A 56,029-nucleotide genomic window follows, 5' to 3' on the forward strand; every position below is an offset into this window, starting at 1 on the left:
CCGGTGGCCTCCGCACTGAGCCAGTACATGGCCCAGCGCCAGGGGTATCTGAATTCGATGGCGGAGCGTATCCAGGCCGCTGTGCTGGGGGCGGCGAAGGCCACCAACGAGTACGTGGCCGGTGACCTGGACGCGGCGAAGCACGCGCAGGACGCGGCGAAGGCCGTGCGGCTGGACCTGCTGAAGGATGCTCCCGGGGGGAACAAGTGAGCAACGACCAGCCGATACCCCTGGAAGGCATCCCGGTCTTCACCGGGAACCTGGCGACCCTGGATGTGAAGGTCACCGAGCTGACCTCGGCCGGGGAGACCATCGCGGCGACGACCGCCGATGTCCACAGCAGCTTCGGCGGTCTCCAGGCCTTCTACAAGGCGCCGGAGGCGGAGCAGCTGTTCGCGACGACGAAGCCGGTCGTGGACACCGGGCTGACGCTGCAGTCGGACCTCAAGACCATCGCGGGTGCGCTGAGCACGTATTCGGACACGGTGTATCCGCTGGTCGAGAAGCTGAAGGAGATCAAGCGGGACGCCGGTGCGTTCCTGGTGAAGGTCAACGCCGACGACAAGTGGCGTGAGGACGGCGACCTGATCGAGGAGAACAACAACCGGCGTGACGAGATCGCCGAGACCCTGTCCGCGTTCCAGGACGCGGAGATCGCCTGCCACGCGAAGATCGTCGGGTTGGTCTGCGGGGTCCCGCTGAAGAAGAGTGACGGTTCCGACAGCAAGCACCAGTACGGCTATGACGCCGAGACCCTCAAGCAGGCCGAGGGCCTGCCGTGGGGTGATCCGCTGGTGGAGTCGACGCCGGGGTGGCAGGTGTGGGAGCACGCCTGGGACTTCACCAAGGGTTTCTTCGTCGACGGGGTCTGGGGCACGGTCAAGGGTTTGGGCACCCTGGTCGGCTTCGACGGCTGGGACGCGGCCGGCCAGGCGTGGAAGGGCCTGGCCCAGCTCGCCACCGGTGTCGCGATATCGCTGAGCCCGGTGGCCGCGGTGGGTTTCTGGACGGCGAAGGACGAGGACCTGCCGACCTGGCTGCGTGAGTCCCGCACCGCGGTGAAGGAGACCGGGAAGGCGCTGATCGCCTACGACCAGTGGGGCGAGAACCCCGCCCGGGCGGCCGGGGCGGTCACCTTCAACGTCGTCACCACCGTCTTCACCGGCGGTACGGGTGGCGCGGTCGCCGGCGGCGGCAAGGCCGCCCTCGCCGCGAAGGCCCTGTCCGCGGCGGGCAAGGTGGGCCGCTTCGTCGACCCGATGACCTACATCTTCAAGGGCGCGGGCTTCGGCCTCACGAAGGTCGGCGACGCCATGGCCGGCCTCAAGGGCCTGGGCACCATCGAGATACCACCCCTCCCCGACAACGTCTTCACCCTCCCCGAAGGCGCCGTACGCCTGGCCGACGGGACGGTCGACCTCCCCGCGGGCGCCACCCTCCCGGACGGAGCGGTCCGCCTCGCGGACGGCACGGTCAGACTCCCCGAAGGCGTGATCGCCCTCCCGGAAGGCACCGTCAAGAACCCCTTCGACGAGGGCGCCGCCTACGCCGACCTCAACGGCAACCTCTACGACGAGAGCGGCACCCTCGTCCAACGCGCCGAAGACGCCCGCACGGAACCCGCCAAGACCGACCTCGACGCGAACACCCCGGACCACACCCGCGTCGAAACCCCGGTACGGCAGCCGGTACTGGTCGGCGCGGGGGCGCGTGGGGGCGATGGACTGGGCGATGTCGGCCGGGCCGAAAGCAGCCTTGGCGACACGGGCCGACTCGTAGACGATCTTCCAAACGCCAATCACCTACCTGACAAGGGCCTCGGTGACAGCGGTCCGACGGGCCGGCCGAGCCATGACGTGCCAGGGGAGAGTACGACCCGTCCAGCAGGCGGTGTGGCGGACAGCATGCCGCACAACAGCCACACCCCCGGCGACGGCGGGAACGCACCTCGCAGCCCAGGCCCCAGTGCAGTGGACGACGTCACCACCGGTGGCCGGCCAGACGCCACGCCAACCGGCGACCGCGGGATCGGCTCCGTTCCGCACCAGACGGGCGGTCACGCTCCAGGCAGCGGCTCCGGTCACGGTCCCGCTGGGGGCAATGGGCTGCCCGAGCCCCGAGATCCGCGTACGTACACTCCGGCTGAGCGCCAAGCGATCATGGATCACCAGGTGGCGCGCGCGAACAACGATCCCGCGTACCGCAAGGAGTACTACCGCAAGAACGGTTATCGACTCGATGATGCTCGCGTCGACGAGACAGGCCTCGTTCCTCCACAGATCGTTGAACTGCCCGGTGGCGTCTGGGCACCCAAATCAGAGCTCGCGCCTCCGCTGAAGCCGGACTACCTGGACGAGATCCCGCTGGAGCGTGATCGTAAGTCAGCCACGCCGGAGGCACGTGCAGCTCTCGACGATTTGGCGAAGGCTCGACACGATGCCATCGCCGCGGACCACCCGTTCCACGTAGAACATGGCAACGCCCGAAAACAATTCAAACTACACGGAACGGACGAACTGCGGGCCGCTCTTGATGAAGCCGCTACAAAACACAAGGGCCCCCACAATGCGTCCACAAAAGCAAGTGAAACATTTGGCGAAGAAATTGCGCGCAAGCACGCGATTCCCGAACTCTACCCGAATGCCGAGCCGCTCACTCTTCACGGACCCAAGAATGGAAACGATCAGTTCGACCAGGTCTACAAGGATGGCGACCGGTATGTTGTCGTCGAGGCCAAGAGCCACGTGGACACGAAACTGGGTGAGCGCCTCGTTCGCGGCGCACGGTTTTCCCAGGGATCACGCACATATTTCCTTGACATTCTCGAACAAATGACGAAGAGAGAACGTAAATTCCCTAGCGAAGGGGCTTTGGCTGCTGACTTGAGGCGGGCCCTTCGGGATGGCCGGGTCGATTACATCGTGGTCAGGGGACAAGACAACGCTGGGACCTACACTGGGTACACAATGAGCAAGTTCGACATCGGGGAGCGTTCGTGACCGTAACAGTGCCTCGCCATGGTGCCCCTGGGCCCGACGACGAAGGTTATGCGAGGAAGGTGACGGAGAGGACGATCGAGGAGATCGAGTCACTCGAAGAGGCTCCCCACATGATCGATGCGTTGTGGAACTCTGTGCGGACATGCGTCCAGGCGCGCTCCACGGTCGATCCCGCAGGCTCGGGTATCGATACCTGGGAAGCGGTGGTCAACGCGATGCAGGTCGGGTCAGCGGTCTTCCGTGCTGCCGGAGCCACCGAAGGCGTGATCGAGTGCCGCATCCATCACGAGATGCGGAGGCTTCCCGCTACGGGACCCAGGAGTTTCACCAGTGCACCGGAATGGATCGATGCTTTCTGGTACGCGATCATTTGTCGCGACCAGAAGCGGATGACCGAACTGTGCGAGGTGCCTCTGGATGTACTGCGGGCGTCCGGCGCTGAGCACGACGAGTACCTCTACAACTGGGTATCCACGCTGCAGGCATACTGGTTGCGCCAGCAACCCACGATGGTTGAGGAGCTCACGGAAGCTTTCCGAAACTCGCACCCAGACTCTGTACGCATCTCCCCGCGAGACTGGCTACAGAACATCTCGTATCCCCCGATCAACCTCTTCTACCGATTCGTCAAGCACGACCACGAAGGCTTCAATGCCGCCCTGGTGGAAGCGCTGGAACTCCACAAGACGTACTGGACGTCAGATGAGGACCGCGAGAATGACATCGATGGCCTGTGGGCCATCGGCCCACTGGCCATCGCCTGCCTCGCCTACGACGGCGACTTCCCTATCGAGGTCGTTTCGGATTACCTGCCTGTCCAACTACTGAATCGCAGTTGGTTGGGTGAGTTCCCGACCTGAGAGAACTCAGGCCCCGCCACGCGTTCCCTACGCACAACGTGAATGACTTCTGCAGCGTCGCCTCTTTCTAGCGGGAGGGCCGCTTTGGCGCTCCGGGAAGCAGGGGAATCGCGGCCCTCTCCGCGCCGGACTTCCTGGCGGGCGGCTGACAGCAGATCCGCGACCTGGCAGGGCCCCACTGGTGGTCCACGATGCGTCTGGCCGGCCTTGAGGCCCTCCCGCAGCGCCGTACACCTCACCCGCGGGACGACCCCCACCATGCGTGAGCTGCTGCTGGAGCTGCGCTTCCCGCGAACGTTCCTGTTCCCTCAGGCCGACGGCGCGCCCGCCGGGGCCGACGCACTCGCCGAAGCCGGGGTGCGTGTGGTCCCGGTCCCCGACTGCGGGCACAACATCATGCTGGACAACCCGGACGCGTTCGCACGGGCGACCGCCGCCGCGCTCTCGGCCGACGTCTGAGAGACGCCGGCCGACGGCGTACTCACCGGTCGGCGCAGGTCTCCTCGCCGAAGATCTCTTCGGCGGTGGCGGCCTGGAGCGCGCCGATCAACCGCTGGCGCGAGAGTTCCGAGTCGCGGCAGGTGGTGCTCCTCCCGCGAATGGCGTCGGTGACGTCGATACCGCGTGCGCTGAGGGCGAGCAGGATGTTCTGGGCGAAGCCCTCCCCGCCCTCCCTGATTTATGCGGAGAACGGCGAGATGTGGAACGACAGATCGGGCACCCGGGTTCCTCAGGTGTCGGTATTTCCGTGCGTCGCGAAGGCGAAACGACGTCTTACTGGTCGTCGGAGGGCTGCTCGCCGAAGACCTCGCCAGCCGTGGTGGCTACGAATGCGCGAGTCAGCCATCGGCGGAGAGGTTCCGGGTCGCCACACGCGATGATCTTCTGTCGGTCGGCATCGGTGATGCTGATGCCTCGCACGTCGAGGGCAAGCAGGAGACTCTCAACCAGGCCTTGCGCGCGGCCTTCGTCACGGATTCCTTCGGAGAGCGGCGAGGTGTAGAAGGAGAGATCCACGGCCACCAGGTTCCTCCACTGTTGTGCGGCGGGGCGGTTGCCCAAGCCTTGTGCGATGAGTTCGACGAAGGGTTCGGCGATCGATTCCGGTGTGTCGCGCAGGGCGACCGACATCGTCTTCAGTATCGCATCAACGTCCGGATTGTCTGCGTGTGTAATCGCGGAGAGTGTGGCGAGCGCAAGGTCTTTCCGGGCTTCGGCCACGTTCGTGATGACGGGCATGTTGTGGGGGCCGGCCACGAGGGGGCGGGTCGTGACGGTCGACCATTGGGGCAGGCCGATGGTGAGCGGCCTGCCCGCCCATGCGGCGGTGGCGTGGTCCTGGCAGATCACGAGGAGCAGCACGGGGAGCCGGTACTTGTTGTTGAGGTACGTGACGTAGTAAGGCCAGCTGGCTGTTTTGCCGGGGTCCTTCTTGCCCTGCGCCTCGACCACGAGGAGGAAAGGGCCGTCGTCGTGCGTCTCGATGCGCAGGAGGGTGTCGACGCGTCGTTCGAGCGGTTCGGTTTCGGTGAGGTCGACGGTCAGAGGTTCTGCCGATACGAGGGACGGCAGGCCGAGCCCGAGGACGTCGGAGAGCCCGGAGATGAGCTTCGGGTACTCCTGGAAGACGCGGTGCATCGCTTCGTGTGGTGCGCTGACCATGGGTTTCCGTTCGGGATCAGGCGGCGGTGGGCAGGTCGGTACGGCAGTCACGACAGTGGCCGGGGTGCCGCGAGCGGAAGGCTCGGTCGCAGCGGTCGCAGTTCTGGAGCGGGATGACGACCGCGCGCGGACGCGCGGCCTCCAGCTCGCGCGTGCCCGGCAGCGGGGGCGGCAGGAGCGTGGTGATCCGGTGCCGCAGGAGTTTGGCGGGGTGTTTCAGCGGTACGGGCAGGTCGGCGGTGAGGGCGTGCCGCACGGTGTCGGGGTGCGCGTCGCGTTCGAGCCAGGTGACGACGCCAGGCGTGAGCGCGCGGATGTCCGCCTCGGAAAGGACGAGTTGGGGAGCCTGACGACGCAGGTCGGCCAGGAGCGCGGCGGCCGTGCGTCGGATCTCCGGGGTGGGCCCTGTCGGCTGCGGAAGCGGTACGGGTGCGGCCGTGCGGGCGGTAGGGGGCGGTACGCGGGCAGGTACGGGAGGCGGCGTCAGCCGCGGCTCCGGCTGCGGCTGCGGCTGCGACTGCGCCGAGATCACCGGGGCTGCGGCCTCGCGTGGCGCGGTCCGAGGCTTGGCGGTCATGACGGCAGGGGCGTCCGCGCCCGGCTGGTTGTACGAGACCGTACGCGTCACGATGCGGCCGTCGGCGAGGCGTACGCGGCGGCGATGCAGGTAACCGGCCGCCTCCAACTCCCGTAAAGCGGCAGCAATACGGGTCTCACTCTCCGGGAAGCGTTCGGCGAGGCGCTTGATGCCGATCTTCGCTCCGGCCGGCAGCGACTGAATGTGCACGGCCAGGCCGACCGCGACGAGAGAGAGGCCCCGGTGCTGGGCCAGGTGATTGCCGATGACGGTGAAGCCTGCGGTGTGCCGCACGTTGCTGTGGATCACGCCGGATACAGCGGGCCGGGCGCACGGCGGCGCGGTAATCTGCTGGGTATCCATCGGGAAGCTTCTGGCCTTCCTCGGTGGTCAGGCCCTCGACCGGGATGTCAGTCCCGTCGGGGGCCGTCTCATGTCTGTGGTGGTCGAGGCGAGCATATGCCCGACAACACCTGCCAAATCCAGCTCAGTTGCCTTATGTCACCCGAGTGAGTGACGAAGCGCGTATGGGGCGGGTTGGGTTGGGAAGGGTTTTTTCCCCGAGTTCTTTTCAAGCTTTTGGCATCGTGGGCCACCGCGTCGCGGCTCACCGGGTCGCGGGCACCCGCGACCCGGTGGCGGCAGTCACCGTACGAGGTCGACTTCGGCCCAGACCGTCTTGCGCGGGGCAGGCCCGACGTCGATGCCCCAGCGGTCCGCGAGTGCTCCGACGATCAGCAGGCCGCGACCCGACTCCGCGTCGTCGGTCGGCATGCCGACGGAGCCGGGCGTAGGTGGAAGCCGCTCGCCTCGGGTGTCGGTCACCTCGATAGGAGGCGCACATCGCGGTGGACCACGAGGCCCAGCCGGAAGTCCCGGCCTGATACGCGGCTCGCCTTCACCCCCACCCCGTGGGAAGCCTTCCTCACGTACGCCTCCGAGCGCCGACCCTCGCACCACCGTCGCCTGCCGCCCGGAGGGAGCCCCGGGCGGCAGGGAGGAGTCAGCTGGTCCGGAAGTCGTCCGCGGTCCTGATCCGGTCGCGGATCCAGACGCCGGCGGGCTTCAGCGACGAGGTCCCGGCCCAAGGGCCCCCGCTGTTGCAGGTGCCCGGCTTGAAGACGGCACCGGAGCGGTGGTCGTCGGAGAAGTTCCAGTTGACCCAGCTGATCTTCTTGGCCTTCATCAGGTCGAGGTAGCGCTGGGACATCGCGAAGTCGTCCTCCCCCTCCCCCGAGTAGTTCTGGGTGCCGAACTCGGTGACGAACACGGGGAGCTTCTCGGCGGCCCGGGAAAGGGTCGCGAGGTACTCGTCGCGGTGCGAGTCGGCGTAGAAGTGGAAGGTGTACATGATGTTGGGGGCGTTGACCCGGTTGTTCACGACCTCGGATTCGTCGGCCCCTTCGGACACACCGAACGAGGACCAGGCGCGGGTGCCGACCAGGACGGGGGCGTCGGAGTCGATGTTCCGGATGACCGGGATGATCTGCTCCGCGTAGCTCTTGATCTGCGGCCAGCTCACGCCACTGGGCTCGTTGGCGATCTCGTAGATGATGTTGCTCTTCGCCTTGTTGCTGTTCGCGATGTCGGTGAAGAACTTCCGCGCGTTGGCGAGGTTGGCGTTCGGGTCACCCGGACTCAGCATGTGCCAGTCGACGATGACGTACATACCGCGGTCGGTCGCCTGCTGGACGAGAGTGTTCGCGAGGTCGGTGAAGTGCTGGGGGTCGGTCTCGTAGCCGTCTTCCTGTACGTACGTGGAGACCCGCAGGACATCGGCCTTCCAGTCGTCCGCCAGGGCGTCCAGCGAGCCGCCGGTCAGGCACTGCGGGTACCACTGCGTGCCGTGGCTGCTCATGCCGCGCAGCTGGATGGGGTTGCCGTGCTCGTTGCAGAGCTTGGTGCCGCACACGGAGAGCTGTCCATTGACTGCGACGGGACTCGCACCGGTCGGCGGATCGATGGGCGGCTCGGTGTTTCCGCCGCCCTCACAGGGCGCGCCGTTGACGGTGCAGTTGAAGGGCAGTCCGAGACCGCTGGCGTTGAAGCCGAAACTCGCCGTCCGGCCGGGGTCGAGGCCGCCGTTGTAGGAGACGTTGGTGAAGGTGTAGCGCTGCCCTTGCCGGGTCATGACGGTGGACCACTGACTGGAGATGTTCGTGCCGGCCGGCAGGTCGAACTCGACGGTCCAGCCGTTCGCCGCCGTGGCGGCGTCGTTGGTGATGGCCACGGCGGCGCCGTAACCGCTGTCCCATGCCGACGTCCGGGTGATCTTCGCAGTCATCCCGGCGACGGCCGCCTGTGCCTGGTGGTCGACGGTGGCGACCGTCCGGTCCGGGGCGGGGGCGGCAGGCGCAGCCGGTGCGGCGGTCACCGTCAGGGCGAAGAGTAAGGCGCCGCCGATTGCGGCAGCGACCGGGCGTATCCGAAAACGTGCCGGGCTCATGGAGGGCTCCGTTCACAGGTTCCGCAGGTTAGGAAACTTTCCTGACGGAAGAGAACCAAGGAGTGGAGACACTTTGCAAGGTTCACGACAACACTGTGAAGGGTCCGTCGCCGAGCGGAGAGCGAAAGGGCCGGGTCCCCCCTCCGGACCCGGCCCCGCCTCCCTGCCCGTTCAGGCGCTGCGCACCGCCGCCGTGGAACCGCGTACCACCAGTTCCGGCTGGAACACGTACTCCGTGCGCTGCACGGGGCTTCCGCCGATCTCCTCCAGCAGGGCTCCCACCGCGGCCGCCGCCATCGCCTGTACCGGCTGGCGTACGGTCGTCAGCGGCGGGTCGGTGAAGGCGATCAGCTGCGAGTCGTCGAAGCCGACGACGGAGACGTCACGCGGGACGTCGAAGCCCCTCCCCCGCGCTGCCCGGACCACGCCGAGCGCCATCAGGTCGCTGCCGCAGACGATGCCGGTGCAGCCGGCGTCGAGCAGGGCGCCTGCCGCGACCTGGCCGCCCTCGACGCTGAACAGGGTGGAGCAGACCAGGAGTTCGGCCTCCTCGCGGCCCATGCCCAGCAGGGAGACCGCCGCATCGACGAAGCCGTCGCGCTTACGCCGGGACGGCACGTAGCGCTGCGGTCCGATCGCCAGGCCGATCCGCCGGTGCCCCAGCTCGGCGAGATGGCTGACAGCCATCCGCACGGCGGCCTGGTCGTCAGGCGAGACGAACGGGGCGCTGATGCGCTCGTTGTAGCCGTTGATCAGCACGAACGGCACGCCACGTTCGGTGAGCGCCGCATAGCGTGCCGGGTCCGCCGAGGTGTCGGCGTGCAGCCCGGACAGGAAGACGATGCCGCCCACGCCCCGCTCGACGAGTTGTTCCACGAGCTCGTCCTCGGTGGCGCCGCCGGGCAGCTGGGTGCAGAGCACGGGTGTGTAGCCGTGCCCGGCGAGGACCTGCTCCACGGACTGCGCGAACGCCGGGAAGATCGGGTTGACCAGCTCGGGTGTCACCAGTCCGATCAGTCCGGCGCTGCGCTGCCGCAGCCGTACGGGGCGCTCGTAGCCGAGGATGTCGAGCGCCGCGAGCACCCGCTGACGCGTGGTGTCCGCGACGCCCGGCTTCCCGTTCAGGACCCGGCTGACGGTGGCCTCGCTGACCGTGGCCTGACCGGCGATGTCGGAGAGCCGAAGCGCCGGTCCGGTCCTGGGTGCGGGGACGGTCACACCGTCCACCACACCGTGGTGTCGGCGGGCAGCTCGACGGTGTCGCCGTCGACGGTCACCGGGGTGCTGGCGAGCAGCGGGGTGCCGGGGGCGTCCATCCGTACCGGCGCGCCCGTCGTGTTGACGGTGCAGACGAAGCCGGGGCGGCCGAGGGCGAGGACGCCTTCGGGGGCGTCCAGCCACGTGACGTCCGTGCCGGCGCCGAGTCCCGGGTGCTCGCGGCGGGCCGCGATCGCGGCGCGGTACAGCTCCAGGGTGGAACCCTCCGTGCCGCTCTGCGCCTCGATGGAGAGCGCGCCCCAGCTGTCGGGCTGCGGCAGCCAGCTGCCACCGTCGCCGAAGCCGTACGAGGTGCCCTCGCGGGTCCACGGGATCGGCACCCGGCATCCGTCGCGGAAGCCGTCCTGGCCCTCGGCGCGGAAGTACGACGGGTCCTGGCGGGCCTCGTCGGGCAGGTCGGTGACGTCGGGCAGACCCAGCTCCTCGCCCTGGTAGACGTAGGCGGAGCCGGGGAGGGCCAGCATCAGCAGGGTGGCAGCGCGTGCCCTGCGCAGGCCGAGCTCGCGGTCGCCGGGGGTGCGGATCTGGGTGCCCAGGCCCGGCGGGTTGGCGAAGCGGGTGGCGTGCCGGGTGACGTCGTGGTTGGAGAGCACCCAGGTGGTGGGGGCGCCCACCGGACGCATCGCGTCGAGCGAGGAGTCGATGACGGCCCGCAGTTCGGCGGCGTCCCAGGCGGTGGACAGGTACTGGAAGTTGAAGGCCTGGTGCATCTCGTCGGGGCGCACGTAGTTGGCGGTGCGCTCGACGGTGGGGGTCCACGCCTCGGCGACGAGGATGCGCCCGCCCGTCGCCCGCCGCCACCCTTCTGACGAAGGCCCTTCGGGCCCCCTGCTATCGGGGTACTCGTCGAGGATGGTGCGCCAGCTGCGGTAGATCGCGTGCACACCGTCCTGGTCGAAGAACGGCATGACGTCATTGCCCAGCAGCTTCAGCTGCTCGTGGGAGCCCATGTCCGGGAGGCCGTCGGCCTTGACGAGGCCGTGGGCGACGTCGACGCGGAAGCCGTCGACGCCCATGTCGAGCCAGAAGCGGAGGATGGAGCGGAACTCGTCGGCGACGGCCGGGTGTTCCCAGTTGAAGTCGGGCTGCTCCGGTGCGAAGAGGTGCAGATACCAGTCGCCGGGGGTGCCGTCCGGGTCGGTGGTCCGGGTCCAGGCGGGGCCGCCGAAGATGGACTCCCAGTCGTTGGGAGGGAGTTCGCCGTCGGCGCCCTTGCCGGGGCGGAAGTGGTAGCGCTCCCGCAGGGCGGAGCCGGGGCCCTCGGCCAGGGCGCGCTTGAACCACTCGTGCTGGTCGGACGAGTGGTTGGGCACCAGGTCGACGATGATGCGCAGGCCCAGGCCGTGGGCCTCACGGATCAGCGCGTCGGCGTCGAGGAGCGTGCCGAACATCGGGTCGATCGCCCGGTAGTCGGCGACGTCGTAGCCCGCGTCGGCCTGCGGCGAGGCGTAGAAGGGGCTGAGCCAGACGGCGTCGACGCCGAGGTCCCTGAGGTACGGGAGCCGCGCGGTGACGCCCGCGAGGTCACCCATGCCGTCGCCGTTGCCGTCGGCGAAGCTCCGTGGATAGACCTGGTAGATCACCGCGTCCTGCCACCAGCCGGTGCGGTGGCCCGGGGCGTCGTCGGACGTGCCGGTGGAGGGGGCAGCGAGGTGCTGGGTCATGTCGTCCCTGGGGTGTCTGGGTGGGGAGCGGCGCCGGGACCGGGTCGGGGATCCGGCGCCGCCCTGACGGGTGCGGTCGTACGGTCGTGCGGGACTCAGCCCTTGACGGCTCCGGCGGACATGCCGGTGACCAGGTGCTTCTGCGCGAAGAGGAAGACCAGCGCGGCCGGGATGGCGATGAGCACGGACGCCGCGGTCATCGGGCCCCACTGGGCGCCGTACTGGTTGACGAACTTCTGCAGTCCGCCGGCGAGGGTGAGGTTCTCGTCACCGACCATGAACGCGGAGGCGTACGCCACTTCGCCCCAGGCGGTGATGAAGGAGTAGAACGCGGTGACGGCCAGGCCGGGCTTGGCGAGCGGCAGGATGAGCCGCCAGAACGTGCCGAACGGGGTGAGTCCGTCGACCTGTCCCGACTCGTCGATCTCGCGCGGAATCGTGTCGAAGAAGCCCTTCATCATCCAGGCGCAGAAGGGCACCGAGATGGTGAGGTAGGTGATGACGAGCCCGGCCGGCTGGTTGAGCAGGCCCATCGTCGACATGATGTTGTAGATCGGCACGATGAGGACGGCCACCGGGAACATCTGGGTGACCAGCAGGGTCCACATCAGCCCGCGCTTGCCGGGGAAGCGGAAGCGGCTGACGGCGTAGCCGGTGGTGGCGGAGACGAAGACGCCGATGACGGTGGAGAGTCCCGCGACGATCACGGAGTTGCCGAACCAGCTCAGGAACTCGGTGTCCTTGATCAGGTTGGTGTAGTTCTCGAGCGTCGTCTCTTTGAAGAAGTCGGTGGTCGACGCGAACTTCGCGGGCTTCAGTGAGGTCAGCAGGACCCAGAGCACCGGGAAGACCGCGATCACCGACATGACGATCAGGGTGAGGTGCAGGGCCACGGAGGCGGCCGGCGAGCGGTCGCCGCGCTTGCGGACCTTGCGATCGCCGCGCTTGGCGGAGGTGGCGGGGGTCGCCGTGACGGTGGTCACCAGTTGTCTCCCTGCGTGCGGAGCACTCGCCGGTACACCATGGCGAAGAGCATCAGGAGTACGAGGATCAGCACGCCCCAGGTGGAGGACTGCGCGAAGTCGCGCGGGCTGATCTCGAAGGAGAATTTGTACGCCTGGGTGACCAGGATCTGGGTGGCCTCACCGGGTCCGCCGCGGGTCAGCAGGAAGATCACCGGGAACATGTTGAAGGTCCAGATGGTGGAGAGCAGGACCACCGTGGTGGACACCGGGCGCAGTCCGGGGAGCGTGACGTGGCGGAAGCGCTGCCAGGCGGTGGCGCCGTCCATCTCCGCGGCCTCGTACTGCTCCGCGGGGATCGACTGGAGCCCGCCGAGCAGGGCGACCATCATGAACGGCACACCGAGCCAGACGTTGACGGCGATGACGGAGAACTTGGCCCAGGTGGGGTCGTTCAGCCACGGTATGCCGTCGATCCCGGCGCCGCCGAGGATCTTGTTGAGCAGGCCGTTGTTCTCGTTGTAGAGGAAGCGCCAGGCGAAGACCGAGACGAAGCCGGGGATGGCCCAGGGCAGGATCAGTGCCATGCGGTAGGCGGAGCGGCCGGCGATCCTGCGGTTGAGGATGTTGGCGAGGGCCATGCCCAGGCAGAAGGTGATGGTCACACAGGAGACCGTCCACACCAGCGTCCAGCCCAGCGTGCCGAGGAACTGGGTGCCGGTCAGGGCGTCGGCGTAGTTGTCCAGGCCCACGAACTCGTAGGTGGCGGGCATCTCGTTGACGCCGATGGACCGGGCGACGTTGCGTTCGTCGGCGTCGGTCAGCGACAGCCAGATGCCGCGGGCCAGCGGGTAGCCGATGATCACGCCGATCACGAGCACGACCGGGGTGACCATGGTCCAGGCGTACCAGTGGACCGACAGTGCGCGCCGTATTCCGCTCGGTGGCGGGGGGTTGCCAGTACCGCGGCTCCGGCCGCGGGCGACGTCGTCGCCCGCGGCCTTCGCCACCGACTGGCTGGTGTGGACAGCCATCAGCCGGCCTGCCTTCCTGGGTTACTTCCAGCCCTCGAGGAGCTTGCGGTAGGAGTCGCCGGTCGTCTTGGCGGCCTTCTCCGGCGTGGTCTGGCCGGTGAGGACCTTGGTGTACTCGACGTTCAGCGGCGCGAAGAGGCTGCCGGTCTCCGGGATCCAGGGACGCTCGACCGCGGTCTCGACGACGGGCTTGAAGAACTGGACGATCTCGCTGTCAGCGGCCTCCTGCTTGGAGTACGCGGAGGTGCGGGTCGGCAGCAGGTTGAGCTCACCGGCGGCCTGGGCCTGGGACTCGACCGAGGTCATGTACTCGACGAAGGCGTAGGAGGCCTCGATGTTCTTGGAGCCCGCGTAGACGCCGAGGTTGTGGCCGCCCTGCGGGGCGCCCTGTGCGGCGGAGCCGGCCGGCACCGTGGAGATGCCCAGGTTCGCCTTGTCGGTGAACTCCTTGCCGGTGAGCGTGTCGGCCACGGCCCAGGGGCCGTTGATCATCATCGCGACGTCGCCGTTCTTGAACGACTGCATCATGTTCTCCCAGCCGTCCGTGGCGTCGGTCTTGGCCGCCCCGGAGTCGACGAGGTCCTTCACGACACCGAACGCCTTGACGCCCTCGGCGCTGTCCACGGTGACGGTCTTCTCCTTCGCGTCGACCAGGTCGCCGCCCTCGCCGTAGAGGAAGGAGAGGAAGTAGTACGAGTCGTCGCCGCGCAGGTAGAGACCGGTCTTGCCGGTCTTGTCCTTGATCTTCTTGGCGACGGTCTTCAGATCGGCGATCTTCGCGGGCGGCTCGACACCGGCGTCCTTGAACATCTTCTTGTTGTAGAAGATGCCCATGGAGTCGATGACCTGCGGGACCGCGTACGTCTTGTCCTTGTACCGGGTCGACGCGGCGGCCTGCTCGAGGAAATCGCCCTGGTCCTTCAGTGCCGCGGTGCCGTCCAGCGGGGCGAGGTAGCCGAGGTCGGCGAACTCGGGGGTCCAGGCGACCTCGGAGCGGATGACGTCAGGAGCGCCGGAACCGGCCTGGGCCGCGTTCTTGAACTTGTTCTGCGCCTCGCCGAAGGGGACGTTGACGTACTTGACGTCGACCTCCGGGTGCTTCTTCTCGAAGCCCTCGGCGATCTTCTTGAAGACCTTGTCCTCGCTGCCGACGTTCGAGGTGTCCCACCACGTCACCGTGCCGGAGAGCTCGCCCGAGCTCTTGCTGCCGCCGGACTCGTCGTCGCTTCCGCAAGCGGTCGCCGCGAGCGCCAGGGTCGCGACCAGGGCGGTGGCCGTTATGCCACGTCGCATCTGAACTCCTTCAACTGCCGTACCGCTCCGTCGCGGCGCCGGGTCGACGTGAACGTAACAAGGATGAAAGATGACCGAAAGAGTTTGCGGAAGATTTCTGCAAGCTCTGCTGATCGTTACATTGGCGTGTCCGCAAGGTTGCCGTCAAGCCTCTTGACGCAAGCCCTTACGCCCTGCCCGCACCTGGCCAGGCCCGTCCTGGTGGGGATGTGGCGTCGGACCCGACGGCCCAGAGAGGCCCGCAAGGCCTTGCAAGATGTTGCTGCGTGCGGGGTCCCGGCTGTTGCCCGCCGAGGCGGACCGCCCGAATCCCGTGCACGGTGGGCAATCCGACACACGCCCGGTACAGTCCAGTTCCATGACCGCACGGCTTGCCGATATCGCAAATCAGGCGGGGGTCAGCGAAGCGACGGTCAGCCGTGTACTGAACGGCAAGCCCGGTGTCGCGGCGGCCACCCGTGAATCCGTCCTCGCGGCGCTCGACGTCCTCGGCTACGAACGCCCCGTGCGCCTGCGCAGGCGCAGCGCCGGACTCGTCGGCCTGATCACGCCCGAGCTGGAGAACCCGATCTTCCCCGCGCTCGCGCAGGTCATCGGCCAGGCACTGACCAGGCAGGGTTACACGCCGGTGCTGGCGACCCAGACCCCGGGCGGGTCCACCGAGGACGAGCTCACCGAAATGCTCGTCGACCGTGGGGTCTCGGGCATCATCTTCGTCTCCGGACTGCACGCCGACACCTCCGCCGACATGCAGCGCTACGAGCAACTGCGGGCACAGGGCGTCCCCTTCGTCCTGGTCAACGGCTTCTCCCCCAAGGTGCAGGCGCCGTTCATCTCCCCCGACGACCGGGCCGCCATGCGGCTCGCGGTGACACACCTGGTGGCGCTGGGTCATCAGCGCATCGGGCTGGCGGTCGGGCCCAAGCGCTTCGTTCCGGTGCTCCGCAAGATCGAGGGCTTCCACGCCACGATGCGGGAGCAGCTGGGCCTCACCGCCGACGCGGTGGAGGAACTGGTGCAGCACTCCCTGTACACGCTGGAGGGCGGCCAGGCGGCCGCCTCGGCGCTGATGGAACGCGGCTGCACCGCGGTGGTGTGCGCGAGCGACATGATGGCGCTCGGCGCGATCCGGGCGGCCCGCCGGCTGTCGAAGGACGTGCCGCGCGACCTCTCGGTGGTCGGGTACGACGACTCGCCCCTCATAGCGTTCACCGATCCGCCGCTGACGACGATCCGGCAGCCGGTGACGGCGATGGGCCAGGCGGCCGTGCGCACCCTGCTGGAGGAGATCGGCGGCACGCCCGCCCCGCACAGCGAGTTCGTGTTCATGCCCGAACTGGTCGTACGCGGTTCAACGGCCTCCGGCCCGGGCCCCTCCTCGGCGGCCGGCGCCCGTCGGTAGTACCGGGCGGGCTAAGGTATCCGGATGTGCGACCGGGCCCCGACCGGAGGATCATCGGGCGCAGGGGACGTATCTGGCAGACTCTGCGCCTATGGGTGAATCGCTTGTGACCACACAGGAAGACCGCACGGCGGCCACCCCGTCACCCGTTGCGGACGGAACAGAAGCGTCCGGTTCCACGAGAGCGATCACCCTGTCCCGCATGCGCACCCACGTCTCCCTCCGCTCGCTGCGCTCACCGCGCCGCCCGCGCCTCTGGTTCGAGATCCTGCTGATCGCCGTCAGTTACTGGCTCTACTCGCTGGTGCGCAACGCCGTGCCCGAGCAGAAGGCGGCGGCCCTGCGGAACGCCGACTGGATCTGGTCCCTCGAGCACACCGTGGGCCTCGCCTTCGAGGAGTCGGTCAACCGGGCCGTCAACTCGGTGACATGGCTCATCGTGTCGATGAACTACTACTACGCGACCCTGCACTTCGTCGTGACCATCGGTGTGCTGGTCTGGCTGTTCCGCCGCCATCCGGGCCGCTATGCGGCCACCCGTCTGATCCTTTTCGCCACCACGGCGGTGGCCCTGCTCGGCTATTACGTCTTCCCGCTGGCGCCGCCCCGGCTGATGAACGGCGGCAGCTTCATCGACACGGTGCTGCTGCATCAGACGTGGGGCTCGATGGCCTCGGGCAACTTCAAGCACATGTCGAACCAGTACGCGGCGATGCCGTCCATGCACATCGGCTGGTCCCTGTGGTGCGGTCTGACCATATGCGCGCTGGCCACCGCCCCGTGGGCGAAGATCCTGGGCGCGCTCTACCCGGTGGCCACGCTCGTCGTGATCGTGGCGACGGCGAACCACTTCTGGCTGGACGCGGTGGGCGGCGCGGCCTGCCTGATGTTCGGGGCGGCGCTCTCCTACGCCTGGTACGGGGCGCTGCCGCACCGCCTGCCGAGACGGGTGCCGCCTCGCGGCACGGCCCCGGCTCCGGTCAACGACGAGGCCCTCCCCTCTCAGCCCACGGCGCCGTAGAACCGCTCGTCCACCACCGCCCGGGCGCGCCGGGTGATCCGCCGGTAGTCCTCCAGCATGTCCCCCACGTGCCCGTCCTCGTAGCCCAGGTACCGCCCCACGGCCGTCAGCTCGCGCGGGTTCGAGGGGAACGTGTCCCCCGGCCGCCCCCGCACCAGCATCACCGCGTTACGCACCCGCGAGGCCAGCACCCACGCCTCGTCCAGCGTCTGCGCCTCCTCCGCCGAAATCAGATCCGCCGCGCACGCCGCCGCGAGCGCCTGGCGCGTACGCGGGGTGCGCAGCCCGGGTTCGGCCCAACCGTGCTGCATCTGGATCAGCTGCACGGTCCACTCGACGTCGCTCAGCCCGCCGCGCCCCAGTTTGGTGTGGAGCGTCGGGTCGGCCCCGCGCGGCATGCGTTCGGACTCCATCCGCGCCTTGAGCCGCCGGATCTCCCGGACCGCGTCGTCCCCGAGCCCTTCCACCGGGTACCTCAGCGGGTCGACGAGCTCGACGAAGGCGCGGCCCAGCTCCTCGTCCCCGGCCACGGGGTCGGCGCGCAGCAGCGCCTGGCTCTCCCAGACCAGCCCCCAGCGCCGGTAGTAGGCCGCGTACGACTTCAGGGTCCGCGCCAGGGGTCCCGTCTTTCCCTCCGGTCGCAGGTCGACGTCGATGAGGAGCGGCGGGTCGGCGGTCGGCAGCTCCAGCAGCCTGCGCATCTCCGCGACGACGGTGTTCGCGGCCCGGGCGGCCTCCTCGTCGCCGACCCCTTCGCGGGGCTGGTGCACGAACAGGACGTCGGCGTCCGAGCCGTAGCCCAGCTCGTGCCCGCCGAAGCGGCCCATGCCGATGACGGCGAACCTGGTCGGCAGGGTGTCGCCCCACCGCTCGCGCACGGCGGCGCGCAGCGCCCCGGAGAGGGTGGCGGCGTTCAGGTCGGTGACCGCGGAGCCGACCCGGTCGACGAGGGCGCCCGGGTCCGTCTCCGCCGGGTTGTCCTCGGTGCCGTACGAGCCGATGAGGTCGGCCGCCGTCGTGCGGAACAGCTCCCGCCGCCGTACCCCGCGCGCCACCGCGACGGCTGCCTCGGCCCCCGGGGCGCGGCCGACCGCGGCCAGGACCTCCTGCTCCAGGTGGTCCCGGCCGCGCGGCTTCAGCCCCTCCGGGTCGCCGAGGATGGCGACGGCCTCCGGGGCACGCATCAGCAGGTCAGGCGCGAGCCGGCCGGCGGACAGGACCCGGGCGAGGTTCTCGGCCGCCGCGCCCTCGTCGCGCAGGAGCCTCAGGTACCACGGGGTCTTGCCGAGCGCGTCGGACACCTGGCGGAAGCCGAGCAGTCCGGCGTCCGGATCGGCGGAGTCCGCGAACCAGCCGAGCAGCACCGGAAGCAGCGTGCGCTGGATCGCGGCCTTACGGGAGACACCCGACGACAGGGCCTCCAGGTGCCGCAGCGCGGCCGTGGGGTCGGCGTAGCCGAGTGCCTCCAGCCGGACGACGGCGGCCTTGGCGCTGAGCTTGCTCTCGCCGGGCGCGAGCTGGGCGACCGCGTCCAGGAGCGGCCGGTAGAAGAGCTTCTCGTGCAGCCGCCGCACGACGGAGGCGTGCCGCCGCCACGCCCTGTTGAGCTCGCCGACCGGGTCCGTACGCAGTCCGAGGGAGCGCCCGAGCCTGCGGAGGTCGGCCTCGTCCTCGGGGACCAGGTGGGTGCGGCGCAGGCGGTAGAGCTGGATGCGGTGCTCCATCGCCCGCAGGAAGCGGTAGGCCTCGTCCAGCTGCGCGGCGTCCGCCCGCCCGACGTACCCGCCGTCGGCGAGGGCGCGCAGGGCCTCCAGCGTGGAGCCGGAGTGCAGGGAGCTGTCGCTGCGGCCGTGCACGAGCTGGAGCAGCTGTACGGCGAATTCGACGTCCCGGAGTCCGCCGGGGCCGAGCTTGAGCTCCCGGTCGACCCGGTCGACGGGGATGTTGTCGACGACGCGGCGGCGCATCTTCTGCACGTCACCGACGAAGTTCTCCCGGTCGGCGGCCTGCCACACCAGCGGTGACACGGCCGCGACGTACGCGGCGCCCAGCTCGGGGTCCCCGGCGACCGGCCGTGCCTTGAGCAGTGCCTGGAACTCCCAGGTCTTGGCCCAGCGCTGGTAGTACGCGAGGTGTGAGGACAGGGTGCGCACCAGCGGCCCGTTGCGGCCCTCGGGGCGGAGGTTGGCGTCGACGGGCCAGATGGTGCCCTCGACGGTGGTGTCGGAGCAGATTCTCATCAGGTGGGCGGCGAGCCGGGTGGCGGCCTGCAGGGCTCCGCTCTCCTCCGCCCCGTCGACGGGTTCGCCCACGAAGATCACGTCGACGTCGGAGACGTAGTTCAGCTCGTGTCCGCCGCACTTGCCCATCGCGATGACGGCGAGCCGGCACTGCGCCGCGTCGGAGGGCGCGGCGACGCGGGCGATGTCGAGCGCCGCCCGGAGGGTGGCCGTCGCGAGGTCGGCGAGCTCGGCGGCGACCTGGGCGACATCGGTCGTCCCGCACACGTCGCGGGCCGCTATCGACAGCAGAGACCTGCGGTAGGCGACCCGCAGGGAGTCCGGGTCGACGGCGTCGCCGAGCATGTGCTCGAACTCGGCGACCCCGGGGTGCAGATCGGTGGCCTCGTACGTGACCAGCGCCTGCCAGTCGCGCGGATGCCGCGCCAGGTGGTCCCCGAGCGCCTCGGAGGCCCCGAGCGCCCCCAGGAGGCGGTCCCGCAGCGGCTTGGCCGTGATGAGCGTGTCCAGCAGGACCCGCCGTTCCTCGGCCGCCTCCGCCTCGACGAGCCGTACGAGGCTGTTCAGGGCCAGGTCGGGGTCCGCAGTCGCCCCGAGGGCCTCGAAGAGGACGGGATCCGCCCGTACGGAGGAGAGCTCGGGCAGGTCCAGCAGCCGTTCGGCGGCGGACGGGTCGGTGAAACCGTGCCGCAGCAGGCGCGTGAACGTACTGCTCCTGCGTCCCGGCACCGTCGTCATCCTGTGTCTCCTGCCCGCCGATCACCCATATGCGTCCGTCCGCCCTTCGAGCCTAGCCCGCACCGATGAATTCGGAGCGGGGGCGGAGTCCTCCCTGCGGAGGCAGGATCGCCGAAAAGACCACGCACACCGTCATACCGCCCCAGGAGGACCGCCATGCCGGCCACGGACGACGCCGCACCCACCACCACCCTCGACCCCCACTACAGCAGTGAGGACGCCACCGTCCGGCCCTGGGCGGAGGCGGTCGGCCTGCTGGACCGCGCCGAGCTGTACTGGCTGTCCACGGTCCGCCCCGATGGCCGCCCGCACGTCACCCCGCTGATCGGCGTCTGGTCGGAGGGTGCGCTGCACTTCTGCACGGGGCCCTCGGAACGCAAGGCCCGCAATCTGGCCGCCAACCCCGAGGTCGTCCTGACCACCGGCGCCAACACACTCCGCGAGGGATTCGACGTGGTGGTCGAGGGCCGGGCCACCCGGGTGACGGACGAGCAGCGGCTGATCGCGCTGGCCGAGGCGTGGGAGGCGAAGTACGGCGCCGAGTGGCACTTCGGTGTCACGGACGGGCTGTTCTCCAACGGCGCGGGCGGCCGTGCGGAGGTCTTCGCGGTGGCTCCCCGCACGGCGTTCGGCTTCGCGAAGGGCGACCCGTACGGACAGACGCGCTGGCGCTTCGCCTGAGCCGCCCCGTGCCCGCCCCGGCTACCGGGGCCTGGTCCCGATGACGACGGTGGCGTACAGCTCCTCGGAGACGACGACACGCGCGGTGAGCCCGCGGCTGCCCACCGTCTCCGCGGCGCGCGTGGCCTGCCGTTCGCTCGTCTCGACCAGCAGGCTGCCGCCGGGGACCAGCCAGTCGGTCGCCTCGGCGACGACGCGCCGCATCACGTCGAGGCCGTCGCCGCCTCCGTCGAGGGCGACGCGCGGCTCGTGGACACGGGCCTCGGCGGGCAGCAGCTCGACGTCCTCGGTCGGCACGTACGGCACGTTGGCGAGCAGCACGTCGACCCGCCCGCGCAGCGAACGGGGCAGGGGGGAGAAGAGGTCGCCCTCGTAGACCGTTCCGAGTCGGCCCACGTTGCGCCGGGCACAGCGCACGGCGGCGGGTTCGACGTCTGCCGCGTGCAGTTCGACGCCGTCCAGCGACGAGGCCAGCGCCGTGCCCAGGGCCCCGGAACCGCAGCAGAGGTCGACCACGACCGCCTGGGCCGGTGCGAGAGCCGCGGCTTGCGCGACGAGGAATTCGGTACGCCGACGGGGCACGAAGACCCCCGGGTCCACGGAGATCCGCTGCCCGCGGAACTCGGCCCAGCCGAGCACGTGTTCAAGCGGCAGCCCGGCTACCCGGCGTTCCAGCATGCCGGCGAGTCGGGCGGGGTCGGACGTCGCGGAGAGGAGGAGCTGCGCCTCGTCCTCGGCGAAGACACAGCCGGCGGTACGGAGCGTGGTGACGAGCGTGGAGAAGGTGAGCGACGGAGCGGATTCCTGCATGGAGCGGAGCCTTTCGGGTGTACCGATGGGCGCTCCGCGATCGCTCAGGCCCGGTCGGCCACACGACGGCGAGGGGTGAGCGCCCAGCCTGCTGAAGCGGTAATGGGTCTCACCTCCTGGGTCGGTCCCGGTCTCGGGAGGGGTCACACTACCCGACCGGCGCCGGAGACTGCGGTGCCCCTACCGGCGGCTCCCGGCTGCCGGTACGGGGCACACACGCGCGGGTGGGGCGGGCCGGTGCCGGCCGCGCCGTACGGCTACCCTCCCCGCATGGCACCGGACACGCGGGGCAACAGGGCCCGGCGCGCAAGGCCCGAACCCTCTGCGGAGCATCACGTTCACCGCACTGGCCGTCTTCCTGACGAGCTGGTTCCTGTGCTGGTTCCAGGCGTACGGCTTCAACGACGACCTGCCCCACACCTGTGGCGACGTACGCAGACAGGTCTTTCCGACGGAGGTGGCCTGCGTGTCCGTGGACGGGACGGTCACCGGGGCGACGCCCGGATGGCTGGTGGTGCTGTTCTTCGCCTCTCTGGTGGTGACCGTCCTGGCGGGAGCCATGGCGATGGCGGTCGCCGCGGCCGTACGCGAAAGGTGACTCAGCCGCGCCGCGCGGCGCCGTCCGGCCAGACCACGTCCACCGGCACGCCTGCGCGGCGGGCCTGCGCGACCAGGTCGGCCGTCCCGCCGCCCTTGCCCGACGGCGGCGTACCGTCCCACACGGCGACGAGCCGGTCCGCACGCTTCAACAGCTCGTCGTTGGCCGCCTCGTACGCGGCGCGGTCGGCGGTCGCGTACGGAAGGGTCCGTACCTCGACGGCCGTTTCCTGGAGGTGGTCGAAGACCGGGCCGTCCTCCGGCTTCACCACCGCATCGCGGTAGTCCAGGGACGGAACGACGACGACGAGCCGGCCTCCCATCGCGGAGACCTCCTCCGCGAAGAGCGAATCAGCTCCCGCCGCGATGCACGAGACCCCCGTGAGGTCCTCGCTGTAGGGCGCCAGTACTTCACGCAGGGCGGCCCGTACGAGCGGAACGGTCTCCTCGGTCAGGTCGATGTGCCCGGTCACGGCCAGCGTCGTCATGCGCCGCCCTCCTCAGCTCGTCAGTGGGGCGTGGGCCGCCCTCGGTGTACATGTACGGCTGCCCGGTACGCACCCTCGCACGCCCGGCCACGCACGGCGGTGCCGACCGACCGTACGGGCACCGCCTGTTCGCGGGCCTCCCGCCACGGCCCACTTCCTCTGTTCGATCCCGAAGTGTACGTTCGTACATACACAGCCCCGGGGTGACGTCCGCCCCTCCCCCGTACTCGTACTCGTGAAAGACACGTGCCTGATGGACCTGGCCACCCGTCGCCGCCGAGCGGCGTTGTTCCTCTTCTTCCTCGTGCCCGGCTTGTCGATCTCCTCCTGGGTGACGCGAACGCCGGACATCAGGGACCAACTGGGCGCGTCCACCGCGCAGATGGGGCTCGTCCTGTTCGGCCTGTCCGTCGGCTCCATGCTCGGCATCCTCAGCTCCGGGGCCCTGGTGGCGCGGTTCGGCACCCGGCCGGTCATGGGCGTGGGCACCGTGCTGGTCATCCTCGGCCTTGCGGTCATCGGCTGCGGGGCCCTGCTCTCCTCCGCCCCGGCCGTCGCCGCCGGTCTGTTCCTCTCCGGCGCGGGAATGGGAGGCGGAGAGGTCGCGGTCAACATCGACGGCGCCGAGGTCGAGCAGATCACCGGCCGGATGGTGCTGCCCACCCTGCACGGCTTCTTCAGCCTCGGTACCGTCGTGGGAGCCGGCGTCGGCATCCTGTGCACCGCCGTCGACTTCCCGGTGGCGTGGCATCTGAGCGCCGTGGCCGTCATCGCGGCCGGGATGTTCGTGTACGCCTTCCGCGCGATCCCCTCCGAGGTCGGGAAGACCAGGGGGACCCGGCCGGCCGACGGCGGCTCGGCGCCGGCCCGTGCGGCCGTGTGGAAGGACAAGCGCCTGCTGCTGATCGGCGGCATCATCCTCGCCATGGCCTTGGCCGAGGGCGCCGCCAACGACTGGCTGCCGCTGCTCATGGTCGACGGCCACGGCGTGGACCCCGCCCTGGGATCGGCCGTCTACGCGGGCTTCGCCGCCGCCATGACGATCGGCCGCTTCTGCGGCGGCTTCTTCATCGACCGCTTCGGCCGCGCCCCGGTCGTCCGGGCCAGCGCGATCTCCGCCGCCCTCGGGCTCACCCTCGTCATCTTCGCCGACTCCCCCGTCCTCGCGGGTGCGGCCGTGCTCTTCTGGGGCCTGGGCGCCTCGCTCGGCTTCCCCGTCGCCCTGTCCGCGGCCGGCGACTCCGGCCCCGACTCGGCTGCCCGCGTCAGCCTGGTGGCGATGATCGGCTACATCGCCTTCCTCGTCGGCCCCCCGGGCCTGGGCTTCCTGGGCGACCACTACGGCCTGCGCTCCGCCATGATCGTCGTCCTGGCCTTCGTCGCCGTGGCCGTCTTCCTCGCCCCGGCGATCGGCGGCCGCCGCGGCACGACGCCCGAGGTGCACACCGCGCATACACCCACGCCCGACGCGGCCCGGGACGGCGAGCGGACGGCCCAGCGCGACTGAGACGGCACCGGGCCGACGGTGCGGCACCGTCGGCCCGGCGGGGTCTCACCGAGGAAGGCCGTGACCTGACTGCTCAGCCGAGTCCGGACAGCGCGGCGGGCTGCCGCGTCAGACGCCGTCCTTGTGGCCGTTGGCGACGAGCAGCTGCTCCATGCTCTTGTGGGCGGGGGCGGCCTGGGCGTTGCTCGCGTCGTGGAAGAACCTGAGGTAGCGGATGAGGGTGCTCACGCACGTGTCGCGCTTGTCGTACTCCGCGTTGTCGACGAGTTCACAGTTTTCGGAGATCTCGCTCGTCCGCCCGTCCGGACCCGTGTACACGGGGTGCCAGATCAGTTGCACGTCCGGGTTCAGCCGCTGGACCAGTCGGAGCTCCGGGACCTCCAGCCTGATGAGGATGCTGTCGGGAGCGTAGGCCCGCACGAAGATGTGCACGGGGCCGGTGGCGAGGGACACGAAGGCCTTGGACAGGATGCTCCACATCGGCCCTGTCAGCTTCCAGTCCGGATGCAGTTCCAGGACGTTGAGCACACTGCCGATCCGGGTCTGCGCCAGCGGTGTGTGCCCCTTCTCGTGCGCGTAGTCGTTGACTTCGATGCCGCCGGCCCACAGGGCCATGGTCGGCGTGCTGATCTCCAGATGCTTGGTCATGAGCTTGACGAACTCCTGGTACCAGGTGTTCGTCGCACGGATCTCGCGCTGCTCCTGGCGGTCGCTCGTTCTCGCCGCGGCCTCGTCGTTCAGTGCGCCCTGCGAGTCGATCCCGCCGAGCAGGAGTTGCCAGGCGTCTTCGGCCTCGGCCCGGGGTATGCCCGCGGCCTTCGTCAGTTTCTGGTACGTCCCCCACTCGGGATGCTCCGTGGGTTTTGCGGCGTAGTGCTCGTTCAGGGCGCCCGCCTGGCGCTGCACCCAGCGGGTCACCGCCGCGTTGCCCGCGCGCTGCTGCAGTGCGGCCACGCCGGTGGGGGGTGCCGCACGCCTGGCGGCGGCCTGCGGCGTCGTCTGCGTCTTCGAGGCTCTCCGTTGCTCGCGCACGCCTTCTCGTCCTTCCGGTCGATCGCCCGAGCATAGGGCGGTACCGGTGAACGGACGAGGTACGGGAGGGCAGCCCCGAGGGCAGGCACGTTTCTCCGGAACCCGGAGGCATGAGCTGCGGAGCGCAGTCGGGGCGGCTCGACGAGGGCGTCCGGGGTCGGCCCGCGCCGCCCGCGCCGGCCTGACGGCCCGGAGACGGCCCACACCTGGTCATGACTGCGGGCGGGTCGCCTCCGCCTGACCGGGCGACCCGTCCGCTCGGTGCCGCGTGAGCCACTGACCTGCGACTACAGCACCGGCAGCAGGTTCTTCAGCTCGAAGGCGGTGACCTCGCTGCGGTACTCCTCCCACTCCTGCTTCTTGTTGCGCAGGAAGAAGTCGAAGACGTGCTCGCCCAGCGTCTCGGCGACCAGCTCGCTCTTCTCCATCAGCGAGATCGCCTCGCCCAGGTTCTGCGGCAGCGGCTCGATCCCCATCGCGCGGCGTTCCGAGTCGGAGAGGGCCCACACGTCGTCGTCGGCGCCTGCCGGGAGCTCGTAGCCCTCCTCGATGCCCTTGAGGCCGGCGGCGAGCAGTACCGCGTACGTCAGGTAGGGGTTGGCGCCGGAGTCGATGGAGCGGACCTCGACGCGGGCCGAACCGGTCTTGCCGGGCTTGTACATCGGGACGCGGATCAGCGCGGAGCGGTTGTTGTGGCCCCAGCAGATGTACGAGGGGGCCTCGCCGCCGGCGCCGGCCGAGCGGCTGGAGCCGCCCCAGATGCGCTTGTACGAGTTGACCCACTGGTTGGTCACGGCGGAGATCTCCGCGGCGTGCTTGAGCAGGCCCGCGATGAAGGAGCGGCCCACCTTCGACAGCTGGTACTCGGCGCCCGACTCGTAGAAGGCGTTGCGGTCGCCCTCGAAGAGGGAGAGGTGGGTGTGCATGCCCGAGCCCGGGTACTCCGAGAACGGCTTCGGCATGAAGGTGGCCTGGACGCCCTGTTCCAGCGCGACCTGCTTCATGACCAGGCGGAAGGTCATGATGTTGTCGGCGGTGGAGAGCGCGTCGGCGTAGCGGAGGTCGATCTCCTGCTGGCCGGGGGCGCCCTCGTGGTGGCTGAACTCGACGGAGATGCCCATCGATTCGAGCATGGTGATCGCCTGGCGGCGGAAGTCCATGCCGACGTTCTGCGGGGTGTGGTCGAAGTAGCCGGAGCTGTCGGCCGGGGTGGGGCGGCTGCCGTCGACCGGCTTGTTCTTCAGCAGGAAGAACTCGATCTCCGGGTGGGTGTAGAAGGTGAAGCCCAGGTCGGAGGTCTTCGCGAGGATGCGCTTGAGCACGAAGCGCGGATCGGCGAAGGAGGGCGAGCCGTCCGGCATCAGGATGTCGCAGAACATCCGCGCCGTCCCCGGGGCCTCCGCGCGCCACGGAAGGATCTGGAACGTGCCGGGGTCCGGCTTGGCGATCATGTCCGATTCGTATACACGGGCGAAGCCCTCGATCGCGGAGCCGTCGAACCCGATGCCCTCGTCAAAGGCCTGTTCGAGCTCGGCCGGAGCAACGGCGACGGACTTGAGGTAACCGAGGACATCGGTGAACCACAGCCGTACGAAGCGGATGTCGCGCTCCTCAAGCGTCCTGAGGACGAATTCCTGCTGCTTGTCCATAGCCACATCCTTGCAGTTCAGACGGTCCGTGCACCACCGCCCGGGGTAGGGGAGACACCTCAGTATCACGACCCGGGATTTCACCCAGATTACGCACACGGTGTGAGAGAGAGCACGCGGCCACCCACTACGATCGGCGCCCATGGTGTGCAAGGGCCGCAGCCGCTCGGCCACGGTCCTGCGCGCCCTGGTTCTCCGCTCCGTTCCCGTCCCTCCCGACCCCTTGGCAGAAGGACCGACGTCATGAGCTTCGACCGCAGCACCCGCACCGAGCAGACGCGCAGTTCCGACCGTGCGCACGACCGCCGCAACCGGGTCGTCGCCATAGGCTCGAGCGCCGTCGTGGTCGCGGGCCTGCTGGGTTTCGGCTCGTACACGCTCCTGGAGAAGTCCGAGGCGAAGGAGAGGACCACGGGCAGCCAGGCCGCTCAGGCCCAGGACTCCAAGCCGACCGAGCAGTCCGCACAGGAGAAGACGAAGCTCGCCGCCGAGCCGATCGCGGGCGAGAGGACGTGGGACGCGAAACTGCTGAGCCGCAAGCACGTCGAGACCGACGTGAAGTACCCCATGCGGCCGCCCGTCGGCGGGGACCACAATCCGGCCTGGCTGAACTGCGACGGCGTCGTATACGAGAAGGCCGTCCCGGACGTCAACGCCGTGCACTCCCTGGAGCACGGGGCGGTCTGGGTGACGTACAACGGCAAGGCGGCCGGCTCCGACGTCGACGCGCTCTCGTCCCGGGTCAGGAGCACCCCGTACTCCCTGATGTCGCCGTACGCGGACCAGGCCGGGGCGATCATGCTGAGCGCCTGGGGCAGGCAGGTCACCGTGGACGGTGCGGACGACCCGCGGGTGGCCCGGTTCTTCGCACGGTACGTCCAGGGCGTGCAGACGCCCGAGCCTGGCGCGCCCTGCACCGGCGGGATCGACGGGTGAGCCCCGCGCCGACCCGTCGCACCCGGTGGGTGACGGGCTCCGCCGTGGCCCTCGCCCTGCTGTTCGCCGGCGCGGCGACGGTCGCCGCCGCACGGGACGACGGGGCCGCGCCCGGCCCCCGTACGCCTGCCGCCGAGTCGGCGGACGCGGGCTTCGCGCGGGACATGGCCGTCCACCACCAGCAGGCCGTGGAGATGTCCTTCCTCGTGCGGGACGTGACCGAGGACGAGGGGGTACGGCGGCTCGCGTACGACATCGCCAACACGCAGGCCAATCAGCGGGGCATGCTGCTCGGCTGGCTGGACCTGTGGGAGCTGCCCAAGACGGCGCCCGACGGACAGGGCCCGATGGCGTGGATGACGGGCGCCCACAGCGGCCACGACGCGCACGGCGTGGAGGGCACGGATCATGACGGGGCACTCATGCCCGGCATGGCGACCAGGACCGAGCTGAAGCGGCTGCGCGAGGCCGACGGCAAGCAGGCCGAGATCCTCTTCCTGCGGTTGATGACCGACCACCACAAGGGCGGCGTCGCGATGGCCCGCGGCTGCGCGGAGCAGTGCACCGTGTCCGTGGAGAAGCGCCTCGCCCAGGGCATGGTCGAGGCCCAGCAGTCCGAGCTGGACCTGATGGCGGACATGCTCGCGGCGCGGGGGGCCATGCCCCGTCCCTGAGCGCGGGACCCGCCCGGCGTACGCCCGAACGAGTGATACGGGTGACAGCACTCGCGTGCACCGGGCGGGACCCCGACGATGGAAGGACAGGACTCGGGGCCGTACAGCAGTGCCCACGGGCACGCAGGAGGCAACCCCATGACCACGGCCAAGGACATCATGCACACCGGGGCCCACTGGATCCCCGCCCACGAAACGCTCGACCGCGCCGCCCAGATGATGCGGGACCACAAGGTGGGCGCGCTCCCCGTCTCCGCCCACGGCGAGCAGGACCGGATGGTCGGGATCATCACCGACCGCGACATCGTGATCGAGTGCGTGGCGGCGGGGCGCGATCCGTCGAAGGTCACTGCGGGCGAGCTCTGCGACGGCACTCCGCGCTGGATCGATGCGACGGCTGGTGTCGACGCGGTGCTGGAGGAGATGCAGAGCCACCGGATCCGCCGGCTCCCGGTGATCGAGAACAAGAAGCTGATCGGCATGATCAGCGAGGCCGATCTGGCGCTGCACCTCTCGGACGAGCAGGTCGCCGGCTGGGCGGAGAAGGTCTACTCACGCGCCTGACCCCCAGGGGCCGGGCACGCCCTGCGACTCCGTCCGGGGGCGGTCCACCGCTTCCGCACGGAGCGATCCAGGACATCGCGTCAGTCAGACGATTACACTGGCCGAGTGCCTCAACTACGCCTCGCACTCAATCAGATCGACGCGACCGTCGGTGACCTGACCGGCAACTCCGAGTCGGTCGTCCACTGGACCCGGCACGCCGCGGAGCAGGGAGCCCACCTGGTGGCGTTCCCCGAGATGGTGCTGACCGGGTACCCCGTCGAGGACCTGGCCCTGCGCTCGTCCTTCGTGGAGGCCTCGCGGACGGCGCTGCGCGCGCTCGCCGCCCGGCTCGCCGACGAGGGCTTCGCCGAACTGCCGGTCGTCGTCGGGTACCTCGACCGCTCGGAGCACGCGGCGCCCCGCTACGGACAGCCCGCGGGGTCCCCGCGCAACGCCGCCGCGGTGCTGCACCGCGGACAGGTCGCGCTGAACTTCGCCAAGCACCACCTGCCCAACTACGGCGTGTTCGACGAGTTCCGGTACTTCGTGCCCGGCGACTCGATGCCCGTCGTGCGGGTGCACGGCATCGACGTGGCGCTGGCGATCTGCGAGGACCTCTGGCAGGACGGCGGCCGCGTCCCGGCGACCCGTGCCGCGGGGGCCGGGCTGCTGCTGTCGGTCAACGCCTCCCCGTACGAGCGCGACAAGGACGACGCCCGGCTGGAGCTGGTCCGCAAACGCGCCCAGGAGGCCGGCTGCACGACGGCGTATCTGGCCATGATCGGCGGCCAGGACGAGCTGGTCTTCGACGGGGACTCGATCGTCGTCGACAAGGACGGCGACGTCATCGCCCGTGCACCGCAGTTCGCCGAGGGCAGCGTGATCCTCGACCTGGACCTGCCGGCCGCCGCGGCCGAGCCGCCGTCCGGGGCCGTGGACGACGGGCTGCGGATCGACCATGTCGTCCTCAGCGAGGCGCCGCTTCCCGCCTACGAGCCGGAGTACGCCGGAGGGTACGCCGAGCGGCTCGACGACGACGAGGAGCTGTACTCGGCACTGGTCGTGGGCCTGCGCGCGTACGCCGCGAAGAACGGTTTCAGGAGCGCCCTCATCGGGCTCTCCGGCGGCATCGACTCGGCGCTCGTCGCGGCGATCGCCTGCGACGCGCTGGGGGCTGAGCACGTGTACGGGCTCTCGATGCCGTCGAAGTACTCCTCGGACCACTCCAAGGGCGACGCCGCCGAACTGGCCCGGCGTACGGGGCTGAACTTCCGCACCATACCGATCGAGCCGATGTTCGACGCGTACATGGAGTCGCTGGGGCTGACCGGGCTCGCCGAGGAGAACCTCCAGGCGCGGCTGCGCGGCACGACGCTGATGGCCGTCTCCAACCAGGAGGGCCACATCGTGTTGGCTCCGGGCAACAAGTCCGAACTGGCGGTGGGCTACTCGACGCTCTACGGGGACTCCGTGGGCGCGTACGGTCCGATCAAGGACGTGTACAAGACGGCGGTCCTCCGCCTCGCGAAGTGGCGCAACCGCGCCGCCGAGGAGCGGGGGCAGACCCCGCCCATCCCGGAGGCGTCCCTCACCAAACCGCCGAGCGCCGAGCTGCGCCCGGACCAGGTGGACACGGACTCGCTGCCGGACTACGAGGTGCTGGACCGGATCCTGGAGCTGTACGTCGACCGGGACCAGGGCCGGGACGCGATCGTGGCGGCCGGGTTCGACGAGGCCCTGGTGGCGGAGACACTGCGCATGGTGGACGCGGCGGAGTACAAGCGGCGGCAGTACCCGCCGGGTACGAAGATCTCGCCGAAGGGCTTCGGCAAGGACCGCAGGCTGCCGATCACGAATCACTGGCGCGAGACGGGCTGACCCGGATCGGGATGCCTGAGCCTCCCAGGCTCGGGCGCAACCTGCCCACCAGCGCACTGCCGTGCAAGCGCTGGGGGCTGCGTCCCCGCACGTGCGCCTGGGCAGGCGATCAGGAAGGTGCCGTTGTGCGGAATCGCGATCAGCCGATCCGCGACCACGGGCCGGCGGGGGCGCGTGTCCCCCGCCGGCCCGGACCCGTCGTAGCCCCTACAGGGAGCGTGCGTCCACCGGCTCGCGCGCCTCGGCGGGGGCGCCGGAGGCCACCACCCGCGAGGTGCCGGGGGTCCGGTCCAGCACGCCCGCCGTGATCGCCACGGCGAGTCCCGCCACGGCCAGCACCGCGCCGACCAGGGCCGGAGACGTCCAGCCCCAGCCCGCCGCGATGGCGACCCCGCCGAGCCAGGCCCCGCCCGCGTTGGCGAGGTTGAAGGCGGAGTGGTTGGACGCGGACGCGAGCGTGGGGGCGTCCTTCGCCTTGTTCATCACGAGCATCTGCAGCGGCGTGGTCGTCATGAAGCCGACGCCGCCGAGCAGCACCACCATGACCAGCGCCGCCCACTGCACGTGCACGGTGAAGGGGAAGACGACGAGGATGACGGCCAGGGCCCCCAGCGAGCCGTACAAGGTGGGACGCAGTGCCCGGTCGGTCAGCGGTCCCGCCGCCAGCGCGCCGAGGGTCATGCCGATGCCGAAGAGCGCGAGGACGAGCGTCACCGAGGACTCGCCGAAGCCCATGGCCTCGGTCGTCATGGACGAGAGGTAGGAGTAGACGGCGAAGACACCCGCGAAGCCGAGGACGGCGGTGAGCAGACCGAGGACGACCTGCCGGTTGCCGAGCGCGCTCAGTTCACGGCGTACGTTCTGGTGCGCCTCGACGGGGATCTGCGGGACGAGGCGGGCGAGCGCTGCCATCGCGACCAGGCCGATCACGGCGACCACCATGAACGTGGCGCGCCAGCCGAGGTGCTGTCCCAGCAGGGTGGCCGCGGGGACGCCCACGATGTTGGCCACGGTCAGGCCGAGGAACATCGTGGCGACGGCGCGGGCCTGACGCCCGTCCGGCACGAGGCGCGCGGCGACGACCGCGCCGACGCCGAAGAAGGCCCCGTGGGGCAGCCCGGCCAGGAAGCGGCCGGCCATCAGCCAGCCGAAGTCGGGGGCGAAGGCGGAAGCGAGGTTGCCGACGGTGAAGACGGCCATCAGCAGCAGGAGCATCCGCTTGCGCGGGATCCTGGAGCCGAGACCGGTGAGCAACGGGGCACCGAGGACGACGCCGATCGCGTACGCCGAGACGAGATAACCGGCGGTGGGTACGGACGTTCCCAGATCGTCCGCGACGTTGGGCAGCAGCCCCATCATCACGAACTCGGTGGTGCCGATGCCGAAGGCGCTCACAGCGAGGGCGAGCAGGGCCAGGGGCATGGAGAAGACCTTTCGGGCAGGGGGCCGCCCGGAACCTCGGAAGGCCGGGTGGCAGCGGTATGTGTGCGGGAGCGTCGGCTTCGTTGCCGGGACGGGTTATGTACCCCGTCGGAACAAAGTCTCTCAGACGTTTTATGCCCGGACGTGAACATGCCGTTGCGGCGAGGTGTGATGTGGGCGTCACTCGGCGGCCACGACAGGCCTGCGCACCACCGACAGCACCCCCGCCCCCGCGAGGGCCAGGCACATCAGCAGGGCGCTCACCCAGACCGGCGCGCGGAAGCCGAAGCCCGCGCCGAGGACCAGGCCACCCAGCCAGGGACCGGCCGCGGCGCCCACGTTGAAGGCGGCCGTCGCGAAGGATCCCGCCAGGGTCGGGGCGTCCGGAGCCAGGTGGAAGACCCGGGTGATCAGCGTCGTACCCGTGCCGAAGGCGAGCGCCCCCTGGAGGAGGATGAGCGCGAGGGCCGCCGCAGGGTGGGCTGCGGTCAGGGCGAGTGCGGCCCATCCGGCGGCCAGCGCGGTCATGCCGAGCCCGATCACGGCGCCCGGGCGGGCGTCCGCCAGGCGTCCGGCCAGTGTGACCCCCGCGAACGAGCCGACGCCGAACAGCGCGAGCACCACGGGCACCCAGCCCGCGCCGAAACCGGTGACGCGGGTGACCAGCGGTTCCAGGTAGGAGAACGTGCAGAAGGTCGCCCCCTGCACGAGCGCCATGACCAGCAGCGTCAGCAGCAGCCGGGGCCGGGCCAGGGCCCGCAGCTCACTCCTCGCGCTCACCTGAGGTGCGTCGTCGGGCCTGCCGCCCGGGACGGCCACCAGCAACGCGATCGCCGCCGGTACGGAGACGAGAGCCACGGCCCAGAACGCCGCGCGCCAGCCCCACAGTTCACCGAGCGCCGCCCCCGCCGGCACGCCCACCACACAGGCGACGGTGACCCCGCCGACGACCACGGCGGTGGCCCGCGCCCGCTGGTGCGGACCTGCCATGGCCAGCGCGGTGACCAGCGCCACCGCCCAGAAACCGGCATTGGCCAGCGCCCCGGCGACCCGGGTGGCGAGCAGTACCCCGTAGCTGGGCGTCAGGGCGCCGACGACATGGACGGCGACGAAGACACCGAGGAAGAACAGCAACGCCCGGCGCCGGGGCCAGCTGCGGCCGGCCAGAGCGGTGAGCGGCGCACCGACCACCATCCCCACCGCGAAGGCCGAGGTCAGCAGCCCTGCGGCGCCCAGTGGGACGTGCAGGTCGTCGGCGATGCCGGAGAGCAGGCCGGACAGCATGAATTCCGATGTGCCCTGGGCGAAGACCGCCAGCCCGAGCACGTACACAGCGAATGGCATGAGGAAGTGACCCCTTGTACGGAACCGTCGGAGGAACGAGCGGTGCGCAGGGGATGCGGGCCGCGCCCGTCGTCACGCGCGGGAGCGCGAGGACGGCGACGCGGCGGAATGTCCGGTGTTCTCACGGGACATGGAAGTCGGCCCGCACCGCCAGGTGAGATCCGGCGGTGGTCGACGGTGTGACGGGGGAAGCCCGGTGACCGCTGGGGTCAGGGGCGTCGGGTGTCAGTGACCGGCCACCGGCGAACCGGCGGCCGGAGTCTGTCGGACTCGGGGCTGGACATGGCTGCGAGCGTACCGCCTGTCGCGGCGGCAGTGCTCACAACTGCACGCGGGCCGCGATCGGGAGGTGGTCGCTGTCCGTCGCGGGCAGGGTCCAGGAGGCGCGGGGCTCGACGCCCCGCACCATGATCTGGTCGATCCGCGCCATCGGGAAGGTCGCCGGCCAGCTGAAGCCGAAACCGTCGCCCGCCGCGCCCTGGGTCGAGCGCATCTGGGCGGTGACCGCGTGCAACGAGCGGTCGTTCATCGTGCCGTTCAGGTCGCCGAGCAGGACCACCCGCTCCAGCGGCTCGTCCGCGATGGCCTCACCCAGCGCGTCCGCGCTGTCGTCCCGCTGGTTGGCGGTGAACCCGGCGTTCAGCTTGACCCGTACGGAGGGCAGGTGGGCGACGTACACCTTGACCGGTCCCTCAGGGGTCGTGACCGTGGCGCGCATGGCACGGGTCCAGCCCAGCTTGATGTCGACCGGCTTGGAGTCCGTCACGGGGTACTTGCTCCACAGGCCGACGGTGCCCTGGACGGAGTGGTGCGGATAGTGGTCGGCGAGCGCGTCCTCGTACGCCGCGACCTTGCCGGTCGGCAGCTCCTGCAGGGCGACGACGTCCGCTCCGGAACCGGCGACCTGCTGGGCGGTTCCGGCGGGGTCGGGGTTGCCGGCGTTGACGTTGTGCGTGGCGACGGTGAGGTCGCCGCCGGCGCCCGACTTGTCGGCGAACAGCAGGCCGCCGAAAAGATTGAGCCAGACCGCGACGGGCAGGACGAGGGCGACCAGCGCCGTCGCGGAACGCCGGACCAGGCCGAGGAGCAGCAGCACCGGCACGAGCAGCCCGAACCAGGGCAGGAACGTCTCGATGAGGCTGCCCGTGTTGCCGATGGCGTTCGGGATGTCCGAGTGGAAGACCATCACGACGGTCAGGAGGACCGAGCAGAGCGCCAGGAGGATGCCCCGCCGCCAGATGCCGCGGTCGGTGGCCAGTCTGTGACGCAGGGCCCGCAAACGGGAGTCCGGCCGCGGACCCGCGCCGGCGTTCTCGGTGTCCGTCCTGTACGCCTGCACCATTGCGCTCGTCCTCACTGACTTGCCCTACACGTCACCGCACCTCCCGACCCTAGGCGATGGGCGACACCGTTTTCGCCGCCCACGACGGCCGCACTGCCATCAGGACGACCGATGCGGTACGGCGGGTTCCGGCCGAAGCGGTGGGTGTGAGGCTTGTGACAGAACGCTCACACGGGGGCGGCCGTCGGTGCCACGGCTGTGACCTGCGGTTGCCCCGGATCCGTATGTACGCATGGAGTGCGGAGGAACATCTTCACCCGGCCGCCCGGAACAGTTCACCGCGCACGGTGGGTGGGCCCACTTCCCGGGAACGGTTCCGGGATGCCACCATGGAAGGGATCCGGGGACGCCGTCAGGGCGCCTCGAGATGACGAAGGAGCCGTTGGCCATGTCGCTTCAGGCTGCGCAGAACCAGTCCGCCACACCTCCCGCGGGCCCCGCTCCCGGCGCCGGTAAGGCTCTGTACGGAGGTAAGAGCACCCGCCGCATCAGCGTCCACGACATCGCCGCCGCCAGTGAGCGCGGCGAGAAGTGGCCCATGCTCACGGCCTACGACGCGATGACCGCGTCCGTCTTCGACCAGGCCGGCATCCCGGTCATGCTCGTCGGTGACTCCATGGGCAACTGCCACCTCGGCTACGAGACCACCGTGCCCGTCACGATGGACGAGATGGCGATCCTCTCGGCCGCCGTCGTGCGGGGCACCGAGCGCGCCCTCATCGTGGCCGACCTGCCCTTCGGTGCGTACCAGGAGGGTCCTGTCCAGGCCCTGCGCAACGCCACCCGGTTGATCAAGGACGCCGGGGTCGGCGCGGTCAAGCTGGAGGGCGGCGAGCGCTCCCACGAGCAGATCCGCCTCCTGGTCGAGGCCGGGATCCCGGTCATGGGCCACATCGGCCTGACCCCGCAGTCCGTGAACGCCATGGGCTACCGGGTACAGGGCCGCGGCGAGGAAGCGGCGCAGCAGCTGCTGCGCGACGCGAAGGCGGTGCAGGACGCGGGCGCGTTCGCCGTCGTCCTGGAGCTCGTACCGGCCGAACTGGCCGCCGAGGTCACCCGCACCCTGCACATCCCGACCGTCGGCATCGGCGCCGGGCCCGACACGGACGCGCAGGTGCTCGTCTGGACGGACATGGTCGGGCTGACCGGCGGCAAGGTGCCGCGCTTCACCAAGCAGTACGCGAACATGCGTCAGGTGCTCACCGACGCCGCCAAGGAGTACGCCGAAGAGGTCGTCGGCGGCACGTTCCCGGCGGCGGAGCACACCTTCCACTGACGCCCATCCGACCACTGCCGCACCACCGACAGCCCGCCGACTTCCCCCATCGGCGGGCTGTCGCCCGTTCCGGGCACGGGCGGCTTCCGCCGTCACCCTGCTGTCGGTCCGCTGTCGGCGACATGTCGGTGACGTGTCGGTGGGTGCTGTTCTGATGGTGTCCATGACTCAGAACGACAAGAACCTCAGGAGCGGCAGGAACGCCGTCGAGGTGCGGGGGCTGGTCAAGCACTACGGCACGACCAAGGCGCTCGACGGTGTGGACCTCGATGTACGCGAGGGCACCGTCCTCGGCGTGCTCGGCCCCAACGGCGCCGGCAAGACCACCCTCGTACGCTGCCTGTCCACCCTGATCGTGCCGGACGCCGGACGTGCCGTCGTCGCGGGCTTCGACGTGGTCAAGCAGCCCCGGCAGCTGCGCCGCACCATAGGCCTGACCGGGCAGTACGCCTCGGTCGACGAGAAGCTCTCCGGCTGGGAGAACCTCTACATGATCGGGCGGCTGCTCGATCTGCCGCGCAAGAAGGCCAGGTCCCGCGCCGACGAACTGCTGGAGCGCTTCTCGCTCACCGAGGCCGCCAGGAGGGCCGCGATGGAGTACTCCGGCGGCATGCGCCGCCGGCTCGACCTGGCCGCGTCCATGATCGGCAGTCCGGCCGTCCTGTACCTGGACGAGCCGACGACGGGGCTCGATCCCCGTACGCGGAACGAGGTCTGGGACGAGGTGCGGCGGATGGTCGCGGAGGGGGCGACCGTGCTGCTCACCACGCAGTACATGGAAGAGGCCGAACAGCTCGCGAGTGAGCTCACCGTCATCGACCGGGGGCAGATCATCGCCCGGGGTGGTGTCGACGAGCTGAAGGCCAAGGTCGGCGGCCGCACCCTGCAGATCCGGCCCTCGGACCCGGCGCAGCTCGCCGACATGGCGCAGGCGCTCAGGGAGGCGGGCCTCGACGGGGTCGCAGGCGCACAGGCCGTCCCCGACGAGGGCCTGCTGTACGTACCGATCCTCAGCGACGAGCAGCTGACCGCCGTCATCGGACTGCTCGGTACCCGGGGCTTCCCGCTGGCCCATGTGGCCACCGCGTTGCCCAGCCTGGACGAGGTGTTCCTGGCCATCACCGGCGACAAGGCCACCCCCACCGACACGATCCCGCAGGAGGTCGCGGCATGAGCACGACGACTCTGACGCCCACCCCGGCCGACGCGGCCTCGGCCGCCCCGGCCACGGGGCTCCACGACGAGGGCCGGATCGGGCTGCGGAACAACCTGCGCCACATCGGAGCGCTGGTGCGGCGCAACCTGCTGCAGATCAAGAAGGATCCGGAGTCGATGTTCGACGCGCTCCTGATGCCGGTGATCTTCGTGCTGCTGTTCGTGTACGTCTTCGGCGGCTCGGTCGGCAGCAGTATGGGAGGCGGCCGGCAGGAGTACCTCAACTATCTGATCCCCGGCCTGATGGCGATGATGGGCATGAACATCGCCATGGCGGTCGGCGCCGGCGTCAACGACGACTTCCGCAAGGGGGTCATGGACCGGTTCCGCACCATGCCGATCGCCCGTTCCTCGGTGCTCATCGCCAAGATCGTGGTCGAGCTCGGACGGATGCTGGTGGCGACGCTGATCCTGCTCGCCATGGGCTTCGCGCTCGGCATGCAGCTCAAGGGGTCCGTGCTCGGGCTGATCGGGGCGATCGGGCTGGCGGCCGCGTTCGGCGCCGCCATCATGTGGATCTTCATCTTGCTCGGACTGAGTCTGAAGACGCCCCAGGCGGTTCAGGGGATGGGGATGATCGTGATGATGCCGCTCCAGTTCGGTTCCTCCATCTTCGCCCCGACGCAGACGATGCCCGGCTGGCTGCAGACGTTCACCGACTACAACCCGCTGTCCAACCTGGCCGACGCGGCCCGGGGCCTGATGATGGACGGCCCGCTCGGCCACTCGGTCTGGTTGACACTCGGCTGGACCGTGGTCATCACCGCGGTGATGGCCCCGCTCGCGGTGTCCAAGTTCCGCAGGAAGACCTGACCGCTACGCGTCCAGGTACGCGTGCACCAGGGCGGTGGCCTCCTCCAGTGCGAGGCCACCGCCCTCGGCGTAGGCGGCCTCGTACGCCCCGTCGTCCGCCAGACAGGCGCGGACGGTCTCCTCCGCCGAGGCCAGGTTCCGGCGCTCCATCGCCGTGCGCACATACCCCTGCGGCAGCAGCGCCGCGTGCAGACCGAGCAGCCGGGCGGCGTCCGCACCCCGCCGCCCGCCACCCGGCCCGGCCAGCGCCCAGGCGACTATGACCAGGTGGACGGCGGTCATCTGGGGCGCCACCAGCTCCGCCATGGGGTCCCTGGACCGCTCCAGTGCCCGGACGGCCCGGGGCAGGGCACTCCCGTAGAGCCCCTCCAGGTTGTCCAGCCAGGCCAGGACACCCGTGACGAACCCCTCGAAGAGCGCGACCGTTTCGGCCGCGAACACCTCCAGCAGTACGTTGAGCTGCTCACGCGCCTCGGCGACGCGTCCGGTCGCCCCCAGCCACAGGGCCAGCCAGAGCCGGGCGGCGGGCCTGGCCTCCAGGCCGGCCCCCCGGCCGTCGGCGAGCACGTCCCGCAGGATGCGCTCCCCCTCCTCGCCGCGGTCCGTTTCGCAGAGCGCGGAGGCGTATCTGGCACGCAGCACCGCCACCTGGGCATGGGCCCCGAGCTGTTCGGCGTAGGCGACACCCGCCCGGTAGTCCTCGGCGGCGGCCACGCTGTCACCCTTCCGCTCGTTCGCCTCGCCCCTGGAGGCGAGTGCCTCGGCGGCACCCCACGCGTCGCCGAGGCGTACGAAGATGTCCAGGCTCTCGTCGGCGTCCCGCACGGCCTCGCCCACCCAGTCGGGGCGGTTGGCCAGCGCGTTGGCCCGCATCTGGAGGGCGGTGGCGAGCTCCCACTCGTAACCGAGCTCCCGGCACGTGCGCACGGTACCGTCCAGCAGGTCACGGAACTGCTGGAGGTCTCCGGTGAAGAGGACGGCGAACAGCCACAGAGAGCCCGGCATGCGGCAGGTCTGCGGCTGCCCGGGACGGTAGGTGCGTGCGATCGTCCTCAGCCGCTCCCTCCCGGCCTCGGTGACCCACTCATTCGCTCCGTGGTCCATGCTCGCCATCTGGACCAGGCGTACCCCGCGCCGCGCCTCCTGGAGCTGCTCCGCATCCATGGGTGGCGGACGGTCGGTGCAGCGTTCGAGCAGCGAGGGTGCGGGCTCCACGTCCTCGGCGAACGGATTCGGACCGAGCGCCGCGACCGCCCCGGCCCAGAGGCGCGCCTCGCTCCGCAGATCGCGCATCTGCCAGTACCAGAAGAGGGAGTGCACGAGGCAGAGCGCTTCGTGCTCGTCCCGCGAGGTGACCGCGCGCCGCAGCGCGGCACGCAGGTTCTCGTACTCGCGCCGGAACCGGGCGAGGGCGGCGTGCTGTCCCGCGCCGCGGAGTTCGGGGTCGGTCGCGCGGGCGAGCTCCCTGTAGTGGACGAGGTGGTGGCGTTCGGCGACGGCCCGCTCCCCCGACGCGTCGAGGTGTTCCGCGGCGTATTCGGCGACGGTCTCCAGAAGCCGGTAGCGCATGTCGCCGCCGTCGCCGGGCGCTGCCACGACCAAGGACTTGTCCACGAGCGAGCCGAGGACGACCGCCACGTCGCGGGGGTCGCCGGACGGCGCACCCGGCAGGGAGCAGACCTCCTCCGCCGCGGTGATGTCACAGCCCCCGGCGAACACGGACAGCCGTCGCAGCACGGCGCGTTCGCGGTCGTCGAGGAGGTCCCACGACCAGTCGACGACCGCGCGCAGGGTCTGCTGGCGCGGCAGTACGGTGCGGCTGCCGGTGGTCAGGAGGCGGAAGCGGTCGTCGAGACGGTCGGCGATCTGGCGCGGGCCGAGCATCCGCAGCCGGGCGGCGGCCAGTTCGACGGCGAGCGGGAGCCCGTCGAGGCGGTGGCAGATCTCCGCGCAGGCCGCCGCCGTCTCCGGGTCGGCGTCGGGCCGGAAGCCGGGCCGGGCGGCGGCACCTCGGTCGGCGAGCAGGCGCAGGGCCATGGGGTCGGGCAACGGACCTACGGGGCGCACCAGTTCACCGGGGACACCGAGGGGCTCGCGGCTCGTCGCCAGGACGGTGAGGCCGGGGCAGCGGGCGAGGAGGTGATCGGCGAGCCGGGCCGCCGCGCCGATCACATGCTCGCAGTTGTCGAGCAGCAGGAGCATCGTCCGCCGGGAGCAGTGCTCGGTGAGGTGGGCCGTCGCACTCCCCGCCCCGGTCCCGGAGCTCCGTTCGACGGCCCGGAGGCTTTCGGCTCCGGCCCCCCGCAGCACGGTCTCGCGGGCGCCGAGCGCGCTGAGCGCGGCCTCGGGGACCGCCTCCGGGTCGTCGACCGGGGCGAGTTCCACCAGCCATACGCCGTCGGGCCAGGAGGTGGCGACCGTCTCCGCGGCCTCCTGGGACAGCCTCGTCTTTCCCGCGCCGCCGGGGCCCAGGAGAGTGACCAGCCGTGCCCGGCCCAGGTCCTCGCGCAGGGCCGCCATGTCCGCCTCACGGCCTACGAAGCTCGTGAGCCTGGCCCGCAGATTGCCCGGCCGCGCGGACGGCGGTGCGGGCGCCGGGGCGGGCGGGTCCTGGTGCAGCAGCCCCTCGTACAGGGTGCGCAGTGCGGGGCCCGGGCCGGTGCCGAGCCGGTCGGCGAGCAGGACGCGCACCTCGTCGTACGCCGCGAGTGCCTGCGCGGTGCGGCCGGCGTCGCGGAGCGCCCTGATCCGGAGGGCCTGCAAGGGTTCGTCGAGCGGGTGGTCGGTGCAGAGCCCGGCCAGTGCGGGCAGGGCCTCGTCGGCACGGCCCTGCGCGAGTACGGCCTCGATCAGGGTCCGGTGGGCGTCCAGGCGCCTGGCCTCCCAGCGGGCGGCCGCCACGGCGCGGTCCGGCAGATCGGCGAGGGCGGGACCGCGCCACAGGGCGAGCGCGTCCTCGATGAGCATGGCGGCCTTCGCCGCGTCGCCCTCCCGCAGCGCCCGGGCGCCCTCCCCGGCGAGCCGCTCGAAGCGGTGCAGGTCCACGGCGTCCGGGTCGGCGGTGAGACGGTAGCCGTTCGCCGCCGATGCGATCGCGTCCCGGCCCAGCGCGCGCCGGAGCCGGCCCACGAGGGCCTGGAGAGCGCCCGGGGCATCGGCGGGCGGGTCGCCGTCCCACACCTCGTCGACGAGCACCCCGGCCGGGACCGTACGCCCCGGGCTCAGGGCGAGCACGGTGAGCAGGGCGCGCAGCCGCGCCCCGCCGAGGGCGACGGGCGTGCCGTCGGCGCGCAGGACGCGGGTGGTACCGAGGATGCCGTAGTACACGCGCCCATTCTCCGTGACGGCTCCGTCTTCCGGGGAACTGCCACCCGGCGGTGGGACGTTCTCACCGTGTCACCCGTACTGTCGGGGGCTCCAGCCGTCGTCAAGCCCTCAGGAGTGCCGTCGATGACCACCGCGTTCCGCCGCCCCAGCGACCGGCGGGTCAGCCCGATCTTCCTCGCGATCGCCGCCGTCATGGCCGTCTCGGGCTGGGCGGTGTGGACGGGCTTCGCGGAGCAGACCGGCTTCGCGGTCTTCCTCTTCGTCACCGCGGCCTGGATCGTCTCGCTCTGCCTCCATGAGTACGCGCACGCGCGCACCGCGCTGCACAGCGGCGACATCTCGATCGGGGCGAAGGGCTATCTGACGCTCAATCCGCTCAAGTACACCCATGCCCTGCTGAGCATCGTGCTGCCCGTGCTGTTCGTGATCATGGGCGGCATCGGTCTGCCGGGCGGGGCGGTCTACATCGAGCGGGGCCGGATCAGCGGGCGATGGAAGCACAGCCTGATCTCTGCGGCCGGCCCCCTGACGAACGTGCTGTTCGCCGTCGTCTGCACGGCGCCGTTCTGGCTGGGCGCCCTGGACGGCGTCCCGCTGCCCTTCCGGCTCGCGCTGGCGTTCCTGGCGCTGCTGCAGGTGACTGCGGCGATCCTGAACTTCCTGCCGGTCCCGGGGCTCGACGGCTACGGCGTGATCGAGCCGTGGCTGTCGTACAAGGTCCGGCGTCAGGTGGAGCCGTTCGCGCCCTTCGGGCTGATCGCGGTCTTCGCGCTCCTGTGGATCCCCGAGGTCAACGGGGTCTTCTTCGACGCGGTGGACGCGCTGCTGCGCGGGCTGGGCGTCAGCGAGGTCGAGACGTACTGCGGGCTCGACACCTACCGCTTCTGGCAGGAGTGGTTCGGCGACCAGGACCCGGGCTGCGCGGTGATCCGCTGAGCGCTGTCCCGTCGAGCGAGGCCGAGACCTCGGGGAGGCAGCTTTCGTCGTGCGCCCGCCAGGGAGGGCGGGCAGCCCCTCAGGCGGCCTCGGCGCGGGACTCCGTCTTGTGCTTGCGCAGGTAGAACCACGCCATGTTCGAGGAGAGGCCGGCCAGCAGCACCCAGACGACACCCAGCAGGATGCTGCCCTGGACGAAGGACACCACGGCCGCGACGACGGCGAGGGCGCAGACGATGCTGGCGTAGAGAGCGAGGCGGGGCATGAGGGCTGGTGCTCCTGTCCGGGGGATGGTGCGCGGTCCCGTCCAGTGTCCCTCATGCCCGATTCGGCTCCGGTCAGGGGCTCACACGTCGGTGGTGCGCAGCCCCGCGTGTGCCTTGTAGCGGCGGTTGACGGAGATCAGGTTCGCCACCAGTGACTCGACCTGGTGCGCGTTGCGCAGCCGGCCGGCGAAGATGCCGCGCATGCCGGCGATCCGGCTCGCGAGTGCCTGCACGGTGTCGGTGTCGGCGCGGGCCTCGCCCAGCACCAGCACATCGGTGTCGATCTCCTCGACCGTCTCGTCCTGGAGGAGTACCGCCGACAGGTGGTGGAAGGCGGCGGTGACCCGGGAGTCGGGCAGCAGGGCGGCGGCCTGCTCGGCGGCGCTGCCCTCCTCGGGCTTCAGGGCGTAGGCGCCCTTCTTGTCGAAGCCGAGCGGGTTGACGCAGTCGATGACGAGTTTCCCGGCGAGCTCCTCGCGCAGGGACCGGAGCGTCTTGGCGTGGCCGTCCCACGGCACGGCGACGATCACGACGTCGCTGCGGCGCGCACACTCCGCGTTGTCCGCGCCCTCGACGCCGTGGCCCAGCTCGGCGGCGGCGGCCTCGGCGCGGTCGGCGGCGCGCGAGCCGATGACGACCTTCTGACCGGCGCGGGCGAAGCGGTAGGCGAGGCCGCGGCCCTGGGGGCCTGTTCCGCCGAGTACGCCCACGGTCAGACCGGACACGTCGGGGAGGTCCCAGGGGTCCTTGGCGGGGGGCTTGGCGGCGCTTCCACTGTCATTCGTAGTCATGGCGCCGACCCTACTGCCAGGTAGAGAGGGCGGACCCGCGCCTCGTCCGCTCTGCGACGCGCGTCACGGACCGGGGGCGGAAGGCTCCCGTTCGGGTGAGTTACCGCGATCGGGCAGTCATGGGGCCGGGCCGGCGGACAGGATGCGTGGCCATGGATGCCGTACGTGTCGCCCTGCTGCGTGAGGTGCTCGCGGGGACGCAGTGGCCCGCGGCGGCCCGGGGGTTCGCCCGGACCCTGCGGTCGTCCGTCGTCCCGCGGGGCGGCGGGCTGCTGCTGGTGGGGACCGAGGTCTACGAGCCGTGGCACCTGGCCGCACACCTGTCGGACGAGTCCACCTGGTCGGGTCTGCCGCAGCTGCGTCCCACGCTCGTACGCCACCGGGTGGAGCCGGACGACCCGGCGCAGCTGGCCGTCGGCCTGGGCCGGATCGAGGCGGCCGGGCGCGGCGAGACACTGCTGGTGGTGGCGCCCGAGCGGCCCGGTGGCGGGCTGCTGGAGCGGGTGCACGACGCACGCCGCGCGGGGGCGACGGTGCTCGCGCTGGACGGCGGCGACCCGGAGGTGCGGGGCCTGGCGCACGAGGCGCTCACGGTCTCCGGCGATGCCGAGGTCGACCTGGACACGGTCCAGCACCTGGTCAGCGCGGCGGCGGGAGAGAACGGCGCCCCGTCCCCCCGGGGCCGCCGCACGTTCCGTGACCGTCTCTCCCGGCTGGCCGACCTGCTGACGGCCCCGCCCCCGGCCCGCTGGTGACGGGCCCCGTCCGGCGGCCGGGAGAAATCGGTTGCCGGGAGGGCCGGGGGCCGCAGAGCATGCCCCGGTGACCTCTCGTCTGCTGCCCGATCTCACGCCCTGGCGTGCCTCCGCCGACTTCCGGCTGCTGTGGATCCAGGGGCTGATCACCTACTTCGGCAGTTTCATGGCTCTGATCGCCCTGCCGCTGCAGATCAAGGACCTCACGGGGTCGCCGCTCGCGGTCGGGGCCATGGGGGCGGTGGAACTGGTGCCTCTGGTGGTCTTCGGACTGTACGGAGGGGCGCTGGCCGACTCGGCCGACCGTCGCAAGGTCATCCTGGGGACGGAGGCCGGGCTCGGACTGCTGGCCGTCGTGCTGCTGGTGAACGCCCTCGCGCCCGAGCCCGCGCTCTGGCCGCTGTACCTGGTGGCCGGCGGGGTCTCCGCACTGGCCGGGCTCCAGCGGCCCGCGCTGGACTCGCTGATGGCCCGGATCGTGCCGCACGCCCAGCAGACCGCGGCCGCCGCGCTGAACTCGCTGCGCTGGCAGGTCGGCGCGATCGCGGGTCCCTCGCTGGCGGGCGTCGTGGTGGCCTACGCGGGCCACGCCACCGCGTACGGCGTCACCGTCGTCACGTTCGCCGTCTCGGTACTGCTGTGCCTGAAGCTGTCATCGGCGCCGCCCGCCCATGACGCCGAGAAGCCGTCACTGCGCGGGATCGCGGAGGGCGCGCGGTACGCCTGGAGCCGGCCCGTCCTGCTGGGGACGTACGCGATCGACCTGGCGGCGATGCTCTTCGCCTTTCCGAACACGATCTTCCCGTTCCTGGCGGACGAACTCGACGCGGAGTGGTCGCTCGGCCTGATGTACGCCGCGGGATCGGTGGGCTCGTTGGCGCTCGGGCTGACCAGCGGCTGGACCTCACGGGTGCGCCGGCACGGACTGTTCGTCGTCGTCGGCGCGGCGGTGTGGGGCCTGGCGATCGCGGCGGCCGGCTGGTTCGGAAACATCTGGCTGGTGCTCTGCTGCCTGGGGGTCGCCGGCGCGGGCGACATGCTGAGCGGGCTCGGGCGCTCCACGATCTGGAACCAGACGATCCCCGACGAGTTGCGGGGCAGGCTGGCGGGGATCGAGGTCCTCTCGTACAGCGTCGGCCCTCAGCTCGGCCAGGTCAGAGCGGGCGCGATGGCGGGCTGGACCGGGACCCGGACCGCGATCTGGACGGGCGGGGTGGCGTGTGTCGCTTCGGTCGCGCTGCTGGCCGCGGCGCTGCCGAAGCTCCTCACGTACGACTCCGGGACGGACGAGGACGCCGCACGACGGCGAGCCGTGGGCGTCGGCCCGGAAGCTCCGGCGGCCTGAGGGCTGTCCCGTCGCCCCTGCCTGGTCAGCCCTCAGTCCGGCGTCTGGTCCGTCGGCCGGTCCGAGCGGTCGTGCCACTTCGGGTCGTTCTCCCACTCGAGGTTCCGCTCGCGCGCCGTGTCCATCGCGCGCTGCGCCTCCCCCGGGGTGGTGTACGGGCCGAAGCGGTCCTTCCCGGGGCACTCGGGGCCCTCCTCGACCTTCTTGTGTTCCAGGCAGTAGTACCACTCGCCCGGTTTACCCACCGTGCGCTTCTTGAACAGGGCCATCACGGATCCTTTCCTCGTTGCCATGGTGCCCCGGGCACGCTGGTTAGACTCCCTGACATGTCTGGCCAGTCGCTCCTCGCACCAGGGGAGATCACTCCCGTCCGTTCCGTACCCGGAAAGATCCGGCGCCCCGAGTACGTGGGCAAGCCCGCCCCCACGCCGTACACCGGGCCGGAGATCCAGGATTCCGACACCGTGGAGCGCATGCGGATCGCGGGCCGCATCGCGGCGCAGGCGATGGAGGAGGCCGCCAAGCACATCGCACCGGGGGTCACCACCGACGAACTCGACCGGGTCGCCCATGAGTTCATGGTGGACCACGGGGCGTACCCGTCGACCCTCGGCTACCGGGGCTTCCCGAAGTCGCTGTGCACCTCGCTCAACGAGGTCATCTGCCACGGCATCCCCGACTCCACCGTGCTGCGGGACGGTGACATCGTGAACCTCGATGTCACCGCGTACATCGACGGTGTGCACGGGGACAACAACGCCACCTATCTCTGCGGTGACGTCGACGAGGAGTCCCGGCTCCTCGTGGAGCGCACCAGGGAGGCGCTGAACCGTGCCATCAAGGCGGTGCGGCCGGGACGGCAGATCAATGTGATCGGCCGTGTCATCGAGTCCTACGCGAAACGGTTCGGCTACGGGGTGGTGCGGGACTTCACCGGGCACGGGATCAACAGCTCGTTCCACTCCGGCCTGATCATCCCGCACTACGACAGCCCGCACGCGACGACCGTGATGCAGCCCGGGATGACGTTCACCATCGAGCCGATGCTGACGCTCGGCACCCATGACTACGACACGTGGGACGACGGCTGGACCGTGGTGACGAAGGACCGGAAGCGGACCGCGCAGTTCGAGCACACACTGGTGGTGACCGAGACGGGGGCGGACATCCTGACGCTCCCGTAGGGCACCGGTTTTACCGACAGGCGGTCGGTAAGCGGTTGACTTAGGTAAGCCTAAGCAGGAGGATCGGCTTATCGGTGCGTAGCCATGCGCACGAATGGCACCGATATGCACGACCTTGTCCGGACTTCCCGTCCCCCCTGGCCCCCGGAGGCCCGCCTTGGACTCGACCGCCACGCCCTTCTCGACCCTCATCCGCACCGCTTCGCACGAGCAGCACACGGAGGCCGAGTCCTCGACCTTCATGAGCGACATGCTGGGCGGGCGGCTCGGCGTGGACGCGTACGCGCGCTACACCGAGCAGCTGTGGTTCGTCTACCGGGCGCTGGAGGACGGCGCGCAGGCCCTGCGCGAGGACCCGGTCGCCGGACCCTTCATCCGGCCGGAGCTGATGCGCACGGCCGAGCTGGAGCGCGACCTCGCCCATCTGCGGGGCGAGGGCTGGCGCGACGGGCTGGTCCCGCTGCCCGCCACCGCCGCGTACGCCGCGCGGGTCGCCGAGTGCGCCCGGGAGTGGCCCGCCGGATACATAGCGCACCACTACACCCGTTACCTCGGCGACCTCTCGGGCGGCCAGATCATCCGCGGTACCGCGGAGAAGACCTGGGGTTTCGAGCGCAAGGGCGACGGGGTGCGGTTCTACGTGTTCGAGGAGATATCCAACCCGGCCGCCTTCAAGCGGGAGTACCGCGAGCTGCTGGACGCGGTGGACGCCGACGACCTGGAGAAGCAGCGCGTCATCGACGAGTGCAAGCGCGCCTTCGCGCTGAACACCGCCGTCTTCCGCGAGCTCGGTGAGGTCTTCCCGCTCAGCGCGTGATCACGAGGTGCCCGCCAGGAGGACGCGGCCCCCGATCTCCATGGTGCCGTCCGGAGCGGGCGCGGTGAGGATCTGGGAGCCGCGTCCCTGGGTGATGTTGAGGGCCCTGCCGAGTTCGGCACTCAGCAGCATGGCCGCCGCACCGGTCGCCTCGTCCTCCTCCACCCCGTCGTCGCGCCGGGGAAAGGCCCGGGCCCGCACGCGGCCGGCGGCCTCGTCCTGCCAGGCCCAGACGTACAGCCGGCCCTCGCCGGGCGGCGGCTCCGTCAGCGCCTCCACCTCCGCGACCGACGCGTAGCGCTCGAGGGTCCTGGGCGGCGCCCATTCCGGGCGTGCCGTGATCCAGGTGAACTCACCGTCCTGGCGGGCCGACACGTCCCCGATGGGCAGCTCCAGGATCTCCAGGTCGAGCAGCCAGGCCGCGCCGACGAGCGGATGCCCCGCGAACGGCAGCCGCAGCCCGGGCGTGCGGATGTCGACGGTGCCGCGCTCCGGGTCGTCCACGAACACCGTCTCGCTGAAGCCGAGTTTCCGTGCGAGCACCTGCCGGGACTCGTTGCCGGGATACCTGCGCCCGTCGCGCACGACGCCGAGCGGATTGCCATGGCGGCCGTCCGGGCCGCAGAACACGCGCAGTACGTCGATGCCTTCGGGTACGTCGAAGTCGTTCACATGCGCATTCAAGCACCGCGCGCGCCTGTACACGCCGCCGAGGGTCACGGTGTGGGCGCTGTATCTCCTCCCCACGCTCACCCCGCTCCTCACCCCGGTAGGGTTCAGGCGGTCAGTGCGGACGACGGATCAGAAGGCGCAGAAGGCAACGGATGACAAGGCTGGGGCGACTGACGGCGGGGCTCGCGACGGCGACGGTGCTGAGCGTGACGGCGAGCGGCTGCGTAACGGTGCACGGTGAACGGGAAGTAGTGCCGGCGGCGACGGAGTCGGAGGCCGCGAAGGCCCTGGAGGACTTCACCGTCGCGTACAACAAGGCGGACAAGACGTACGAACCGGCGCTCGTCGAGGGCCAGGTGACCGGTTCGCTCGGCGCGATCAACCAGGCCGGGTTGGCCGCGCGGCGGAAGAACAGCCCGGAGGGCAACGCCCAGCACACGCCGCTGGAGCTGACGGACGCCTCGTACGCCATCCCCAAGAAGGCGGGGTGGCCGCGCTGGTTCGTCGCGGACACCGACTCCAACCGCGACCAGGACGGCGGGAAGCTGGACACCCGCTGGCTGCTGGGGTTCATACGCACCGGGCCGGACGCGCCGTGGAAGGCCTCCTACCTGGCGGTCGCCTCACCGTCCGACATCCCGGAGTTCCGCAAGGACGCCGAGGGCTGGGCCCGGCCCGTGCCCTCCGGGGACACGGACGCCACGCTGGCCACCCCGCCGGCGGAGCTGAGCACCTCGTACACGGACTACCTCAGGGACGGCGCACCGGATGTGTTCGCTCCGGGCTCGATGACCTCGGGCTGGCGGGAGGCACGGAAGAACACCCGCAGGGCGGGCTTCTCCTACCAGTACGTCGACCAGGCGCTGGATTCCGGGACGTTCGCCCCGCTGGGTCTGGCGACGGAGGACGGCGGAGCGCTGGTCTTCTTCAGCAGCAAGCACTTCGAGCGGCAGACGGCGGCGCAGGGGCTTCGGCCGACAGTCACGGCGGACGTGCGGGCACTGCTGACCGGCGAGGTGAAGAGCACCCTCACGAAGGAACGGGTATCCAGCCAGCTGGTCCACGTGCCCGAGAAGGGCGCGGGCGGCAAGGCACGTGTGCTGAACCGGCTGCCCGGTCTGGTGGCGGCTGAGGGGTCCTGACCGCCGCCGGCGGACAGCGCGGCCCGGCGGGCCGCCCGGGGACGGCAGGGCCACCGGGCCGTGGTCGCTCTCAGCGGCTGAGCGGCCAGGCCACCGCATCGTGGTCGAGGTCGCTCGCGTCCGCCGTGTCCGCGTACTGGGCGCAGGCGTCGGTGAGTGTCTCGAGCAGGGTCAGAGGGTCGGGCAGCGGGTTCTCCGGGCCGCGGATCCAGTGCACGTCCAGCTCACCGGGGAGCCGTGCGGGCGGCAGGAGCACATAGCTGCCGCGGCAGTGCCAGCGGAGCCCGGGGTGCTCGTCCATGGTCTCGGGGTGGCAGTCCAGCTCGCAGGGCCACCACTCGTCCTCGTCGTCGGGGGTGCCGCGCGTGGCGGTGAAGAACAGCATCCGGTCGCTGCCGGACTGGGCCACGGGGCCGACGTCGACGCCCGCCGCGACGAGGCGCTCCAGGGCGGCGAGACCCGCGGTGAGGGGGACGTCGAGGACGTCGTGGATCATGCCCGTCGCGGTGATGAAGTTGGCCAGCGGCTGATTCTCCGCCCACCGCTCGATCTGTGCGCGGTCCGTCGTGGACTGCGTCTGCCAGGCGAACGAGAGGGGGTGCCGCGCGGGGGTCGGACAGCCGATGCGTTCGCACGAACACCGGTAGCCGGACGGGTGCGCCGCCGGCGAGATGGGCATTCCTGCCTCGGCGACAGCCAGGAGCAGCCCCAGCCGGGCCGCGTCGTCCGCTTCCGGCTGCGGTTTCGGCCGCCTGCGCAGCCACTGGGAAATCCTGCCCTCTGTGCCGCGATAGCGGCCGGAATCGGCGCCCATCTATCCCCTCACCTCAGCGGTTACCTCTCCATGGTCGCACCATCCTGCTCCTCGGGTGGCCAGAGTTCCCAAGCGGGGTGCTCGGGTCGTCGCGCGAAGCCCTCCACACACATGCGGAATGTCACGACATCGCCCCTCCCTCTCCTTCTCCCGGGCGGACCGTGAGCCCTCGCAGTGTGAGGTCGACGATCTCGTCCGCGTACGCGTGGGTGAGCGGCAGTGTGCGCAGCAGCCAGCGGTAGGTGAGCGGGGCGACCAGGAGCTCCAGCGCGGTGCGCGGATCGACGTCCGCGCGCACCTCACCGGCCTCCTGGGCGGCGCGCAGGCGTGTGACGTACAACTGGAGCTGCGGTTCGAGCAGCTTCTCCACGCACTGGGCCCCGAGCACCGGATCGATGATCCCCTCGGCGGTCAGGGCCCTGGTGGGCTCGGCGGTCACGGGGTCGTTCAGTCCGTCGACCGTGGCCCGCAGGACCATCTTGAGGTCGGCAGCCAGGTCCCCGGTGTCGGGGATCTCGTACGCACCGCCTTCCACGGCCTCCGCTTCTGCAGCCTGCCGGTCGATCGCGTCGAGGAACGCCTCCATGAGCACGGCGGCCTTCGACGGCCACCAGCGGTAGATCGTCTGCTTGCCGACCCCGGCCCGGGCGGCGATACCCTCGATCGTCGTCTTCGTGTAACCCACCTCACCGACGAGTGCGAGTGCGGCGTCGTGGATCGCGCGGCGGGAGCGGTCGCTGCGGCGGCTGGAGTCGGGGGTCCTGTGAGCTGACATCCAGCCATCGTAGAGCCCGCGATCCGATACGTATCGTCTTGTCTGCCCTTCGTGCCCTCGCCGCCGCCGCTCTCCGCCACCCCGTGAGAAACCACCCGAACGGATCACAGCGCAACGGCCCCGGCGCGGCGCACCATGAGCTACGCGCCCACCCCGCGCGTATCCCACCGTTCCGCGGCCGCGGCCGCCGTGCGTGAGGAGCCTGCATTGCCCCGTGACGCCACCCCTCGTCGCTACCTGATGTGCGCCCCGGCCCACTTCCAGGTCACGTACTCCATCAACCCGTGGATGGACCCGTCGAAACCCGTCGACCTGCCCCTGGCCACCACCCAGTGGGAGGACCTGCGCGACCGCTACCGGTCCCTCGGCCACACGGTGGAGCTCCTGACCCCCCGCCCCGACCTGCCCGACATGGTGTTCGCCGCCAACGGGGCCACCGTGATCGACGGCCGGGTGCTCGGCGCCCTGTTCGCCTACCGGGAGCGGTACGCGGAGGCCGAGGCGCACCGGGAGTGGTTCCGCGCCAACGGTTTCACCGAGATCCGTGAACCGGACCACGTCAACGAGGGTGAGGGCGACTTCGCCGTGACCGCCTCGTACCTGCTGGCCGGGCGGGGCTTCCGGTCCAGTCCGCTCTCGCACGACGAGGCCCAGGAGTTCTTCGGACGCCCGGTGATCGGCCTCGACCTGGTGGACCCGCGCTACTACCACCTGGACACGGCGCTGTGCGTCCTGGACGAGGCGGCCGACGAGATCATGTACTACCCCGGGGCGTTCTCCCCGGGCAGCCGGTCCGTGCTGGCCCGGCTCTTCCCCGACGCGCTGCTGGCCCAGGAGGCGGACGCCGCCTCGCTGGGCCTCAACGCGGTCAGCGACGGGCGCCACGTGGTGCTCCCACAGGCCGCCACGGGGCTCTTCGACCCGCTGCGCGACCGGGGCTTCGAACCGGTCCCGATGGACCTGGGCGAGCTGCTCAAGGGGGGCGGCAGCGTGAAGTGCTGCACCCAGGAGCTGCGGGCCTAGTCCGTTCCCGCCGGCGGCCAGGCGTCGCCCCAGTCGGTGTCCCGGGCGGCACGGTAGAGCTCGCCGTGCCGCTTGGTGACCGTGGCGCGCCGCAGGGCCTCGTCCCGGGTGCACAGCTCCAGCAGGACCTGGCCCTTGCGGATCTGCGGCCTCCGGATGACCCGTTCACGTACCGGTTCGGTGGGAAAGCGGGTCGCCACGACGTAGCTGAACTTCTCGTCCTCGTGGCTGAGCGAGCCGCCCTTGACCTGGCGGTGCAGGGACGAGCGGCTGACCCGTGCCGAGAAGTGGCACCAGTCCGTGCCGCGCTCGATGGGGCAGGCGTCGTCGTGCGGGCAGGGGGCGGCGACGGTCAGGCCGGCGGCGATCAGCCGTTCCCGGGCCTCGATGACACGGTCGTAGCCGTCGGGGGTGCCGGGCTCCACGATCAGGACGGCCTGCGCGGCCGTCGCGGCGGTCTCCACGACCGCGGCCCGGTCCTCGGCCGTGAGCTCCTTGAGTACGTACGAGACGGTCACCAGGTCCGTGGGCGCCGGAGCGGGGGACGCGCCGATCCTCGCCCGCTCCCAGGTCGCGTCGCGCAGCGCGGGGATGCCGGAGGCCTCGGCCAGTTCACGGCCGAGGGCGAGGGCCGGAGCCGACCAGTCCAGGACCGTGGTGCGGGGGCCGTCCTCCCAGGCCCCGGCGACCGCCCAGCTCGCCGCACCGGTGCCGCCCCCGATGTCGGTGTGGGTGGCGGGCACCCAGTCCGGCGCGGCCTCGCGGAGTGCGGCGAGGCAGGACCGTACGGCCTCGAACGTCGCGGGCATCCGGTACGCGGCGTACGCGGCGACGTCGGAGCGGTCCCGCAGGATCGGGGCGTCGGTCGGGGTGGTCCCCCGGTAGCTGGCGATCAGCCGGTCGACGGCCTGCGCGGCCTGGGTCGGGGGCAGCCCGTCGAGCAGGGCGGCCAGCGCCGCACGCAGGGCTTCCGCGGTGGGGAGGGTGGCGTTCACCGCCGAATTGTAGGCGCAGCGGGCCCCGCCCCCCCGCAGCCGGTGGGCGAGGTCCGTTGCCGCTGTACCTATGCGCGCGTGTTCTGCCACGGCCGGCAGAGCCCCAGGAAGCACACCACCGCGGCCAGTGCGCAGACCACCTGCACCACGGCCATCGGCACGGCGGTCTTCTCCCCGGCGATCCCTACCAGCGGTGAGGCGATGGCACCGATCAGGAACTGGGACGTCCCCAGCAGCGCGGAGGCCGAGCCGGCCGCGTGCCTGGTGCGCATCAGGGCCTGGGTGTTGGTGTTGGGCATCGCCAGGCCCATCGCGGACATGAGCACGAACAGTCCGACGGCGACGGGCAGCAGACCGACCTCGCCGAAGACCCCGGAGGTCATCAGCAGCAGGGCGATCGCGGCCACGGAGATCACGGCGAGGCCGAAGCCGAGCGCCTTGTCCAGGCTGACCCTGCCGACGAGCAGCTTGCCGTTGATCTGGCCGACGGCGATCAGCCCGATGGAGTTGACGCCGAAGAGCAGGCTGAAGGTCTGCGGGGAGGCCCCGTAGATCTCCTGCACGACGAACGGGGACGCGCTCACATAGGCGAAGAGCGCCGCGAAGGCGAGGCTGCCCGCGATCATGTAACCGGTGAACACCCGGTCGGACAGCAGCCCGCGCATGGTGCGCAGCGCGTCACCGACACCGCCGGTGTGCCGCTCCGTCGCGGGGAGTGTCTCGTGCAGCCACTTCCAGACGACGAGGGTGAGCAGCACGCCGACGACGGTGAGGACGACGAAGATGCCGCGCCAGTCGGTGAACTGGAGCACCTGACCGCCGATCACGGGCGCGATGACGGGTGCGACTCCCGAGATCAGCATCAGGGTGGAGAAGAACCGGGCCATCTCGTCGCCGTCGTAGAGGTCACGGACGACGGCCCGGGAGATCACGATGCCGGCCGCGCCGGCCAGGCCCTGGAGGAGGCGGAAACCGATGAGGAGTTCCGCGGTGGGGGCGACGGCACAGATCGCGGTGGCGATCACATAGACGACCATGCCGATGAGCAGGGGGGTACGCCGTCCCCAGCGGTCGCTCATGGGTCCGACGACGAGCTGGCCGAGCGCCATGCCGGTGAGGCAGGCGGTCAGGGTGAGCTGCACCGTGGACGCCGGTGCGTGCAGCGCGTCGGTGACCTCCGGAAGTGCCGGGAGGTACATGTCCATCGAGAGCGGCGGAAGTGCGGTGAGGCCGCCCAGCACCAGGGTGACCAGGAGTCCGGCCCGCCGTGCGGTGGTCGTGGAGGGGGCCGGGACACCCGGCGTGGTGGTCGTGGAGGCGGCCGGGGCACCCACTGCGGTGGGGGTGGCGGTGGCCGGGGCGCTGTGTGCGCCCTTGTTGTGCGTCGGTATGTGTGCGTGCTCTTGCTGGGCCCGGCTCGCGCCGTTGTCCGGCATCCTCGTCTCCGCTTCGTTGAAACCGCATCTATGCTCTCAGGTCAGTCGTAGTGGTCGATACCTTTTTCGGGTGAGGGCGGGCGGGCATGAGCGGGACTGTGCGTTGGGGTGTACTGGCGACGGGCGGCATAGCCGCGACGTTCACGGGCGATCTGCTGGCCATGAAGGACTCAGGCGCCGAGGTCGTGGCGGTCGCGTCCCGGACCACGGCCTCCGCCGAGGCGTTCGCCGAGCGGTTCGGGATCGAGCGGGCGTACGGCAGCTGGGCGGAGCTCGTCGCCGACGACTCCGTCGATGTCGTCTACGTCGCCACCCCGCACTCGGCGCACCGGGAGGCGGCCGGGCTCGCGTTGGAGGCCGGCAAGCACGTGCTGTGCGAGAAGCCGTTCACGCTCAACGAGCGTGAGGCCCGGGAGCTGGCGGATCTGGCCCGGGAGCGCGGGCTGTTCCTGATGGAAGCCATGTGGACGTACTGCAATCCGCTCATCCGCCGGATGACCGAGCTGGTGCGGGACGGCGCGATCGGCGAGATCCGCACGGTGCAGGCCGACTTCGGCTTCGCGGGCACCTTCGGGGCCGAGCACCGGCTGCGCGATCCCGCGCTGGGCGGCGGCGCGCTGCTGGACCTCGGGGTGTATCCGGTGTCGTTCGCGCAGCTGCTCCTGGGCGAGCCGGACCGGGTGCAGGCGGACGCGCTGCTGTCCCCGGAGGGCGTCGACCTGAACACCGGGATGCTGCTGGGCTGGGATTCGGGTGCCACGGCACTGCTGAGCTGCTCCATCGTCGGGAACCTGCCGACCGTCGCGTCGGTCACCGGCACGGCGGGGCGGATCGACTTCCCTCAGGGCTTCTTCCACCCCGAGTACTTCCTCCTGCACCGGGCCGGCCACGAGCCCGAGAAGATCTCGACGGGGCCGGGGCCGCAGGGCCTTTCCGGCATGCAGTACGAGGCGGCCGAGGTGACGCGCGCGCTGCTGGCGGGTGAGAAGGAGTCCCCGCTGGTGCCGTTGGAGGGCTCGCTCGCCGTGATGCGGACGCTCGACGCGGTACGTGCCCGGGTCGGCGTCCGCTATCCGGCGGACGACCGCGGCTGATCCCGCGCGGGGCCGGGTTACGCGGGGGTGAGTCCCGGGTTCCCGGCCTCGGTCACGAACGAGGCGGCCGTGGTGACGGGGGCGCCGGGCGTGGTGACCGCCGAGACCGTGCGGAAGTCGGCCCGCGCCTGCTCGGTGCCGAGGGTGACGAGCGCGTAGCCGCGGCGGCCGTCGTAGAACTTCATGTGGGGGTTGGCCTGGGTCAGGTTGTTCCAGTTGGCCGGCTTCTCGGAGCCGTCCTTCCCGCTGGCGATCGAGGTGGCCACGATCT

49 protein-coding genes and 2 pseudogenes (1 of these 51 cut by a window edge) are annotated in these 56,029 nt (G+C 70.7%); 24 read left to right on the forward strand and 27 right to left on the reverse strand.

What is annotated here, in order from left to right; translation table 11 throughout:
• The 4 genes and pseudogenes from ACFYSH_RS22925 to ACFYSH_RS22940 form a co-directional block, all read left to right on the forward strand.
• Positions 1-210 (forward strand): DUF6507 family protein (locus tag ACFYSH_RS22925; protein WP_388754810.1); only part of this gene is annotated, 210 nt, incomplete at its 5' end.
• Positions 207-2,999 carry a hypothetical protein gene (locus tag ACFYSH_RS22930; protein ID WP_388754813.1) on the forward strand — a complete coding sequence of 931 codons (2,793 nt, stop codon included), beginning with the start codon at positions 207-209 and terminating at the stop codon, positions 2,997-2,999. The genes ACFYSH_RS22925 and ACFYSH_RS22930, both read left to right, overlap by 4 nt.
• Positions 2,996-3,859, forward strand: coding sequence for an immunity 49 family protein (locus ACFYSH_RS22935; RefSeq protein ID WP_359474653.1), 864 nt, complete (start codon positions 2,996-2,998; stop codon positions 3,857-3,859). The genes ACFYSH_RS22930 and ACFYSH_RS22935 overlap by 4 nt, the downstream gene beginning before the upstream one ends.
• Before the next feature lie 86 nt (positions 3,860-3,945).
• A pseudogene (locus ACFYSH_RS22940) lies at positions 3,946-4,318 on the forward strand (alpha/beta hydrolase); the annotation flags it as partial.
• Between the two features lie 315 nt (positions 4,319-4,633).
• Here the strand turns inward: ACFYSH_RS22940 and ACFYSH_RS22945 are convergent.
• From ACFYSH_RS22945 to ACFYSH_RS22985, 9 genes and pseudogenes are all read right to left on the reverse strand, one after another.
• Positions 4,634-5,521 carry a hypothetical protein gene (locus ACFYSH_RS22945; RefSeq protein ID WP_359474675.1) on the reverse strand — a complete coding sequence of 296 codons (888 nt, stop codon included), beginning with the start codon at positions 5,519-5,521 and terminating at the stop codon, positions 4,634-4,636.
• Between the two features lie 16 nt (positions 5,522-5,537).
• The gene (locus ACFYSH_RS22950; RefSeq protein ID WP_359474650.1) at positions 5,538-6,461 is read right to left on the reverse strand and encodes a helix-turn-helix domain-containing protein; all 924 of its coding nucleotides are present in this window, start codon (positions 6,459-6,461) and stop codon (positions 5,538-5,540) included.
• 282 nt (positions 6,462-6,743) lie between these two features.
• Positions 6,744-6,988 (reverse strand): annotated as a pseudogene (locus ACFYSH_RS22955) (ATP-binding protein); the annotation flags it as partial.
• A gap of 113 nt (positions 6,989-7,101) precedes the next feature.
• Positions 7,102-8,544 (reverse strand): cellulase family glycosylhydrolase, encoded by a 1,443-nt coding sequence (locus ACFYSH_RS22960; RefSeq protein WP_388754817.1) that lies wholly within the window; start codon positions 8,542-8,544, stop codon positions 7,102-7,104.
• A gap of 171 nt (positions 8,545-8,715) precedes the next feature.
• Entirely contained in the window at positions 8,716-9,774 is a 1,059-nt protein-coding gene (locus ACFYSH_RS22965; RefSeq protein ID WP_359474647.1) for a LacI family DNA-binding transcriptional regulator, read from the reverse strand.
• Positions 9,759-11,486 (reverse strand): glycoside hydrolase family 13 protein, encoded by a 1,728-nt coding sequence (locus ACFYSH_RS22970; RefSeq protein ID WP_359474644.1) that lies wholly within the window; start codon positions 11,484-11,486, stop codon positions 9,759-9,761. The genes ACFYSH_RS22965 and ACFYSH_RS22970 overlap by 16 nt, the downstream gene beginning before the upstream one ends.
• Before the next feature lie 95 nt (positions 11,487-11,581).
• Positions 11,582-12,472: a sugar ABC transporter permease gene (locus ACFYSH_RS22975; RefSeq protein WP_388755156.1), complete on the reverse strand. Its 891-nt coding sequence runs from the start codon at positions 12,470-12,472 to the stop codon at positions 11,582-11,584.
• Positions 12,466-13,482, reverse strand: coding sequence for a carbohydrate ABC transporter permease (locus ACFYSH_RS22980; RefSeq protein WP_388754821.1), 1,017 nt, complete (start codon positions 13,480-13,482; stop codon positions 12,466-12,468). Before ACFYSH_RS22980 ends, ACFYSH_RS22975 begins: the two co-directional genes overlap by 7 nt.
• Positions 13,483-13,503: 21 nt before the next feature.
• The gene (locus ACFYSH_RS22985) at positions 13,504-14,775 is read right to left on the reverse strand and encodes an extracellular solute-binding protein (RefSeq protein WP_388754824.1); all 1,272 of its coding nucleotides are present in this window, start codon (positions 14,773-14,775) and stop codon (positions 13,504-13,506) included.
• 358 nt (positions 14,776-15,133) lie between these two features.
• Here ACFYSH_RS22985 and ACFYSH_RS22990 point away from each other — a divergent pair, with 358 nt between their 5' ends.
• Together ACFYSH_RS22990 and ACFYSH_RS22995 are read left to right on the forward strand one after the other, a co-directional pair.
• Complete coding sequence (locus ACFYSH_RS22990; RefSeq protein WP_359474629.1) at positions 15,134-16,177, forward strand: LacI family DNA-binding transcriptional regulator; 1,044 nt, start codon at positions 15,134-15,136, stop codon at positions 16,175-16,177.
• A gap of 202 nt (positions 16,178-16,379) precedes the next feature.
• Entirely contained in the window at positions 16,380-17,198 is an 819-nt protein-coding gene (locus tag ACFYSH_RS22995; protein WP_388754827.1) for a phosphatase PAP2 family protein, read from the forward strand.
• Here ACFYSH_RS22995 and ACFYSH_RS23000 read toward each other — a convergent pair.
• Entirely contained in the window at positions 17,180-20,176 is a 2,997-nt protein-coding gene (locus ACFYSH_RS23000; protein WP_388754830.1) for a bifunctional [glutamine synthetase] adenylyltransferase/[glutamine synthetase]-adenylyl-L-tyrosine phosphorylase, read from the reverse strand. The two genes, ACFYSH_RS22995 and ACFYSH_RS23000, sit on opposite strands and share 19 nt — an antisense overlap.
• A gap of 156 nt (positions 20,177-20,332) precedes the next feature.
• Between ACFYSH_RS23000 and ACFYSH_RS23005 the strand changes: the two genes are divergently transcribed.
• Positions 20,333-20,857, forward strand: a complete 525-nt coding sequence (locus tag ACFYSH_RS23005; protein WP_388754833.1) for a pyridoxamine 5'-phosphate oxidase family protein — start codon at positions 20,333-20,335, stop codon at positions 20,855-20,857.
• Positions 20,858-20,878: 21 nt separating this feature from the next.
• On the opposite strand, the gene ACFYSH_RS23010 is transcribed toward ACFYSH_RS23005, so the two are convergent.
• Positions 20,879-21,667 carry a putative protein N(5)-glutamine methyltransferase gene (locus tag ACFYSH_RS23010; RefSeq protein WP_359474617.1) on the reverse strand — a complete coding sequence of 263 codons (789 nt, stop codon included), beginning with the start codon at positions 21,665-21,667 and terminating at the stop codon, positions 20,879-20,881.
• A gap of 466 nt (positions 21,668-22,133) precedes the next feature.
• On the opposite strand from ACFYSH_RS23010, the gene ACFYSH_RS23015 reads away from it, so the two are divergent.
• Positions 22,134-22,265, forward strand: a complete 132-nt coding sequence (locus ACFYSH_RS23015; protein WP_359474614.1) for a hypothetical protein — start codon at positions 22,134-22,136, stop codon at positions 22,263-22,265.
• 1 nt (position 22,266) lies between these two features.
• On the opposite strand, the gene ACFYSH_RS23020 is transcribed toward ACFYSH_RS23015, so the two are convergent.
• Entirely contained in the window at positions 22,267-22,752 is a 486-nt protein-coding gene (locus ACFYSH_RS23020; protein ID WP_359474611.1) for a hypothetical protein, read from the reverse strand.
• A 253-nt stretch (positions 22,753-23,005) separates the two neighbouring features.
• Here ACFYSH_RS23020 and ACFYSH_RS23025 point away from each other — a divergent pair, with 253 nt between their 5' ends.
• On the forward strand, positions 23,006-24,259 hold the full coding sequence (locus tag ACFYSH_RS23025; RefSeq protein WP_359474672.1) for an MFS transporter: 1,254 nt from the start codon (positions 23,006-23,008) through the stop codon (positions 24,257-24,259).
• 108 nt (positions 24,260-24,367) lie between these two features.
• Here the strand turns inward: ACFYSH_RS23025 and ACFYSH_RS23030 are convergent, their stop codons facing one another.
• Together ACFYSH_RS23030 and glnA are read right to left on the reverse strand one after the other, a co-directional pair.
• Positions 24,368-25,291, reverse strand: coding sequence for a hypothetical protein (locus ACFYSH_RS23030; protein ID WP_388754837.1), 924 nt, complete (start codon positions 25,289-25,291; stop codon positions 24,368-24,370).
• Between the two features lie 287 nt (positions 25,292-25,578).
• Positions 25,579-26,940 (reverse strand): type I glutamate--ammonia ligase, encoded by a 1,362-nt coding sequence (glnA, locus tag ACFYSH_RS23035; protein ID WP_014156604.1) that lies wholly within the window; start codon positions 26,938-26,940, stop codon positions 25,579-25,581.
• A gap of 243 nt (positions 26,941-27,183) precedes the next feature.
• Between glnA and ACFYSH_RS23040 the strand changes: the two genes are divergently transcribed.
• The 4 genes from ACFYSH_RS23040 to ACFYSH_RS23055 all read left to right on the forward strand — a co-directional run bounded on the left by ACFYSH_RS23040 (position 27,184) and on the right by ACFYSH_RS23055 (position 30,974).
• Complete coding sequence (locus ACFYSH_RS23040; RefSeq protein ID WP_359474604.1) at positions 27,184-27,876, forward strand: DUF3105 domain-containing protein; 693 nt, start codon at positions 27,184-27,186, stop codon at positions 27,874-27,876.
• Entirely contained in the window at positions 27,873-28,550 is a 678-nt protein-coding gene (locus tag ACFYSH_RS23045; protein WP_359474601.1) for a DUF305 domain-containing protein, read from the forward strand. The genes ACFYSH_RS23040 and ACFYSH_RS23045 overlap by 4 nt, the downstream gene beginning before the upstream one ends.
• Positions 28,551-28,688: 138 nt before the next feature.
• Positions 28,689-29,114 carry a CBS domain-containing protein gene (locus tag ACFYSH_RS23050; protein WP_359474598.1) on the forward strand — a complete coding sequence of 142 codons (426 nt, stop codon included), beginning with the start codon at positions 28,689-28,691 and terminating at the stop codon, positions 29,112-29,114.
• 105 nt (positions 29,115-29,219) lie between these two features.
• A complete protein-coding gene (locus ACFYSH_RS23055; RefSeq protein WP_359474595.1) occupies positions 29,220-30,974 on the forward strand; it encodes an NAD+ synthase in 1,755 nt (584 codons plus the stop codon).
• Between the two features lie 207 nt (positions 30,975-31,181).
• On the opposite strand, the gene ACFYSH_RS23060 is transcribed toward ACFYSH_RS23055, so the two are convergent.
• The 3 genes from ACFYSH_RS23060 to ACFYSH_RS23070 all read right to left on the reverse strand — a co-directional run bounded on the left by ACFYSH_RS23060 (position 31,182) and on the right by ACFYSH_RS23070 (position 35,082).
• Positions 31,182-32,396, reverse strand: a complete 1,215-nt coding sequence (locus ACFYSH_RS23060) for an MFS transporter (protein ID WP_359474592.1) — start codon at positions 32,394-32,396, stop codon at positions 31,182-31,184.
• 180 nt (positions 32,397-32,576) lie between these two features.
• Complete coding sequence (locus tag ACFYSH_RS23065) at positions 32,577-33,740, reverse strand: Cmx/CmrA family chloramphenicol efflux MFS transporter (protein ID WP_359474589.1); 1,164 nt, start codon at positions 33,738-33,740, stop codon at positions 32,577-32,579.
• A gap of 319 nt (positions 33,741-34,059) precedes the next feature.
• The gene (locus tag ACFYSH_RS23070; RefSeq protein WP_359474586.1) at positions 34,060-35,082 is read right to left on the reverse strand and encodes an endonuclease/exonuclease/phosphatase family protein; all 1,023 of its coding nucleotides are present in this window, start codon (positions 35,080-35,082) and stop codon (positions 34,060-34,062) included.
• Positions 35,083-35,470: 388 nt separating this feature from the next.
• Between ACFYSH_RS23070 and panB the strand changes: the two genes are divergently transcribed.
• From panB to ACFYSH_RS23085, 3 genes are all read left to right on the forward strand, one after another.
• Positions 35,471-36,358 (forward strand): 3-methyl-2-oxobutanoate hydroxymethyltransferase, encoded by an 888-nt coding sequence (gene panB, locus ACFYSH_RS23075; protein ID WP_359474584.1) that lies wholly within the window; start codon positions 35,471-35,473, stop codon positions 36,356-36,358.
• Positions 36,359-36,521: 163 nt separating this feature from the next.
• Positions 36,522-37,532, forward strand: coding sequence for an ATP-binding cassette domain-containing protein (locus ACFYSH_RS23080; RefSeq protein ID WP_388754845.1), 1,011 nt, complete (start codon positions 36,522-36,524; stop codon positions 37,530-37,532).
• Positions 37,529-38,386 carry an ABC transporter permease gene (locus ACFYSH_RS23085; RefSeq protein WP_359474578.1) on the forward strand — a complete coding sequence of 286 codons (858 nt, stop codon included), beginning with the start codon at positions 37,529-37,531 and terminating at the stop codon, positions 38,384-38,386. The genes ACFYSH_RS23080 and ACFYSH_RS23085 overlap by 4 nt, the downstream gene beginning before the upstream one ends.
• A gap of 3 nt (positions 38,387-38,389) precedes the next feature.
• Here ACFYSH_RS23085 and ACFYSH_RS23090 read toward each other — a convergent pair whose 3' ends face one another.
• Complete coding sequence (locus tag ACFYSH_RS23090) at positions 38,390-41,713, reverse strand: BTAD domain-containing putative transcriptional regulator (RefSeq protein ID WP_388754848.1); 3,324 nt, start codon at positions 41,711-41,713, stop codon at positions 38,390-38,392.
• Positions 41,714-41,836: 123 nt separating this feature from the next.
• On the opposite strand from ACFYSH_RS23090, the gene ACFYSH_RS23095 reads away from it, so the two are divergent.
• Positions 41,837-42,649 (forward strand): site-2 protease family protein, encoded by an 813-nt coding sequence (locus ACFYSH_RS23095; protein WP_359474572.1) that lies wholly within the window; start codon positions 41,837-41,839, stop codon positions 42,647-42,649.
• A gap of 79 nt (positions 42,650-42,728) precedes the next feature.
• Here ACFYSH_RS23095 and ACFYSH_RS23100 read toward each other — a convergent pair whose 3' ends face one another.
• Both ACFYSH_RS23100 and npdG read right to left on the reverse strand, forming a co-directional pair.
• Positions 42,729-42,914, reverse strand: coding sequence for a hypothetical protein (locus ACFYSH_RS23100; protein ID WP_359474569.1), 186 nt, complete (start codon positions 42,912-42,914; stop codon positions 42,729-42,731).
• Positions 42,915-42,995: 81 nt separating this feature from the next.
• A complete protein-coding gene (npdG, locus tag ACFYSH_RS23105; RefSeq protein WP_359474566.1) occupies positions 42,996-43,706 on the reverse strand; it encodes an NADPH-dependent F420 reductase in 711 nt (236 codons plus the stop codon).
• Positions 43,707-43,858: 152 nt separating this feature from the next.
• Here npdG and ACFYSH_RS23110 point away from each other — a divergent pair, with 152 nt between their 5' ends.
• Complete coding sequence (locus ACFYSH_RS23110; protein ID WP_388754853.1) at positions 43,859-44,461, forward strand: hypothetical protein; 603 nt, start codon at positions 43,859-43,861, stop codon at positions 44,459-44,461.
• Between the two features lie 67 nt (positions 44,462-44,528).
• Complete coding sequence (locus tag ACFYSH_RS23115; RefSeq protein ID WP_359474560.1) at positions 44,529-45,806, forward strand: MFS transporter; 1,278 nt, start codon at positions 44,529-44,531, stop codon at positions 45,804-45,806.
• Positions 45,807-45,838: 32 nt separating this feature from the next.
• Here ACFYSH_RS23115 and ACFYSH_RS23120 read toward each other — a convergent pair whose 3' ends face one another.
• A complete protein-coding gene (locus tag ACFYSH_RS23120) occupies positions 45,839-46,075 on the reverse strand; it encodes a hypothetical protein (RefSeq protein WP_359474557.1) in 237 nt (78 codons plus the stop codon).
• A gap of 57 nt (positions 46,076-46,132) precedes the next feature.
• Here ACFYSH_RS23120 and map point away from each other — a divergent pair, with 57 nt between their 5' ends.
• Both map and ACFYSH_RS23130 read left to right on the forward strand, forming a co-directional pair.
• Entirely contained in the window at positions 46,133-46,990 is an 858-nt protein-coding gene (gene map / locus ACFYSH_RS23125; RefSeq protein ID WP_359474554.1) for a type I methionyl aminopeptidase, read from the forward strand.
• 157 nt (positions 46,991-47,147) lie between these two features.
• Entirely contained in the window at positions 47,148-47,807 is a 660-nt protein-coding gene (locus tag ACFYSH_RS23130) for a biliverdin-producing heme oxygenase (protein WP_359474551.1), read from the forward strand.
• Here the strand turns inward: ACFYSH_RS23130 and ACFYSH_RS23135 are convergent, their stop codons facing one another.
• Positions 47,808-48,479, reverse strand: a complete 672-nt coding sequence (locus tag ACFYSH_RS23135) for a PhzF family phenazine biosynthesis protein (RefSeq protein ID WP_359474548.1) — start codon at positions 48,477-48,479, stop codon at positions 47,808-47,810. It abuts the gene before it with no gap.
• 152 nt (positions 48,480-48,631) lie between these two features.
• Here ACFYSH_RS23135 and ACFYSH_RS23140 point away from each other — a divergent pair, with 152 nt between their 5' ends.
• Positions 48,632-49,621 carry a hypothetical protein gene (locus ACFYSH_RS23140; RefSeq protein WP_359474545.1) on the forward strand — a complete coding sequence of 330 codons (990 nt, stop codon included), beginning with the start codon at positions 48,632-48,634 and terminating at the stop codon, positions 49,619-49,621.
• A gap of 70 nt (positions 49,622-49,691) precedes the next feature.
• Here ACFYSH_RS23140 and ACFYSH_RS23145 read toward each other — a convergent pair whose 3' ends face one another.
• Together ACFYSH_RS23145 and ACFYSH_RS23150 are read right to left on the reverse strand one after the other, a co-directional pair.
• The gene (locus tag ACFYSH_RS23145) at positions 49,692-50,435 is read right to left on the reverse strand and encodes a bifunctional DNA primase/polymerase (RefSeq protein WP_359474542.1); all 744 of its coding nucleotides are present in this window, start codon (positions 50,433-50,435) and stop codon (positions 49,692-49,694) included.
• 121 nt (positions 50,436-50,556) lie between these two features.
• Positions 50,557-51,210 carry a TetR/AcrR family transcriptional regulator gene (locus tag ACFYSH_RS23150; protein ID WP_388754858.1) on the reverse strand — a complete coding sequence of 218 codons (654 nt, stop codon included), beginning with the start codon at positions 51,208-51,210 and terminating at the stop codon, positions 50,557-50,559.
• A 135-nt stretch (positions 51,211-51,345) separates the two neighbouring features.
• Here ACFYSH_RS23150 and ddaH point away from each other — a divergent pair, with 135 nt between their 5' ends.
• Positions 51,346-52,233 carry a dimethylargininase gene (ddaH, locus tag ACFYSH_RS23155; protein ID WP_359474535.1) on the forward strand — a complete coding sequence of 296 codons (888 nt, stop codon included), beginning with the start codon at positions 51,346-51,348 and terminating at the stop codon, positions 52,231-52,233.
• Here the strand turns inward: ddaH and ACFYSH_RS23160 are convergent.
• Both ACFYSH_RS23160 and ACFYSH_RS23165 read right to left on the reverse strand, forming a co-directional pair.
• The gene (locus ACFYSH_RS23160) at positions 52,230-53,228 is read right to left on the reverse strand and encodes a small ribosomal subunit Rsm22 family protein (RefSeq protein WP_359474532.1); all 999 of its coding nucleotides are present in this window, start codon (positions 53,226-53,228) and stop codon (positions 52,230-52,232) included. The genes ddaH and ACFYSH_RS23160 overlap by 4 nt on opposite strands.
• A gap of 68 nt (positions 53,229-53,296) precedes the next feature.
• On the reverse strand, positions 53,297-54,664 hold the full coding sequence (locus tag ACFYSH_RS23165) for a Bcr/CflA family multidrug efflux MFS transporter (protein WP_359474529.1): 1,368 nt from the start codon (positions 54,662-54,664) through the stop codon (positions 53,297-53,299).
• An 86-nt stretch (positions 54,665-54,750) separates the two neighbouring features.
• On the opposite strand from ACFYSH_RS23165, the gene ACFYSH_RS23170 reads away from it, so the two are divergent.
• Positions 54,751-55,758 (forward strand): Gfo/Idh/MocA family oxidoreductase, encoded by a 1,008-nt coding sequence (locus tag ACFYSH_RS23170; protein ID WP_359474526.1) that lies wholly within the window; start codon positions 54,751-54,753, stop codon positions 55,756-55,758.
• Between the two features lie 17 nt (positions 55,759-55,775).
• Here the strand turns inward: ACFYSH_RS23170 and ACFYSH_RS23175 are convergent, their stop codons facing one another.
• Positions 55,776-56,029, reverse strand: the 3' end of a protein-coding gene (locus ACFYSH_RS23175; protein ID WP_388754863.1) for an alkaline phosphatase D family protein. It continues 1,414 nt past the right edge of the window; only the last 254 of its 1,668 coding nucleotides appear in the window; the start codon falls outside the window, past its right edge — the gene reads right to left on this strand; the stop codon is at positions 55,776-55,778.

The sequence above is a fragment of the Streptomyces sp. NPDC005791 genome (genome assembly GCF_042871485.1).
GTDB lineage: Bacteria > Actinomycetota > Actinomycetes > Streptomycetales > Streptomycetaceae > Streptomyces.

Excerpts from the sequence above, each read along its gene's own strand:
- ACFYSH_RS23140 (WP_359474545.1), top strand. The coding sequence starts at position 48,632 with ATGACAAGGCTGGGGCGACTGACGGCGGGGCTCGCGACGGCGACGGTG.
- ACFYSH_RS23165 (WP_359474529.1), bottom strand. The coding sequence starts at position 54,664 with ATGCCGGACAACGGCGCGAGCCGGGCCCAGCAAGAGCACGCACACATA.
- ACFYSH_RS22980 (WP_388754821.1), bottom strand. The coding sequence starts at position 13,482 with ATGGCTGTCCACACCAGCCAGTCGGTGGCGAAGGCCGCGGGCGACGAC.
- ACFYSH_RS23150 (WP_388754858.1), bottom strand. The coding sequence starts at position 51,210 with ATGTCAGCTCACAGGACCCCCGACTCCAGCCGCCGCAGCGACCGCTCC.
- ACFYSH_RS23005 (WP_388754833.1), top strand. The coding sequence starts at position 20,333 with ATGCCGGCCACGGACGACGCCGCACCCACCACCACCCTCGACCCCCAC.
- ACFYSH_RS23060 (WP_359474592.1), bottom strand. The coding sequence starts at position 32,396 with ATGCCCCTGGCCCTGCTCGCCCTCGCTGTGAGCGCCTTCGGCATCGGC.
- ACFYSH_RS23145 (WP_359474542.1), bottom strand. The coding sequence starts at position 50,435 with ATGGGCGCCGATTCCGGCCGCTATCGCGGCACAGAGGGCAGGATTTCC.
- ACFYSH_RS23070 (WP_359474586.1), bottom strand. The coding sequence starts at position 35,082 with ATGGTGCAGGCGTACAGGACGGACACCGAGAACGCCGGCGCGGGTCCG.
- ACFYSH_RS23170 (WP_359474526.1), top strand. The coding sequence starts at position 54,751 with ATGAGCGGGACTGTGCGTTGGGGTGTACTGGCGACGGGCGGCATAGCC.
- ACFYSH_RS22985 (WP_388754824.1), bottom strand. The coding sequence starts at position 14,775 with ATGCGACGTGGCATAACGGCCACCGCCCTGGTCGCGACCCTGGCGCTC.
- ACFYSH_RS23100 (WP_359474569.1), bottom strand. The coding sequence starts at position 42,914 with ATGCCCCGCCTCGCTCTCTACGCCAGCATCGTCTGCGCCCTCGCCGTC.
- npdG (WP_359474566.1), bottom strand. The coding sequence starts at position 43,706 with ATGACTACGAATGACAGTGGAAGCGCCGCCAAGCCCCCCGCCAAGGAC.
- ACFYSH_RS23120 (WP_359474557.1), bottom strand. The coding sequence starts at position 46,075 with ATGGCCCTGTTCAAGAAGCGCACGGTGGGTAAACCGGGCGAGTGGTAC.
- ACFYSH_RS23050 (WP_359474598.1), top strand. The coding sequence starts at position 28,689 with ATGACCACGGCCAAGGACATCATGCACACCGGGGCCCACTGGATCCCC.
- ACFYSH_RS22970 (WP_359474644.1), bottom strand. The coding sequence starts at position 11,486 with ATGACCCAGCACCTCGCTGCCCCCTCCACCGGCACGTCCGACGACGCC.
- ACFYSH_RS23040 (WP_359474604.1), top strand. The coding sequence starts at position 27,184 with ATGAGCTTCGACCGCAGCACCCGCACCGAGCAGACGCGCAGTTCCGAC.
- ACFYSH_RS23065 (WP_359474589.1), bottom strand. The coding sequence starts at position 33,740 with ATGCCATTCGCTGTGTACGTGCTCGGGCTGGCGGTCTTCGCCCAGGGC.
- ACFYSH_RS23000 (WP_388754830.1), bottom strand. The coding sequence starts at position 20,176 with ATGACGACGGTGCCGGGACGCAGGAGCAGTACGTTCACGCGCCTGCTG.
- ACFYSH_RS23080 (WP_388754845.1), top strand. The coding sequence starts at position 36,522 with ATGACTCAGAACGACAAGAACCTCAGGAGCGGCAGGAACGCCGTCGAG.
- ACFYSH_RS22950 (WP_359474650.1), bottom strand. The coding sequence starts at position 6,461 with ATGGATACCCAGCAGATTACCGCGCCGCCGTGCGCCCGGCCCGCTGTA.
- ACFYSH_RS23025 (WP_359474672.1), top strand. The coding sequence starts at position 23,006 with ATGGACCTGGCCACCCGTCGCCGCCGAGCGGCGTTGTTCCTCTTCTTC.
- panB (WP_359474584.1), top strand. The coding sequence starts at position 35,471 with ATGTCGCTTCAGGCTGCGCAGAACCAGTCCGCCACACCTCCCGCGGGC.
- glnA (WP_014156604.1), bottom strand. The coding sequence starts at position 26,940 with ATGGACAAGCAGCAGGAATTCGTCCTCAGGACGCTTGAGGAGCGCGAC.
- ACFYSH_RS22945 (WP_359474675.1), bottom strand. The coding sequence starts at position 5,521 with ATGGTCAGCGCACCACACGAAGCGATGCACCGCGTCTTCCAGGAGTAC.
- ddaH (WP_359474535.1), top strand. The coding sequence starts at position 51,346 with ATGAGCTACGCGCCCACCCCGCGCGTATCCCACCGTTCCGCGGCCGCG.
- ACFYSH_RS23095 (WP_359474572.1), top strand. The coding sequence starts at position 41,837 with ATGACCACCGCGTTCCGCCGCCCCAGCGACCGGCGGGTCAGCCCGATC.
- map (WP_359474554.1), top strand. The coding sequence starts at position 46,133 with ATGTCTGGCCAGTCGCTCCTCGCACCAGGGGAGATCACTCCCGTCCGT.
- ACFYSH_RS22960 (WP_388754817.1), bottom strand. The coding sequence starts at position 8,544 with ATGAGCCCGGCACGTTTTCGGATACGCCCGGTCGCTGCCGCAATCGGC.
- ACFYSH_RS23020 (WP_359474611.1), bottom strand. The coding sequence starts at position 22,752 with ATGACGACGCTGGCCGTGACCGGGCACATCGACCTGACCGAGGAGACC.
- ACFYSH_RS22995 (WP_388754827.1), top strand. The coding sequence starts at position 16,380 with ATGCGCACCCACGTCTCCCTCCGCTCGCTGCGCTCACCGCGCCGCCCG.
- ACFYSH_RS23010 (WP_359474617.1), bottom strand. The coding sequence starts at position 21,667 with ATGCAGGAATCCGCTCCGTCGCTCACCTTCTCCACGCTCGTCACCACG.
- ACFYSH_RS23110 (WP_388754853.1), top strand. The coding sequence starts at position 43,859 with ATGGATGCCGTACGTGTCGCCCTGCTGCGTGAGGTGCTCGCGGGGACG.
- ACFYSH_RS23085 (WP_359474578.1), top strand. The coding sequence starts at position 37,529 with ATGAGCACGACGACTCTGACGCCCACCCCGGCCGACGCGGCCTCGGCC.
- ACFYSH_RS22990 (WP_359474629.1), top strand. The coding sequence starts at position 15,134 with ATGACCGCACGGCTTGCCGATATCGCAAATCAGGCGGGGGTCAGCGAA.